Genomic DNA, 56,601 nt, shown 5'->3' on the forward strand with positions numbered 1-56,601 from the left:
CAGAGGCCGCGGCCTGAAACACACACCCCCGCCCCGCCGCTTCGCGCGGGGCAGGGGCCGGGGGGCTAGAGGGTGATGCATTAGATGCAGCACTCGCGGATTTCGGATCATGATCCGTTACCGTTTCTGTTTGCGTTAACATCGTTGTGGTGGGAATAATAGCCTGCGCATCATTGGGAGCAGACACCACATTGAACAGGTTCGTTTTGATTACGGGATGTTCGGGCGGTGGTAAAACCGCGCTTCTGAATGAACTCGAAGGTCGCGGATATGCCACCGTCGCGGAACCCGGGCGCCGCATTCTGGCAGAAGAAAGAGCGGGCACCGGACGCGCATTGCCTTGGGTTGACGGAGCCGCATTTGCTGAGCGGGCGTTGGAGGTGGCGCGTTCAGATCTTGCCGTGATGCGCAACCAAAAGGGTCTTGTTTTCTTTGATCGAGGGGTGGTTGATGCCGCCGTGGCGCTGGACCATGCGACGGGTCTGCCCTATCGCCAGACCCTCGGGGCGCACCGCCATTACGACAGCGCCGTCTTTCTTGCGCCGCCCTGGCCGGAGATCTTTTCACAGGATGATGACCGCCGCCACGATCTGACTGCTGCAAAGGAAGAATACCAGCGACTGGAAGCCGCGCTGGAGGCGTTGGGCTATGACACTTGCCTGTTGCCAAAAGTGCCTGTCGCAGAACGTGTAGAGTGCGTCCTGTCCAGGCTAAAACACTCCTAAAGGGTTGCGGGCATTGGATCGTTAGGAGCTCAGTAGCGCACCAAATGAAAACGCCCCGTCCGATCTGAACAGGGCGAACAACCTTTTCACAGCATCAGCCGGATTACTTCGGCAGCGGCCCGATCAACATGACCATCTGGCGGCCTTCCATCTTGGGAAAGTTCTCCACCCGGCCCACATCCTTGGTGTCCTCAGCCACGCGTTCCAAGAGCTCGCGGCCCAGGTTCTGGTGCGCCATTTCACGCCCGCGAAACCGCAGCGTGATCTTCACCTTGTCGCCATTGTCGAGAAACTTGAACACGTTGCGCATTTTCACATCGTAGTCATTGGTGTCCGTATTCGGGCGGAACTTGACCTCTTTGATCTCGATGATCTTCTGCTTCTTGCGCGCTTCGGCCTCGCGTTTTTGCGTCTCGTATTTGAACTTGCCGAAATCCATGATCTTGCACACCGGCGGGTTGGCATTCGGCGAGATTTCCACAAGATCCAGACCCGCCTCATCCGCCATATCCATGGCGCGGTCCGGTGTTACAACACCGACGTTTTCACCGTCTGCGCCAATCAGGCGAATTTCAGAGCTTCGGATTTTTTCGTTGACGCGCGGGCCGGTTTCTCGTTGTGGCGGTGCGTTATGGGGTCTGCGAGCGATGGTGTTCGTCCTTGAATTGTTCATAAATATGGATGTGTAAAGTAACCGCGTGAAAGCGCCACTTCAAGCCGCAAATTAGGCTGATATGGGTCGATTGGAACTGTTTTCCCCCTTGTTGGTTTGTCCAGTGAGGTACAATTGCCATCACCACGCATAATATCGTCCGGTGTCGCGTGCCGGACAGTTACAGAGGGAAGACTCGTAATGAAAAACATCATTTGGATTCTGGTGGCCGCCGTGATCATCGGGGGCGGATATCTGTTGTATTCCGAGCAGGCGTCAGACGATTTGACGCTGGATACGACGGAAACAGACGCAGCCGATACGACGGAAGAGGCTGCCGAGGCGTTTGAAACAGCACCTGAGGCTGCCGAAACGCTGGCTGAGACCGCAGGCGAGGCTGCGGATGCGGTGACCGAGACAGTCACAGAGGCGGCGGAAGGGGCTGCTGATGTGGCTCAGGATGCGGCGACTGCCGTTTCTGAGGCGACGACGGAGGTTGTGGATACGGCCACGGAAACCGCCGAACAGGCGCTGGACGCCGCAAGTGAGGCCGCGACTGACCTGCAGGAAAGCGTTACGGCGCTGACCGAGGACGCAGGCACCGCAGCCCAAGAGACAGCGGTGGAAGGTGCTGAAACTGTCGAGACCGTGACGGAAACAGCCACCGAGACAGTCACCGAAGGTACGAGTTCGACGGCTGAGGCCGCAGATGGTGTCGCGGAGGATACCGTGGCCGCCGTGGACGAGGCCAAGCAAGCGGAAGCACTGACCGTGGAAGGGTTTGATTTTGCCAAGGTCAACGAGATGATCGAAAACTCAGACCTCGGCACATCGCAAAAGCTGGTGCTGGCAAATTCGGTCAAACAAGCGCAGGACAACCCCCAACTGTTGCAAGCCGCTTTGACCCAATTGCGCGACGCCTTGGGCGTTGAATAAACAAAAACGGCGCCGGACCAATCGGTTGGGCGCCGTTTATCACTGTAAGCTGAACGCTTTAGCCGACGAAGGCTTTCTCGACCACGTAGTGTTTGGGATCGGAATTGGCACCTTCTTCCAGCCCGAAACCTTCCAGAATTTCCTTGAGATCGGTATTGAGCCCCATGGAGCCACAGACCATTGCGCGGTCCGTCTCAGCGGAAATGCCATCGATGCCCAGATCCGCAAAAACCGTGCCATCCTTGAGCAGGGTGGTGATGCGGCCCATCTTGGGTGAGGTTTCGCGCGTGGTGCTCGGATAATAGGTCAGCTTGGCCAGGTTCTCTTCGCCCAGCAATTCCAGCATCAGCTCGTCCTTGCGCAGGTTTTCGATCAACTGGCGACCATACTCCAGCTCCGCCACATCGCGGCAGGTATGGGTCACGATCACCTGATCGTAGTCCTCGTAGGTCTGCGGGTCACGCAGCAGCGAGGCAAAGGGCGCAAACCCGGTGCCGGTGGCAAAGAACCACAGGCGCTTGCCCGGCAGCAGCGCGTCATGCACCAGCGTGCCCACCGGTTTGGGGCGCAGGATGATCTCGTCGCCGGGCTGGATGTGCTGGAGTTTCGAGGTCAGCGGGCCGTCCTGCACCTTGATCGAGTAGAATTCCAGCTCCTCATCCCAGGAGGGTGAGGCGATGGAATAGGCGCGCAGCAGCGGTTTTTGCTTGCCGGTCTCGGGGTGCGGATCACCCATCAGGCCGATCATCACAAATTCGCCGGAGCGGAACCGCAGCGAGGCGGGGCGCGTCACGCGGAAGGAAAACAGGCGGTCCGTCCAATGCTGGACAGCGGTCACGGTCTGCGCGTCGGGCAGCGTCGGGATTTTTAAGGCGGATGCTTCGGTCACGGGGGTTTGCTCGGTCATAATGATGTCAACGCAGGTTTACACCTGCGCAGTCCTTTTAGAAAGAAGAATGGAGAGGGGAAAGGCGTCAATCGGCCGCGTTAGGCGTTGGTTGCACCTGCGCCACGCAGTCGTGCCTGATAATTATTGTCCTGCCAGTTGGCACGGAACTGCCATTGGTCTTGCGGTTGCCGGGCAGCCAGATCATCGGAGATCTCAACCTCGTCAAACCCGGAGCGGCGCGCCATGGCGTATTGATCGGCCAGAACATGGCCCTTGGCGCGCAAACGTCCAGTAAAGCCGCGCAGACGCAGCTGTCTGGCGATGGTAAAACCGCGCCCATCGGCTGAGGAGGGAAAATCCACGCGGATCATCTGCAGTCCGTCGCAGAGCGGGATCGCCTTGGGATCGGCGTCGGAGGGCACATCCAGCGCGCTGGCGTCATTGGCCGCATCTAGGGTGATGAAGGGCTCCGCCCAGTCATCGCTGGCAAAACCGGTGTCGGTAACGAGAATGCTCATGAAGGGGCTCCTGTGCGGATCGCTTTTCCGTTGAGGAAGTGTATGCCACATTCGTCCTTGTCTGAATTGCGCCAGCGGCCCGCGCGGGGGTCTTCGCCAGCAGTGACGGGGGAAGTGCAGGGCGCACATCCGATAGAAGGATAGCCTTGCGCGACCATGGGGTGGCGCGGCAGGCGGTTTTCAGCGATGTAATCGGCCACGTCGCCGGGCTGCCAATAGGCGAGCGGGTTGACCTTGATGCGGGTCGTGCCTGCTTCCACCTCGAAAAATTCCAGATCGGCGCGTTGGCCCGACTGGAAACGCTTGCGTCCGGTGATCCAGCCACCCTGCTGCTGCAGCGCCACTTGCAGAGGCTGCGTCTTGCGCAAGGCACAGCAAGCATCGGTGTCGCGCTGGTGCAGGGTCCCATCGGGGTCCAGGTTGCGGATGGCGTCACCGCGGATGATCCGCAGGTTGCGCAGACCAAGGCGCTCCGCCACCTCCTGCTGATAGACCAGCGTCTCGGCAAAGAGCATTTCCGTGTCGATAAACAGCACCGGCACGTCGCGGTTGACCATGGCCGTCAGGTGCAGCAAAGCCACCGATTCCGCGCCAAAGCTCGACACCAGCGCCAGATCAGGCACCGCATCAAAGGCGGCACGCAGCACGTCCGTCGCGCTATGGTGGCGCAGCGTCGCATTGAGCTGCGCCACCTGGGCACGCAGGGCCTGATCGTGCCGGGAGGCAGGGTGATCAAGCGGCATTGGCCTGTGCCTCTGGGTAGAGGGCGGCTTTGAAGGGGGCCAGCCCAAGGCGGCGATAGGTCTGCAGGAAGGTTTCAGCAGGCTCGGCACGCAGATCGAGATAGGCCAGCACCAGACGTTCGACCGCCGGGATGATCTCATCAGCCGAGAAACCGGGGCCGGCGCGTTCGCCGATGCTCGCATCTTCGGTGCCGTCGCCACCCAGCGTGATCTGATAGTTCTCCACGCCTGCGCGGTCGAGACCGAGGATGCCGATATGGCCAACGTGGTGGTGCCCACAGGCGTTGATGCAGCCGGAGATCTTGATCTTCAGCGGGCCCACGTCATGCTCGAGCTTCAGCTCGTCAAACCGGGTCGCGATCTCCTGCGCAATCGGAATCGAGCGGGCCGTGGCCAGCGCGCAGTAGTCCATGCCCGGGCAGGCGATGATGTCGGAGATCAGACCGATGTTGGCGGTGGCCAGCTTCGCTTCCTTCAGCGCGGCATGAAGCGCAGGCAGGTCGGATTTGTGCACATGCGGCAGGATCACGTTCTGCTCGTGGCTGATGCGCAGCTCGTCATGGCCGTATTGCTTGGCCAGATCGGCCATCACCCGCATCTGATCCGAGGAAGCGTCGCCCGGCGTGGCGCCGTGGGCCTTGAGGCTGATCGAGACAATCGCATAGCCCGGCGCGCGGTGATCGTTGAGGTTTGTATCCGCCCAGGAACGGAACACCGGATCATTGGTATAGGCGCCTTCAAAAGCGGCGAGCGATTTGGTCTTGAACTTGGGCGCGGCAAAATCCGCCTCAATCCCCGCCAGCAGCTGCTGGTCCACGCCAGTGAACTGCGGGCGGATCAGGGCGTAGCGTTCTTCAACGCGGGCGCGGATATCCTCCAGCCCGTTCTCGTGCACGGTGATCTTGATCCGTGCCTTGTACTTGTTGTCGCGGCGGCCCAGCAGGTTGTAGACGCTGACAATGGCTTCAAGGTAGGGCAGCAGGTCTTCACGCGGCAGGAAGTCGCGCAGCACCTTGCCGATCATCGGGGTCCGGCCAAGGCCACCGCCCACGATGACTTCAAAGCCAGCAACGCCGTCGCGTTCGACCATGCGCAACCCGATGTCATGGGCCTTGGTCACGGCGCGGTCATTCGGCGAGCCGGTCACAGCGACCTTGAACTTGCGCGGCAGGAACTGGAATTCCGGGTGATCGGTGGACCACTGCCGGATGAGCTCCGCCACAGGACGCGGGTCGGCGATTTCATCTGCCGCGGCGCCGGCGAAATGGTCTGCCGTCACGTTGCGGATGGTGTTGCCAGAGGTTTGGATCGCGTGCATTTGCACCTCGCCCAGAGCGTCTAGCATGTCGGGCACGTCACGCAGCTTGGGCCAGTTGTACTGGATGTTCTGGCGCGTGGTGAAGTGGCCGTAGCCCTTGTCCCACTTGTCGGCGATGTCCGCCAGCACGTGCATCTGACGGCTGTTCAGCGTGCCATAGGGGATCGCCACGCGCAGCATATAGGCGTGCAGCTGCAGATAGAGCCCGTTCATCAGGCGCAGCGGTTTGAATTCATCCTCGGTCAGGGAGCCGTCGATGCGGCGCTCGACCTGAGACCGGAATTGCGCATTGCGTTCCTTGATGAAGGCGGTGTCGAAGTCTGTGTAATTATACATGGCTGGCTGCCTCTTGTTTACCGTGGGCGTAGTTGGACGGGCCCTTGGCGCGGAAATCTTCGCGGAAATGGGTGGGTTTCGGGGTCGGGCCGGAGGTGTCGACATCCGCCAGATAGACCCCCACCACCACATCGATCTGCTGGGCGGCATCGATCAGGCGCAGGTCGGCATCGGCCTCGTCGGTCAGAACTTCTGCTTCGGCCAGCTCGCGTGTCCAACCGGTGGCGGTCTGATAGATCACATCACCTTCGAGCAGGGCATTGGCGGTCACGACTTTCGGGGTGAACGGCTTGGACATATCAGAGAGCCTCCTGTGTCATAGTTTCATGTCGGTGCAGGGTTGGTTGTGCATCTGGGGTGTGCCGGTGCAGCGCGTCGGCCGCCGCGCGCGGGGCCAGACCGTAGAAGGTAATCGCGGGGCCGGACATCTCGGCTGCAGCCAATGCGTTGGGCAGCGCGTCGAGTGTCGTCTCCAGAATGCGTTGTTCGGGGCGCGACGCGTTTTCGATAACGGTTACGGCTGTGTGGCGGTCCGCGCCGTGCATGATCAGCCTGCCTTGGATGAAGCGCGCGGATTTCTTACCCATATAGATCGCAGCGACCTCTCCGGGGCGCGCCAGCGCCGCCCAGTCATGATCAGCAAAGCCCTTCATGTCGTGGCCTGTCAGGAAACGCACGGAGGAGTTGCGCCCGCGTTTCGTCAGGCTCTGACCGATTTCCGCCACGGCGGCGGAGGCAGAGGTGATGCCGGGCACGATGCTCCAGGCGATCTGCTGCGCGTCCAGCGCATCAATCTCTTCGTCCAGACGGCCAAAGACCGTCGCATCGCCGGATTTCAGCCGCACCACCTGCGCGCCCTTTTGGGCGTGCTCAACAATCAGATTGTTGATGGTTTCCTGCGGGGTGGAAGGACCAAAGGCTTCCTTGCCCACATCGATCATCACCGCCTCGCGGCGGGCCAGTTCGAGGATGGGTTTGCTGATCAGACGGTCGTAGATCACCACATCGGCCTCATCGAGCAACCGGCGGGCTTTCATCGTCAGCAGATCGGGGTCACCCGGGCCGCCGCCGACAAAATGCACGTGACCGGCGCGCGCCTTGCGCTGCAGGTGATCGGCGAGCAAGGTATCGAGCGCGCGGTTGACCGCGGTTTCGCCACCGCTGATCGCATCGGGGCCTGCCTGGAAGTAATAGGCGCGCCAGAAATCACGGCGCGCACGTCCGAAGGGCAGAGCCTCTGCAACTTTGCGGAATTTCTTGCCGATGCGCGCCAAGGGGCCAAGCGCGGCGGGTAGGCGGGCTTCGAGATCGGCTTTGATGGCGCGGGCCAGTACCGGGGCCGCACCTTCGGTGCCGATGGCGATGGTCACCGGGTCGCGGTCCACAATGGCCGGGGTGATGAACTGACTGTCGCCGAGATTGTCGACGATATTGACCAAGGCGCCATCGGCCCGCGCGATGGCGGCGGTGCGTGCATCTTCCGCGTCATCTTCATCTGCGGCATAGAAGAGGGCAGCACAGACCGCATCACCCGGGGCCATGGCGCGGCGGATCAGGGTCAGTTTGGCCTCCTTGGCCCAATGCAAGATTTCCGGCGCCGGGTCGGCGCTGAAGACGGTGATATGCCCTGCGGTTTTCATCAATAGACGCAGCTTGGCCAGGGCAGCTTCGCCCCCGCCCGACAGGACGATGCGGCGTCCTTCGACACGCAGGAAGATCGGAAAATGGTCCATGAGGCCGCGCCTTTCGTGTTTCTTCCGCTCAATATAGGAAAAAATCCCGTATTTGCGCTAGGTTTGCGGGTTGATAAGAACATGTGTTCTGAATTAGTTGAGAAATGGAACAAATGACCGCTTAGAAGGGGTTTTGCAGAATGAGCGTTCGAATAGACGACACAGACCGGAAAATCCTTGGCGAGCTGCAGCGCGACGCCAGCCAGTCATTGGACGAAATTGCGGCTCAGGTGGGCTCCTCCAAGACCCCGGTGTGGAATCGGATTCGTAAAATGCGCGATGCGGGCGTGATCGGGCAGCAGACCGTTGTGCTCGATGCGGATGCACTGGGATTTGAGGCATGTTTCTTCGTCCTGATCCGCACCTCCGAGCATGAGGCAGAGTGGCAGGCAGCGTTTCTGAAAGCGCTGCGTGACAGACCGGAAGTGCAGGAGGCGCACCGGCTGGCAGGAGATATCGACTATATTCTTAAAGTGCGGGTGAAGAATGCGCGCGCCTATGATGCGTTTTATCAGGCGCTGATCTCGGAGGTGCGGGTGCACAATGTGACGGCTTTGCTGTCGATGGAAGAGATCAAATCTACCACCATGCTGCCGCTCTGATCTGTGATCCAAAGGCGCGGCTTGCGCCGCATTTTTATGCTTGGCGTATGTGGCTGATGTGAGCCTATCGCGGCTCAGGGTGTGACGTGCAGATGGCGCAAGCCGTGGAAATGGTAACTGTTTGAATAAAGTGGTTTTTCAGTAAGTCTCAGGTTCGACACATGGGCAAAGAGACGCTGTAGGCCCATTTGCAGTTCCAGCCTTGCCAGTGGCGCGCCAACGCAGAAATGCAGCCCGCCCCCGAAGGCTGCGTGGGGTGTGGGAGTGCGGAAAGGGTCAAAACGGTTCGGATCCTCGATCTGAGCGGGATCACGGCCCGCAGCCCCCAGCATGAGCGCAACCTGCGCGCCCTTTTTCAACGGATGGCCACGCACCTCGATATCTTCGTAGGCATAGCGCGTGAATATGTGCAGGGGCGGATCAAAGCGCAGAACTTCCTCCACCGTGTCAGCGATGGCATCGGGCGCGAGGGCAGTGCGGGGTATCTCGTATTCAAGGAGTGCCTTGACCGCATTTCCCAGAGTGTGGACCGTTGCCTCGTGACCGGCATTCAGGAGCAGAATGCAGGTCCCGATCATCTCGTCCCGGGAGAGCTTTTCACCGTCTTCTTCCGCTGCGATCAGATGGGTGATCAGATCGTCGCGCGGATCGCTGCGCCGCTTTTCGATGTAGCCGCCCAGAAAATCAGTAAACGCCAGCGCCGCGGTATTGGCGGCAATTTCGGTATCGCGGGTTTTGCCCGCCTGATACATGGCCACCATTGCGTTGGACCAGCGCAACAGGCTGTCCGACATCTCCTCCGGTACACCCAAAAGTCGCGCGATCACGCGGACGGGCAAGGCGGTACAAAAGGCAGGGATCAGATCAAAGGGGCCTTCTGGAAAGGCCGCCAAGAGATCGTCACAGATCTCGTGGATGTCGGGCGCCAGCGCCTTCACCCGTCGCGAGGTGAACGCCCGCAACACCAGACCACGTAATCGCGTGTGGGTGGGTGGCTCCATATCCAACATCGAGTGGCGCTCAACGGCATCAAACCCGCGCAAGTGCTCCGGCGAGGGGTGTTTCTGATCGTCTGGCACAGCCCGCCCCAGACGACGGTCGCGCAACAAGGCCTGCACCGTTGCGGCGTCAAAGACCGCCATCATCCCGTAATCGTGCCAATATTGCACCGGATCATCCGCCAATACACGCGCATAGAGCGCATAGGGGTCTTGCACAAAAGCAGGGTCGAGCGGGGACTGGTTCAGCGTCTTCATAAATGTCTTTAACCGTCAGGGCACTGGTCAAGGCAAGGGGCTGTTTGTAAACTTGCGCTGATGTCCAAGGGTTTGATGCACCGCGTGCTGATCATAGCCATGTTTCTGGGCGCGGTGGCGGCGGCCTCTGCGGGGGTCTGGCGCTATGGGTATCTGCAGGCGCTGGGTCAGTTGGAGCGGCAGGGGCAAAGCGACCTGACGCTGGCCAGTGACCGCTTGGTCGGTCAGTTGCAACGCTTTCGGGAACTCGCAGTTTTTTTGGCAGATCACCCTTATAGTGCGGCGCTTGCGCAGGGGCGCGGTGTAGAAGCGGCCCGGCGGCTGTTTCTGGAAGCGGCTGACAAAGCCGATGCGCTTGACGTGATGTATGTCGATCTGGAGGGGCAGATACAGGCCTCAGCGCGCGCCTTGTCGGACGCAAACCTGGGCGATACGGATTACGTCAAACGCGCCATGCAGGGGGCCTTGGGCCGCGATCACGGGATCGGCACGCCGCTTGTGCAGCGGGCGTTTTACTATGCGGCACCGGCCTTTGGACCGGGCGGCAAGGTGCAGGGCGCTGTGGTGGTCGCCGTGGGGATGCACGGGATCGAAGATGCCTGGCGCGGCGGGCTGCGGGCGGTTTTTTTCACCGATGCTGGGGGAAAGGTCTTTGTCACGAACCGGTCGGAACTGGTCTTGTGGCAGCGGCCGCCCGATGGCCCGGGTCTGGCGCCGCCCTTTGGTCAGGCGCCGCCCTTTGCCAGCTATGAAACCGGCGGCCATGAGATCTGGCAATTGGGCTGGGGGCCCTACTTGCCGAAAAATGCGCTGCATCTGGTGCGCGATCTGCCAGTGATCGGCCTGACCGCAGAGGTTCTGGTGGATGTGGCCCCCGCGCGCCAATTGGCCAAGTTGCAGGCGACGGTTGTTGCGGCGCTGTGTCTGGCTTTCGGCGCGATGCTGTTTCTGGCCACTGAACGGCGGCGGGCGCTGGCGCGGGCCAATGCACAGCTGGAAGAGCGGGTGGCGCGCCGCACCGCCGCCCTCTCGGAGATCAACACGGCCCTGCGCCAGGAAGTGGGCGAGCGCAAGGAGGCGCAAACCGCGTTGGCGCGGGCGCAAGCCGATCTGGTGCAGGCCAGCAAGCTCAGCGCTTTGGGCAAGATGAGCGCCGGGATCAGCCATGAATTGAACCAACCGCTGATGGCGATCCGCTCCTTTGCGGAAAACGCAGGGCTGTTTCTGGACCGCGGCCAACCCGAGCGGGCCACCGAAAATCTGGGCCGGATATCGGATATGGCGCGCCGCATGGGCCGGATCATCAAGAACCTGCGCGCCTTTTCCACACAGCAGACCGAACCGATGACCCGCGTCGATCTGGTTGCCGTGCTGGACAGTTCGGTCGAGATGATCAGCGCCCGGGCCACGGAGATGGGCGTTACCCTGGACTACACAAGCGCCGGGCATCCCATCTGGGTCAAAGGGGGCGAGGTACGCCTGGGCCAGGTCTTTGTAAACCTGATGACCAACGCGCTGGATGCCATGAACGAGAGTGAGACGCGGCGCCTGACAGTTTCTGTCACGCAGAGCGATCCGCTGAGCATCGATATCCGCGACACCGGGCCGGGGGTGCGCGATCCGGAAAAGGTGTTCGACCCGTTCTATTCGACCAAGGAGGTTGGCGCGTCTGAGGGCATGGGGCTGGGCCTGTCGATCTCCTACGGGATCATGCAGAGCTTTGGCGGTGAAATCCGGGTGCGCAATTGTGACCCCGGGGCGCTTTTTTCCGTTGAAGTCCAACCATGGGCGGCACAGAAAGCCGCATGAGCACCCGCGTTCTATTGGTCGATGACGATGCCGCCGTGCGTGATGCGCTGGCGCAGACGCTCGAATTGGCGGATCTGGAGCCGGTCACCGCGGGCTCCTTCGTGGCGGCCAAGGACCTGATCACGGCAGATTTTGACGGGGTGATCCTCTCGGACCTGCGGATGCCCGGGCGCGATGGGTTTCATCTGTTGTCCTATGCCCGCGCACAGGACGCGGATCTGCCGGTCATCCTGCTCACAGGTGAGGGGGATATTCCCACCGCCATGAAAGCTGTCGGGCAGGGGGCGTTTGATTTTCTGGAAAAGCCCTGCGCGCCCGCTGACCTGCTGGCTGTGCTGGAACGGGCCTTGAAAACGCGGCGTCTGGTGCTGGACAATCGCCGGTTGCGCGCGTTGATCGAGACCGGTGATCCGGCTGCGCGCATGCTCTTCGGCGCGTCACAGCTTGCGGAAGGGCTGCGGGCGCGGGTGCGCCGCGTCGCCGTGACAGAAACCGAAGTGCTGGTCACCGGGGCGCCGGGCACCGGTATTTCGAAAGTTGCAGAAGTCATCCACCTGTGCTCCGCGCGCTCCAAAGCGCCGTTTGTCAAACGGGCCGCAGCGGCATCGGATGTCGCCGAGCTTTCCGAAGCGCTGGAAAAGGCGCGCTCTGGCAGTCTATTCCTGGATGAGATCACTCAAATGCCCGCGCAGGCGCAGCTCAGTCTGCTGGAGGCGCTGGAGAATGGGACAGAGACCCGGGTGATTGCCGGATCAAACCGCGATCTGGCCGCCAGCGTCGAGGCAGGGCAGTTGAATTCGGAGCTTTATTATCGGCTTGAAGTCACCCCTGTGCGCATCCCGTCATTGTCCGAGCGGCCAGAGGATATTCCGATCCTCTTTCGCCACTACGTCGCGCAGGCCAGCGAGCAGGCGGGGCTGAGTGCGCCCGAGATCACCCCACAGGTGGTTGCCGGATTGATGGCGCGGGACTGGCCGGGGAATGCTCGTGCGCTGATGTCGGAGGCCATGCGGTTCTCACTGGGCCTGGCCGAAGAGGCAACGCCCGATACCAGCCTGGGCCTTGCGGAGCAGATGGCACAGGTGGAACAGAGCCTGCTGGAACAGGCATTGCGTCGTGCGGAAGGGCGCGCTGTTGTGGCCGCTGAAGCGCTGCAACTGCCGCGCAAAACCTTCTACGACAAACTGACCCGCTACGGGATTCGAGCCGAAGATTATCGCGAGAAATAATGTGCGGATTTTCGCACAAATTATGGGGGTGATGTGCGGCCTCCCGCACGCAGGTGAAATGCTGCAAGCGGATAATTGCCTTCAATACGCCCCGTATCATTATGGTAAGTAAGCGTTTTTCTTGAAATATGCGGGCGAAATTCATAACGCTTGCCCTTCGCGAATAAGGGCTATTTGATATCCCACAGCGCATCCAACGCGTGATGCCCGACAAGAAAATGAAAAGCCAAAAAGTTTCTGGGAGGAAACCACATGAGAATTGTAACTGCTGCCCTCACGGCGCTGACCCTTTCGGTGAGCGCATCTGCCGTCGCTGCGGCCTGCGATGATGGCGAGATCGTCATCAAATTCAGCCACGTGACCAACACCGACCGTCACCCCAAAGGCATCGCGGCGAGCCTGCTGCAAACACGGGTGAACGAAGAAATGAACGGCAAGGCCTGCATGGAGGTCTTCCCGAATTCCACGCTTTACAACGATGATCAGGTGCTGGAAGCGCTGCTGCAGGGCGATGTGCAGATGGCCGCGCCCTCACTGTCCAAGTTCGAGCAGTTCACCAAGGTGTTCCGCATCTTCGATCTGCCGTTCATGTTCAAGAACATTGATGCAGTAGACGCGTTCCAGAACTCCGAAACCGGTCAGGCGATGAAGGAATCGATGACCCGTCGTGGGCTGATTGGTCTGGCGTTCTGGCACAATGGCATGAAACAGATGTCCGCCAATGTGGCACTGAACAGCCCCGCGGATGCCAACGGTCTGAAGTTCCGGGTGCAAAACTCTGACGTGCTCAAGGCACAGATGGCGGCTCTGGGTGGCTCACCCCAGCCGATGGCCTTCTCCGAAGTTTACGGCGCGCTGCAGACCGGCGTTGTCGACGGGCAGGAGAACACATGGTCCAACATCTACGGCCAGAAGTTCTTTGAGGTGCAGGACGGTATCACCGAGACCAACCACGGCATCATCGACTACATGGTTGTGACATCCACCGACTGGTGGGATGCGTTGGATGCGGATGTGCGCGATCAACTGTCCACCATTGTGGCGGAAGTGACCGAGGCGCGAAATGCCGAATCCACCTCCGTGAACGAAGAAGCCAAGGCCGCAATCATCGAGGCCGGTGGCGTTGTGCGCCAGTTGGATGAAGCGTCCCGCGCGGAATGGGTTGCGACCATGAAACCCGTCTGGGAGCAGTTCAAAGACGACGTCGGTCAGGAAAACATCGACGCGGCACAGGCGATCAACGCCGGTTTCTAAGGCCCTATCGGCCATCCCATCCGGCCCCGACATCGCGGGCCGGATGGACTAATCTGGGGGGAGGGGCGCATGTCGCATTCCTATGAGGCGGAAACGATCCTAGGTCGGATCGTCAACGAAATCGAGGAAACGGCGATTGCCCTGATCCTTGGACTGATGACCATCCTGACATTCATCAATGTGGTGCTGCGCTACGGGTTCAATACCGGCATCATCTGGGGGCTGGAGGCGGTCACGTTCCTGTTTGCCTGGCTGGTGCTCTTTGGGGTGAGCTACTGCGTCAAGGTTACCGCGCATCTTGGGGTGGATGCGGTCATCAACCTCTTTTCCCCGCCCATCCGGCGCACCCTGGCGCTGTTTGCTGCGGCGGTTTGCGTGGTCTATGCGGCGCTGGTGTTCAAAGGCGCCTGGGACTACTGGGCCCCCTTTGCCGGGTTCGATGCGACCTCGGGGCGTTGGTTCCCCACCGGGTTCGAAAACAGCCGGGATCAGGCGTGGTATGAGGTTGTCGACATGCCGATGCCCGAATGGCTCCGCTGGATCGAGCCGATTTTCAATGAAAACGAAGAATACGAGAAAATTCCGCGGTTTATCCCCTATGCCATGCTGCCTTTCGGCATGGGGCTGCTGCTCTTCCGCTTCCTTCAGGCCACGCTGCGCCTGCTGCGCGGAGAGGCTACCAGCCTGATCGTCAGCCATGAGGCCGAAGACGAGGTCGAAGCCGTCAAACATATGAACGCGGGGAAATAACCCATGGAAGTCGCTATTCTTTTTGCCATGGTCGTTGGCCTGATGCTGGTCGGCGTGCCGATCGCTGTGAGCCTCGGCATGTCCTCGATCGTCTTCCTGCTGGTGCTGAGCGATACGTCACTGGCGTCGATTGCGCAGACGCTGTTTCAGGCGATGGCGGGGCATTACACGCTGCTGGCGATCCCGTTCTTCATTCTGGCGTCGAGCTTCATGTCGACGGGCGGCGTGGCCAAGCGGATCATCCGGTTTTCCATCGCCCTGGTCGGGCATTTGCCGGGCGGGCTGGCCATTGCGGGTGTCTTTGCCTGTATGCTCTTTGCGGCGCTTTCGGGGTCTTCGCCTGCCACGGTGGTGGCCATCGGTTCCATCGTCATCGCCGGGATGCGGCAGGTCGGCTATACCAAGGATTTTGCCGCTGGTGTGATCGCCAACGCCGGCACGCTGGGCATTCTGATCCCGCCGTCCATTGTGATGGTGGTCTATGCTTCGGCCACGGATGTTTCCGTGGGCCGGATGTTCCTGGCCGGTGTCATTCCGGGCCTGATGGCGGGGTCCATGCTGATGGTGACCATCTACATCATCGCCAAAATTCGCGACCTGCCAAAAGGTGAGTGGCGGGGATGGGGCGAGGTCTTTGCCTCCGGACGCGAGGCGGGATGGGGTCTGTTCCTGATCGTGATCATTCTGGGCGGCATCTACGGCGGGATTTTCACCCCGACGGAGGCGGCAGCGGTGGCGGCGGTCTATGCGTTCTTCATTGCAAGCTTCGTTTACCGCGACATGGGGCCGCTGCATGTCAAAGGCGACGAGACCCGCAACCTGTCGCTGATGCAGAAGCCCATCGCGCTGGTCACGGCATTCTTCCACCGCGACACCAAGAACACCCTTTTCGAGGCGGGCAAGCTGACTGTCACACTGATGTTCATCATCGCCAACGCGCTGATCCTGAAACACGTGCTGACCGACGAGCAGATCCCGCAGCAGATTGCCGCGGCAATGCTGGATGCCGGGTTCGGACCCATCGTCTTTCTGGTCATCGTGAACGTGATCCTGCTGATCGGCGGGCAATTCATGGAGCCATCCGGGCTGTTGGTGATCGTTGCGCCCTTGGTCTTTCCCATCGCAATCGAATTGGGGATTGATCCCATTCACCTCGGCATCATCATGGTGGTGAACATGGAGATCGGGATGATCACGCCGCCGGTGGGTCTCAACCTCTTCGTGACCTCGGGCGTGGCCAACATGCCGATGTGGGCCGTGGTCAAGGCGGCGCTGCCCTTTACTGCAGTGCTCTTTGTCTTCCTGATCATGGTGACCTACATCCCGATCATCAGTACCTGGTTGCCAACGCTGGTGATGGGGCCGGAGATTATCGTGAAATAGGGGCTCCGCCCCGTTTGGCCCTCTGACTGTCCGCGGGACAGTCCGCCGCTCGCGCGGACCGGACCTCGCCCCCCGGGATATTTTTGGCCAGAAGAAGCGGGGGGTCAGCTCTTTTCAAGCGCGTGGATGATCGGCGAAAAGTCTTCGGCTTTCAGGCTCGCACCCCCGACAAGCGCGCCATCGACATTTGCGGTCGCAAAGATGTCGGCGGCATTATCGGGTTTGACCGATCCGCCGTAGAGCAGGCGGATCGCCTCACCGGTCTCTGCGCCGAAGCGCGCGACCAGTTCGGCCCGGAGTTTTGCATGGACCTCGGCGATCTGCGCCAGCGTGGGGATCTTGCCGGTGCCGATGGCCCAGATCGGTTCATAAGCGACCACCAGCGTGGCGGCGGTGCTGGCGTCCGGCACCGACCCAGCCAGTTGCGCGGTGATCACGGGCAGAGCTTCGCCAGCCTCACGTTGCGACAGGCTTTCGCCGAGGCAGACGATGGCGATGAGCCCGTTTGACTGGGCCGCCACGGCTTTGGCCTGCACCTGTGCATCCGTATCACCGTAGGCTTCCCGGCGCTCGGAATGTCCGACAATCACATAGCCCGCGCCTGTGTCCGCGATCATGCCTGCGCTGACGTCCCCGGTGAAAGCCCCCTTGGCCTCTGCGTGGCAATCCTGTGCGCCGATGGCGACGGGCCCGCCCGCGCAGCGCGTGCTTGCGGGGATCAGCAGCGGGTGCGGCGGGCAGATTACGATGTCGCAGGGGCTCTCTGCATGGCTCGCTATGAGCCCGTCAAGCACGCTCAGGCCTGCCTGCGTGCCATTCATCTTCCAATTGCCCGCTGCCATTTTCTGCCGCATGAAACTCTCCTGCCCTGATGTTTCCCCTTTGGTAACAGCCTGATCCTGTCGCGGCAATCGACCAGCGCTGCTTGCGCCGCAGTTGTTCCTGTGGCAGGGGCAGGCTGACAGGTTTCGGAGACGCATGATGATCCCCAGGTTGGACGCCCGATTGATGGTAGAAGGTGACGCCGACACCATGGCGCAACTGCGCGCGGCGGCGACGGGCATCGGGTTTTTCACCGTTTTCAACACCGATCTGACACCGGTAAGGATGCAGGATGTACTGGCGCAGTACCGGGCGTTTTTCCTCTTGCCGGAGGCGGAAAAAGCCACCATCGACATGGCCCGCACCGGGGCAAATCGCGGGTGGGGGGCGTCTGGTTCCGAACAGGTCGATCCGGCGGCCAACCCCGACTACAAACAGTTCTTTGACAGCGGCTTCACGCTGCCAGCGGATGACCCGCGCGGTGTCTTGCCGGTCTATGCGCCCAACCAGTGGCCCGCGTCGCTGCCTGCGTTCCGGCGCGAGATCGAGCGTTACTATGATCAGGCGCGCGGCGTTGCGATGGATGTTCTGCACGGGATCGCCCGGGCAATTGACGCGCCTGATGATTACTTCGACGAGGCGTTTGAGACACCGATGGCGCTGTTGCGGGGGAACTACTATCCGGCCCGGCCGGCCTGGGCGACGGCGCGGGATTTCGGCATCGCCACGCATACCGATTATGGCTGTCTGACCCTGCTGGCCACGGATGGCGGGCCGGGGTTGGAGGTGCGCAAGCGGGGCGGTGGGTGGATCCCGGTATCAGCCCCACCGGGCGAGTTTGTGATCAATTTCGGCGAGATGATGGAGATCTGGACGGATGGTCTGGTACGCGCCACGCCGCACCGGGTGATCGGGACCGACCTTGAACGCATCTCCATCCCGTTGTTTTTCAACCCGTCCCATGACACCAACATCGCGCCGCGCGGATCAGGCAAGACCATGCTGGCGGGCGATCACCTATCGCGGCGCTTTGCCGAAACCTATGTGCATTTGAAAAAACCCTGAGAGGTCAGCCGAATTTGATCGATTCACCGCAACCGCAGGCCTCGGTGACATTTGGATTGCGGAACTTGAAGCCGCTTTCCAGCAGGGAGGTTTCATAGTCGATCTCGGTGCCGAAGAGGAACATCTGCGCCATTGGGGCGATCATCACGCGCGCGCCGTCCTGTTCCACGATCTCGTCGTTGGGATCGGTTTCCTCGACATATTCCATGGTGTACTCCATGCCCGCACAACCGCCTTTCTTGACGCCGATGCGCAGACCCGCATGACCCGCTGAGGTCATGAGTTTGGAAACCTGTGCGGCGGCCTTGGGGGTCAGTGTGACGGCTTGCTTGCCGGGAATACCAAACATGGAACCTCTCCTTTGACGCCAATCTAAGCAGTCTGAGCGCGCGGGACAAGCGGGCGCGCGGGATTTCCTGCGACCGTCACCCCGGCTGAAACACTCCGGGTGACCACGGCACCGGCGCCGATGACCGCATCGTCGCCCACCGTCACCCCCGGCAGGATGATTGCGCCGCCGCCAATCCAGACATTCCGTCCGATTTCAATGGGTTGGCCAAACTCCAACCCGGCATCCCGTTGATGCGGCGCGCGCGGATGATCTGCGGTGAGGATTTGTACCAGTGGTCCAATCTGGGTTTTGTCGCCGATGCGAATGGTACAGACGTCCAGCAATACACAACCGTAGTTGAAAAAGACATCTGCGCCGAGATGGATGTTATAGCCATAATCGGTATAAAAGGGGGTGCGCAGTGCGCAACTTGAGCCGCGGCTTCCAAGCCATTGATCCAGAATGGTTTTGCGCTCTTCGACGTCCGACACAATGGTCGCATTATACTGGCGCTGCAGGGTTTGACTGCGGGCGCGATCCCGCACAAGTTCTGCATCCCCGGGCAAATACATCTCGCCCGCGATCATTTTCTGTTTTTCGGTTGTCATTGGGGGGCTTACATAAAGCCCAGTTCGAGCCGCGCCTCGTCAGACATCATATCCATGCCCCAGGGCGGCTCCCAGACCAGCTCGACATTGACGTGTTTGACGCCGGCAATCGGCTCTACCGCGTCGGCCACCCAGCCGGGCATTTCCCCCGCCACGGGGCACCCGGGCGCGGTCAGCGACATCTTGATGGCCACTTCGCTTTCATCATTGATATCAATGGTATAGATCAGGCCCAGCTCGTAGATATTGACCGGGATTTCCGGGTCATACACGCTCCGGCACGCTTCGACGATCTGCTCATAGAGCGGATGGTCTGTTGAGGAGGGCGCAATCAGAGGTGCGCCTTCGAGCGGTTCGGGTGCATTGTTCATCGAGGGCCTCTCTTATTCCTTAGCGTTTTATATAGGAATTTCGACGGGGGCGTAAAGGGGTCTGGAGGGTGATTGCTCTTCGCCTATGCCCCGGCGGGCACCACCGGGTACAAAAGTATGCCTCGCCTGAGAGAACAGGTTCTGCCACACTTCTTCTCGTCTGACGGGAGGTAGATGCATGCTGGATACAACGACCAACGACCAGGTAACGGATTTTCTGGATAGATTTGGGGCAGCGCTGGAAGCGGGTGACATTGATGCCGCCGCAGCGCTGTTTCAGACCGATTGCTATTGGCGCGATCTGGTCACATTCACATGGAATATCAAAACGATGGAAGGCCAGGATCAGGTGCGCGACATGCTGGATGCGCAGCTCTCTGCCACCAAACCCACAGCCTGGCGCGTTGCCGAGGGCGAAATGGCGACGGAAGACGGCGGAATCATCACCGCCTGGATCAGTTTCGAGACCGCCGTAGCACGTGGATATGGGCTGGTCCGGCTCAAGGACGGGCTGATCTGGACCCTTTTGACGACCATGGTCGAGTTGAAAGGGCATGAGGAACCGCTGGGCTACGAACGTCCATTGGGGGCCAAACATGGGGCGGGCAAACACCGGCTGACTTGGGCCGAAGAGCTTGAAAAAGAACGCGCGGAGCTGGGCTACAAGACGCAACCCTATACTGTGATCATCGGCGGCGGGCAGGGCGGCATCGCGCTGGGTGCGCGGTTGCGGCAATTGGGTGTGCCCACGATCATCGTGGAGAAAAACGACCGGCCCGGTGACAGCTGGCGCAACCGCTATAAATCTCTCTGCCTGCATGATCCGGTCTGGTATGACCATCTGCCCTATCTGCCATTCCCGCCGAATTGGCCGGTTTTTGCCCCCAAGGACAAGATCGGCGACTGGCTGGAGATGTATACCAAGATCATGGAGCTGAACTACTGGACCCGCTCTACGGTTCAGAACGCAAAATACCACGCCGCGACCAAGGAATGGGTCGTGACCGTCGACCGTGATGGCGAAGAGGTTGTGCTGAAACCAAAGCAACTGATCTTTGCCACCGGCATGTCGGGCAAGGCCAATATGCCTGAGCTGCCGGGCATGGACAGTTTCAAAGGCGATCAACATCATTCCAGCGCGCATCCGGGTCCGGATGGATATGCCGGGAAAAAGGCGGTGGTCATTGGGTCAAACAACTCCGCCCATGACATTTGTGCCGCCCTTTGGGAGGCTGATGTGGACGTGACGATGGTGCAGCGGTCGTCGACCCATATCGTGCGCTCCGAGCCGCTCATGGAAATCGGGTTGGGCGATCTTTATTCCGAGCGCGCGGTCGAGGCCGGGATGACGCATCACAAGGCCGATCTGATCTTTGCCTCGCTGCCCTACAGGATCCTGCATGAATTCCAGATCCCGGTTTATGACAAGATCAAGGAAGTGGACGCGGAGTTCTACGCCGGGCTTGAGAAAGCCGGTTTCCAGCTCGATTGGGGCGCGGACAATTCCGGTCTCTTCATGAAATATCTGCGGCGCGGGTCGGGGTATTACATCGACGTGGGCGCGAGCCAGCTGGTGATCGATGGCAAGATCAAACTGGCGCACGGACAGGTCACGGAAGTGGTCGAGGATGGGGTGGTCCTGGACAATGGCACCAAGCTGAAGGCGGATGTGATTGTCTACGCCACGGGTTACGGGTCGATGAACGGCTGGGTGGCCGATATCATCGATCAGGATACCGCGGATAAAGTCGGCAAAGTCTGGGGGCTGGGCTCCGATACGCCGAAAGATCCCGGGCCCTGGGAGGGCGAGCAGCGGAATATGTGGAAGCCGACGCAGGTTGACGCGCTGTGGTTCCACGGCGGCAATCTGCACCAGTCCCGGCACTATTCGCAGTTCCTGTCGCTGCAGATCAAAGCGCGGTACGAAGGCATCGACACGCCGGTCTATGGCTTGCAGGAAGTGCATCACAACGGTCGGTGAGGTTCGCAGCGGCGGCCCTCAAAAGGACCGCCGCTTTATTGGCTGCTCCGCAACGGGTATTTCAACAGCCGCGGCGCGCGCCTGAGCGTTTCTCTTGACGGCAAATACTAGAGCCGCAGCGTCATGAAGGCGCTGTTTCGAGGTTTTCCGTCGATCCTGAGGTTGTCGGAAAAGGTGGCAACATGTTCGAAACCCTGTCCTTCGTAGAAGGCCCGGGCGCGCAGGTTTTCGGTATCCACAAAGAGTTCAAGCTGCGCGAGCCCATTGCCTTTTGCCTCGGCGATGACACCTGCCATCATGGTCTTTGCGGCACCTGATCCCTGTCGGCTTCGGGTAACAAAAAACGGCCCGATTTCACCGCGATGGCGGATCCGTTCCAGCTGCTGAGGGCGATAACCGCAGAACCCGACAAGTGCCTCACCCGCGAAAACACCCCTCATCCCATGGTAGCCCAGGATTTCACGACAGCGATCAAGGTCGATCGCTTCCGTCTCGTCAAATGTGGTCAGAAATCCCAATGGGAAATCGCGCGCGCCTTCCAGCCGCAGCTCCCGCCATGCTTCGGCATGCTCAGACGTGAGGGTTTTGTAGATGAAACGTGACATTGGCAGTTCGATCAATGAGCCATGTTGCCTGTGGAGTGGGTGGGTAACATGACCAGTGCGGAAAGCTCATGGGTTTGGCGGGCGGTTCTTTGTCATAGCAGGGCTGGAGGTCGGTTTAGCTGCGGCGTTTACGGGCGGGTTGCGGACGCACACGGGTTTCGATTTCATCGTAAAGTTTGCCGACGATGTCCTTGCCCGTTGCGTTCTCGATGCCCTCGAAGCCGGGCGAGGAATTCACCTCCAGCACTTTTGGTCCCGCCTCGGAGCGCAAGAGATCTACACCCGCTTTACCGAGGCCAAAGGCGCGGGCGGCGCGCACAGCTGTTTCGCGCTCAGCTTTGGTGATGCGCACGACCTTTGCCGAGCCGCCGCGGTGCAGGTTGGAGCGAAAGTCGCCTTCTGCACCGGTGCGTTTCATGGCCGCCACCACCTTGCCCGCGATCACCAGACAGCGGATGTCTTCGCCCGCCGCTTCCTTCACAAAATCCTGCACCAGAAAATTGGCCTTCAGCCCGCGAAAGGCGTCGATCACGGATTCAGCGGCTTTTTTGGTTTCGGCCAGCACAACTCCCTTGCCTTGGGTGGATTCCAGCAGTTTCACGATCAGCGGCGCGGTGCCCACCAACCCCATGAGGTTGGAGGTGTCCTTGGGGGAGGCGGCAAAGGCCGTCGTCGGCATGCCGATTTTTTTCGAGGCCAGGACCTGATGCGCGTGTAGCTTGTCGCGGGATGCGGTGATCCCGGCAGAACCGTTCACGCAATAGGTGCCGATGGTTTCAAACTGCCGGATCACTGCGGTGCCATAGGGCGTGATCGAGGCACCGATCCGCGGGATCACCGCGTCATAGCGGGGGAGGCGTTTGCCGTCATAGTGGACTTCGGGCGCCATGGTGTTGATCGCCATATAGCACCGGGTGGTGTTGATGGCCTCGACGGTATGGCCGCGCGCCTCGCCAACCTCGACGAGGCGGCGGGTGGAGTAGTTGTCTTCGCGGCTCAGCACGGCGATCCGCAGGGCGCGTTTCGGTGCGCGGCTTTTCAGCGCGGAGGTGTGATAGACATCGTAGCTGAGATCCGGTTGCAGGCGTTTCTCGGTCGGCGAGATGGAGATATGGTCGCTGAGCGCCTGTCGCCCCAGCAGCATACGCGACGACATCGAACCGCGGTTGGTGAGGGTGATTTCAATGGGCCAGCTTTGCTCTCCGACCGCGAGGGTGGAGGCGATCACAAAGCGCTGTTCCGTCTCGCCATTGGAGGAGGTCACCTCGCGGCGGTCCACCAGCGGGGCGGAGCAGGTGATGGCCACATCCTGACGCCCGGATATGGGGTGCACGTTAAAGCGGACTTTGGGGTGTTTGGCGGGTCCGAACACCTCGATGTCATGCGCGTGCAGGGCGGAGGTGCGGGCGCCGGTGTCCACCTTTGCCTTGATCGCAGGCAGGCCCAGATCGGGCAGCGCCACCCATTCTTCCCAGCCGAATGTCAGCTTCTCCATCCCGGTCCCCTTTTTCATTTTGAAAAGGGGTAACAGGTGCATCTTGTGACCTCAACCAATTGGGGAAATCTGCGCGCGGTGACTTTTGTTTGGCTCAGGCAAAGGTCTGCGCCCGTTTTTGCCTCCGGCGGGGATATTTCAGGCCAGAAGAAGATCAGGTGTCGTTGATGTCATCATGCACGATCCGGGCGCCGGTGGATTGCTTGCGAAAGGCGATGCGCAACAAAATCCAGGCAACCAGCGACAGGCCCGCGAAAGTGGCGAGCAGCGCGGCGGCGCTGAAGCCGGGCGCGGCCAAGACCACAGCCACCATTGCGAGCGCTCCCAGCGCAAATCCGAGAAAAATGAAGCCGGGCACCATGACCTCGATCACGGCAAGCGCCAGCGCTGCGGCCATCCAAACCCACCAGAGGTCGAGCAGATCGGTCACGCGCCGCGTCCTTTGAGCAGCTTGAAGGCATCACCGAAGGCTTCGATGGCCTGCGCGGGCACCACGATGGTTTGTTTGCCTTCGCCAGATCCAAGCGCATTCAACGCGTCCACCTGTTTCAGGGCAATCTGATATTGCGCGGCCTCAAGCCCATTTTCGTTGATCGCGGTTGCAACAACCTGGGTGGCGTAGGCTTCGGCGTCTGCCAGAATGCGCCGCGCCTTGGCGGTTTGTTCCGAGGCATAGAGCTCTGCGTCAGCGGCCAGTTCCACGGCGCGTTTTGAACCTTCGGCTTCGGTCACCTGGGCCCGGCGGGCGCGCTCGGCGTTCAACTGTTGCAGCATGGCGTCGCGGGTGGCCTGATCAAGGTTCACGTCCAGGATTTCAGCGCGAGTGACCTCGATCCCCCAATCGTCTACCGCATCCTCAACCAGTGCCTTGATGGTTGTGATCAGATGCGACCGGTTGGCCTGCACATCGTCCAGGTCCATCTTGCCGATCTCGGCCCGCACGATCCCCGCTACCGTCGTGGCAATCGCTGCATCGACATCGCGGATCCGGTAGACGGTCTTTTCGGGCTCGGTGATGCGGTAGAACACCGATGTTTCAACCTGCACCAGCACGTTATCCTTGGTGATTGCGTCCTGGCTGGCGTTGGGCAACTGCCGCTCCAGAATGGAAATCTCATGGGCCACGCGGTCAATGAAGGGCACGATCAGATTGATGCCCGGGCCAAGCACCGCGCGCAGGCGGCCAAAACGTTCGATCACGTATTTTTCGGACTGCGGCACGATCTTGACCGCTTTCACCACCAGAACGATGAAGAGGGCGGCCAAAAGCAGGAAAACCAACGAGCTTTCGATCAGGGAGAGGATGAGTGTTTCAATGTCCACGCGCGGCGGTCCTTTTTGTTTATTCTGTCACAGATGTGATTGTTGCGACGCTTAAATGCAAGAATTGAAAAAAGGCTTAGCATGGCTACGAAAATAAAAACGCGTCGCCACAAGCGTGTTGATTCACTCCGAAGCTGCGATCGGCATCGGAGTGATGCTCCATCGGCACCTAGCATTCGGGGAGTTTGGATCGACATCCTTATACTCGTTTGGGGCGACCCGCCGCCAATTGTCAAACGACCCTCTCACAGGGTTAGCTTCCACCCATCCACGCCCGTGTTCGTAAAACGTCTCGTCATCCAACCCCGTCTCAACCATTTGGCACAATACGATTCATTCAGCTTTACCATGGCGATATCTGCACCTTCGAAATATGTCCCGGTAAGATACGAATTCCTTATTTCCGCCTAGCGCAGATGGCATTTTAAAGGTTTTCGGATATCAACTTCGTATCGTTAATGTTGGCTTTGAAGAGGCTCGGCTCTTGCAATCTTGCGTGGCGAAGACCGGCACTCAAAAGCTTGACGCCCAGAAATCCGAACCATGTATTTCGGTCATTCCTGACCCATGCCTTAATGCGGTTCAGATGGTCCTGATCTTTCGCGAAATGGCCCCAGCCAAAAATGAAAATAGGGTGGCGTAGCACACGCGCGCAATCAAGGGGCTTGGATTGCTGCGGGATTTGCGCCAAAGGGGCGGCATGACTTTTTCGTTTGATCTGCAGGCCCGCGATGGCAAGGCCCGCACCGGCGTCATCTCAACCCGGCGCGGCGATATTCGCACACCCGCCTTCATGCCGGTGGGCACGGCAGCGACGGTCAAGGCGATGATGCCCGAGAATGTGCGCGAGACCGGTGCGGATATTCTGCTGGGCAATACCTATCATCTGATGCTGCGTCCAACCGCGGAGCGGATTAATCGCATGGGCGGGTTGCACAAATTCATGAACTGGGAGCGGCCGATCCTGACGGATTCCGGCGGCTTTCAGGTTATGAGCCTCGCCGCGCTGCGCAAACTGACCGAGCGTGGCGTGACCTTCAAAAGCCATATCGACGGGTCCAAACACGAGATCACGCCGGAGCGCTCGATGGAAATCCAGCGGCTGTTGGGGTCGGACATCGTGATGTGTTTCGACGAATGCCCGGCCTTGCCGGCGGACCGCGCGATTATTGCCGAGAGCATGCGGCTGTCGATGCGGTGGGCGGCGCGCTCGCGCGCGGCGTTCGGGGACCGTGCGGGGCATGCGCTCTTTGGCATTCAACAGGGCGGGCTGGAGCAGGATCTTCGGGCCGAGAGCGCGGAGGCATTACAGGCCATCGGCTTTCAAGGCTACGCGGTGGGCGGATTGGCCGTGGGCGAGGGGCAAGAGGCCATGTTCGGCTGTTTGGATTTCGCTGCCGACCAATTGCCCGCGGACAAACCGCGCTATTTGATGGGGGTTGGCAAACCCGATGACATCGTGGGGGCAGTCGCGCGCGGCATCGATATGATGGATTGCGTGCTGCCCAGCAGGTCCGGACGCACAGGGCAGGTGTTTACGCGGCGCGGCGTCGTCAACATCAAGAACGCGCGCCACGCGGATGATCCGCGCCCGCTGGACGAGGCCTGCCGCTGTCCAGCCTGCCGCAGCTATAGCCGCGCCTATCTGCACCACGTTTTCCGCAGTCAGGAGATTATCTCCTCGATGCTCCTGACCTGGCACAATCTGACCTATTATCAGGATCTGATGGCAGGAATGCGCGCTGCGATCGCTGATCAGCGATTTGGCACATGGCAGGAGGAATTTCACGCCGGGCGCGCGCAGGGCGATATCGAGCCGATTTGAGCCGAAGTCTACGCGCTCTTTCTCCGGTAAAGCAGATCGGATTAACACAAGCTTAACTCCGCAGGGCGTAGAGAAAACCAACCTGTAGCGGAGTTGCCCGGATGTCTTCAAAACCCAAAACCGCCTCTGTTGAAGGGGGTCCATCGCTGGACCACACGCTGCATCAGATCCAGACCAAAATCGCGCCAACACGCCTGGCAGCGCTACAGATCCTGATCCATCACATGGAAATGAGCACTGCACAGAACGGCAATGTATCCGCAGATGACTTTTTGGATGCCAAGACCAAGCTGAAAGAAGGGTATGATGCGGCGCGGGGCGTGCGGGCATGCTTTCTGGCCGCGCATGACCTGCAAATCCCTGAGTCATTGGGCGAGATGCTCGATGAGGTGGTCGCGGCGCTGGAAGAAATCGTTTCCATGACTGAGCGCTGCACCGTTGCGCAGGGAGAGATCAAGGGGTTTCACCCGCTCGACAACATGTACGATCTCTGCTGCACCCGTGTTGCCAAGGGCGTCAACGCCTTCAGCGATGCGCTTCGGACGTTCTTTCTGGAACTGAGCGAGAAGGGGAAGGCCGATGCGCTGGACCGGACCAGCACTATTGCGATGGAGATTGGCAAGATCGGGCGTGTCATCAACATGGTGGCCACCAATGCCTCCATCGAAGCGGCGCGTGCCGGGGATGCGGGCAAAGGGTTCACCGTGATTGCAGATGAGGTCAAAGTTCTCTCTTCGCGGGTCTCCTCCCTATCGGTTTCGCTGACAGACCGGCTGCATGTGAATTAATCCCTCATATGCGACGTGTTTGCTTGATTTGAAGGCTTGTGATTCCGCTTTGCAGTGGCCATGCTGCAGGCACAAAAACGACGGTAAGGTTGAATTAAGGTGTGGTGCGCCCCACCTTTAGCTTCCGAGCCTGGAGATGGTCGAGTGTTGCTGCCTGTGCGGGACCAGAACCATCTTGCCAAAAACAAGGATAGAGCATGCAAGAGCCTCTGAACGCCTCATACCCAGTACTGCCGTTGCGCGATATTGTGGTGTTCCCGCATATGATCGTCCCGCTTTTTGTGGGACGCGAGAAATCGGTCCGCGCCCTCGAAGAAGTGATGGCGGACGACAAACAGATATTGCTGTCCAGCCAGATTGATCCCGGCGTGGATGACCCCGACAGCGACGGCATTTTCAAGGCCGGTGTGCTGGCCAATGTGTTGCAGCTGCTGAAACTGCCCGACGGCACCGTCAAGGTGCTGGTGGAAGGGCAGGCGCGGGTGCGCATCACCGAATACCTTGAAAACGATAGCTTTTTTGAGGCGCGTGCCGAGTATTTGACCGAAATGCCGGGTGACGTCGCGACTACGGAAGCCTTATTGCGCACGGTGTCGGACGAATTTGAGCGCTATGCGAAGGTCAAGAAAAATGTCCCCGAAGAGGCTTTGGCCGCTGTGGGCGAGTCCACGGAACCGGCAAAGCTGGCCGATCTGGTGGCGGGGCATCTTGGCATCGAAGTGCATCAGAAGCAGGATCTTCTGGAAACCTTAAGCGTTTCGGAGCGGCTGGAGAAGGTCTATGGCCTGATGCAGGGCGAGATGTCCGTGCTGCAGGTCGAGAAGAAAATCAAGACGCGCGTGAAGTCGCAAATGGAACGCACGCAGCGCGAGTATTACCTCAACGAGCAAATGAAGGCGATCCAGCAGGAGCTTGGGGACGGCGAGGACGGCAAAAACGAAGTGGCCGAGCTCGAAGCCAAGATCGCCGAGACCAAGCTCAGCAAGGAAGCGCGCGAAAAAGCCGATGCGGAGATCAAAAAGCTCAAGAATATGAGCCCGATGTCCGCCGAAGCGACCGTGGTGCGCAATTACCTCGACTGGATGCTGTCGATCCCATGGGGCGTGAAATCCCGTGTGAAAAAGGACCTTGGCCGCGCGCAAAAGGTGCTGGATGACGATCACTACGGCCTTGAGAAGGTCAAGGAACGCATTGTCGAATATCTCGCAGTGCAGCAGCGATCTACCAAGCTGAAGGGGCCGATCATGTGTCTGGTGGGCCCGCCCGGTGTGGGGAAGACCTCGCTTGGCAAGTCGGTCGCCAAGGCAACGGGCCGTGAGTTCATCCGCATCAGCCTTGGTGGTGTTCGGGACGAATCCGAAATTCGTGGGCACCGGCGGACCTATATTGGCTCGATGCCTGGCAAGATCATTCAGGCACTGAAGAAGGCGAAGACCACGAACCCGCTTATTCTGCTCGACGAGATCGACAAGATGGGGCAGGATTTCCGCGGTGACCCGGCGAGTGCCATGCTGGAAGTGCTTGATCCGGAACAGAACTCCACTTTTGTGGATCACTATCTGGAGGTCGAATATGACCTCAGCAACGTGATGTTCCTGACCACCTCCAACAGCTACAACATGCCCGGGCCGCTGCTCGACCGGATGGAGATTATCCCGCTCGCGGGCTACACCGAAGATGAAAAACGGGAGATCGCCAAACAGCACCTCGTGCCCAAGCAGATCAAGAACCACGGCCTGAAATCCAAGGAGTTTGAACTGCAGGACTCCGCGATCACGGAGATGATCCGCACCTACACGCGGGAAGCTGGCGTGCGCAACCTTGAGCGGGAGATCGCGAAGGTGGCGCGGAAATCGCTGACCAAGATCATCAAGAAGGAAGCCGAGACGGTGATCGTCACGGATGAAAACATTGATGACTTCCTGGGCGTTAAAAAGTTCCGCTACGGTTTGGCCGAGAAAGAAGACCAGATCGGCGTGGTCACGGGGCTTGCCTATACCTCTGTTGGGGGCGAGTTGCTGAGCATCGAAGCGCTGCGGCTGCCCGGCAAGGGGCGGATGAAGACCACCGGCAAGCTTGGTGATGTGATGAAGGAATCCATTGACGCCGCATCGAGCTATGTGCGGTCGATCAGCCCGAAGATTGGCGTGAAACCGCCGCAGTTCGACAAGATCGACATTCACGTGCACGTGCCGGATGGCGCGACGCCAAAGGACGGCCCAAGTGCAGGGCTGGCAATGGTGACCTCGATTGTTTCGGTGCTGAGCCGGATCCCGGTGCGCAAGGACATTGCGATGACGGGCGAGGTGTCGCTGCGTGGCAATGCCATGCCGATTGGTGGGTTGAAGGAAAAACTTCTCGCAGCGTTGCGGGGGGGGATTACGACGGTGCTCATCCCGGAGGAAAACGCCAAGGATCTGCCGGAAATCCCGGACAACGTGAAGGCCGGGTTGGACATCATTCCCGTGAGCCACGTCTCCGAAGTGTTGGAGCACGCGCTTGTGCAAACGCCGGAACCCATCGAGTGGGATCAGGCCGCGGAGGAAGAAGCGGCCGCAGCGGCAGCCCTGGCTGGAAAATCCGATGCCACGGACGCTGCAACCGCGCACTAACGGTAGCCGGTCATTGATTTGGAAAAGCGCGTCCCGCGGGGCGCGCTCTTTTCGTGCTGAGATTGGATTTCTGAGACCAGATCAGTTTCCGCCAATCAGCGCTGGTTTCCGAGCACCTAGATTTTTTAACTTTGTTCGCCTAGGCTTCTCGCAATTGAAAAGAACGCGTTTGCGTATTTTCGAATGGAATGAGCCGAACAATCGGCCGGAGAGGCGATATGAGCACCACAAAGACAACGGCCAAAAGAACGACCGCACGCGCCGCGGCAAAACCCCGCAAGACGGCGCCAAAAACCAACGCATCCCCTAAAACCAAGGCAAAAATGTCTGCGGCAAAGACGCCCGTGACAACCGCGCCCGCAAAACCTGAAAGCACGTCGGCAACCCTGGTGAATCCGATGCGCAAAAAGGAGTTGGTCGACAAGGTCGTGGCCCGCGCGGGGATCAAGAAGAAAGATGCCAAGCCGGTTGTCGAAGCCATGTTGGCGGAACTTGGCGAAGCGCTCGCGGAGGGGCGACCTCTGGTCTTGCCGCCCTTTGGCCGCGTGCGGATCAACCGGGAGAAAAAGCTCGCGAACGGGCGCGTCATCATTGCAAAGGTGCGTCAGACTGATCAGCCCTTGCGCCCGGGTGATGAGGCGGAGACGGAAAAACCCTGAACCCCGCCGACGCGCGCTTGCATGACGCAGAGCGTTTGGCTATGTGATCTGCGGGGGTGATTAGCTCAGTGGTAGAGCGCTTCGTTCACATCGAAGATGTCAGGAGTTCAAATCTCTTATCACCCACCATCCCACACGGGTAATCCACCAGAAAAGCCCGCACACGTTTTGCAACGCGGCGGGCCGTCAGGGTTTTCGGGTTTCAGATTTCTAAACGAAATCAATACCTTCATTGGTCATCGGTAGGGATGTAACGCGCGGCCCATCAACCGCGATGGCATTGGCCAGCGCGGGGCCCGCGGGTGGCGTGCCGGGTTCACCGATGCCCGTTGGATCGACGGTGGAGGGCACGATATGCGTTTCAATCTCGGCGATGTCATGGATGCGCAGCGGTTCGTAATCAGGAAAATTGATCTGATCCGTGGCCCCTTCGCTCAGCGTGATCTCATTGCGCATGACCGCCCCGATCCCATAGCCGATGCCCCCCTCGATCTGGGCTTTGATCACATCGGGGTTCACCGGCAGACCACAATCCACTGCCGCAGTGATTTTCTCGATCTTGACGTAGCCATCCGCGTCCCGTGAGATCTCGGCCACTTCGGCGACATAAGAGCCAAAGGACTTGTGCACGGCAACACCCTGGCTGCGGCCCGGCGCGGCTTGACCCCAGCCCGCTTTCTCTGCGGCCAGCCGCAGCACCGCTGCCTTGCGCTCCTGATCCGGTGTGCCATCCGCAAGGTAGTCGAGGCGGAACGCCACCGCATCGCGACCGACAGCCTTGGCCGCAATGTCCATCATGCTTTCCATGACATATGCGGTATGGGTATGCCCAACGGAGCGCCACCACAGCAGCGTTGTGGCCGGTTTGTTATCCGTCAGGCCAAAGTGCATGCCCGGGATCGCATAGGGTGTATCGGCGGCCCCTTCGACAGAAGAATGATCGATGCCCTCGTGCACGATCACACTCTCAAAGAAGGTGCCCTTGAAGATGGACTGCCCGGCGATGCGGTGATCCCAGCCCACGATCTTGCCCGCGTCATCCAGCCCGACACGAACCTTATGTGCGAATGCGGGGCGGTAATACCCGCCGGTGATGTCATCCTCGCGTGACCAGACCAGTTTGACCGGGCGCGTACGGTCGGTCATGGCAAAGGCCAGGGCGACCTCGACCTGATAGTCTGCGGTTGGCGTGGCACGGCGGCCAAAGGAGCCACCTGCCAGCATGGTGTTCACCTGAACCTTTTCCATTGGCAATTCGAGGATCTGAGACAGCGCATTGTGATTGCTGGTGGGGAACTGTGCCCCATCGTGGATGATCACACCGCCATCCGCCAGCGGCTCGATCGTTGCGCCCAGAGGCTCCATGGGGGCATGGGCCAGCAGCGGGAAATAGAAGGTTTCCTCGACCACCTGCGCGGCCCCTTCGATGGCCGAGAGTGTGTCGGACAGATCGGTCTCAGACGAGGCATCAAATTCGGCATTGTCATCGAGGGCGGCGAGCAATTCCCGTCGAATGTCATCAGAGCTGCGGGTTTCCGCTGCGGCGAAATCCCATGTGACCTCCACCGCGTCGCGGGCCTGAAACGCCGCCCAGGTCTTATCGGCATAGACAGCGACACCAGCACCGTTGGGCAAGGCCAGAGCCTGAATGAAGCCATTGATTTCCTTGGCCGCGCTATCGTCGAAGGAGGCCACAACCCCGCCCATGCGCGGGCTGCGCTTGATCACCACGACCATCTGACCCTCAAGATGCAGGTCCATCGCGTATTGGGCGGTACCGTTGATTTTCGCGTCCTGATCTTTGCGGTGCACATCCGCATTGCCGATGATGCGGAACTCGGATGGGTCCTTGAGCCTGGGCTCTGCAGGGACGTTAAGCGCCGCGGCCTCTGCCACAAACTCGCCAATACCCGCTTCTTGCCCCGCGCCGGAAATCATCCCGTCCTGCATGGACAAATCGCTGGCCGATACACCCCAGCGATTGGCGGCGGCCTGCAGCAGCATCTCGCGCGCTGCGGCCCCGGCGCCGCGGTATTGGGCGTAGGAATTGGCCATTGCCGTCGATCCGCCCGTCCCCTGATAGGGGCCAAAAAGGAAATTGTTGTAGACGGCCGGGTCGGACGGCGCGAATTCAAATTTGATCGCATCAAGCGACATGTTCAGCTCTTCCGCGATCAGGGTGGAGAGGCCGGTCGCTGTGCCCTGTCCCTTTTCAAAGTGCTTCACGATTGCGGTGACGGTGCCATCTGACGCAATGGTCACAAATGGGTTCAAAGCGCCGGTGCCTGCCTTGGCAAACGCACCTTTGGGGGAGATGCCGATGGCCAGCAGGCCGGTTGTTGCGGCGGCGGATGCCAGGAAACCCCGGCGGGTTGTTGTAACGGTCATGGATCAGGCCTCCATCAGATCTGAGGCGCGCAGGATGGCGGCGCGGATGCGTTGATAGGCGGCGCACCGACAGGCGTTGCCGTTCATGTACTCGTCGATGTCTGCCACCGTGGGTTTTGCGTTTTCGGTCAGCAGGCCCACGGCCGACATGATCTGACCGGATTGGCAATACCCGCATTGCACCACGTCCAGTTCCGCCCAGGCGGTTTGCACGGCCTTGGCGGCGTCGGAATTCACGCCTTCTATGGTGGTGACTTCGGAGCCTTCCAGATCTTCGATATAGGTCTGGCAGGAGCGCACCGGCGCGCCATCGACATGGACGGTGCAGGCGCCGCAGGCGGCCACGCCACAGCCAAATTTGGTGCCCGTCAGTTTGAGGTCATCGCGGATCACCCACAAAAGTGGTGTGCCCGGTTCTGCATCGACCGTATGGGTCTTGCCATTCAGTTTCAGTTCAATTGTCATGAAAATCTCCCCTGGGTATCGCTGAGTGCGTTGCCTGTGCCACTACACGTAAAGATAGTGGAGGGACTGCGAATTGGTACTCGCAAAAGGCGCCAATCTTCTGGCGGTTTGCGCCAGCTTGTGCGCCCACCTGTCAGCCGGCGATGTCTGGTCGCGTAAAATCGGCATTGCTCTTCCCGTATCAGAGTGACATCGACAGACGCAGATTTGACAGCTGTGACGCGCAGGCTGTCACCCACCGGGAAGGATTTTGAACAATGCCGCCGCTTTACATTCTACGTCACGGGCAAACCGTCTGGAACGCCGAGCACCGGATTCAAGGACGCCTGGATTCGCCGCTGACAGCGGAAGGAAAAGCACAGGCGCGGGCGCAGAATGAGATCCTCCGCGGGCGTGATCTGACGGGCTTCCAGGCCTTTTGCAGCCCGCAGGGTCGCGCGTTTCACACCGCCTCCATCGCTTTGGAAGGGCTGGTGCCTGCTGTGCACACGGACCCTCGGCTGGCGGAGATCTTTGTCGGGGCGTGGGAAGGGCTGCGGCGCGACGAATTGGTGGTCGATCGCCCGGTGGACGAGAGTGAGGAAAGCGCGCTGGACCTTTATGAACGCGCACCGGGGGGCGAGGGGTTTCAGCGGCTGCATGCGCGCTGTACCGCGTTTCTTGCTGATCTGCAGGGGCCCTCGGTGCTGGTCACACATGGTATCACATCGCGGATGCTGCGGCTGATCATACTGGGCAAGGACATCACCGAGATCGGCATGCTGCCCGGCGGGCAGGGGGTGGTTTACCACCTCGAAGATGGAGAAATGCACCGCTTGTCGATAGGGGCTTGAAGCTGGCTGCGTCTTTGGCTAAACCGCGCGGCATCGGGTCGTTAGCTCAGTTGGTAGAGCGCTTCGTTTACACCGAAGATGTCGGGAGTTCGAGCCTCTCACGACCCACCACTTTCCCGTCTTCCGAGAACTTGTTTCTTAGCGTGCGAAAAAACGAGCGCAAATCTGCCGAAAACGATATAGAGTACTGATCTGTAGAGGACCCGCTTGCCATGGGAAGGTGCGTGTGATTCTGCTCAGGTACCAATGCTGCAATCAAGCGACATGAAAATGGGACGTGTGGTCAAATGTTTTACAATAAAGGCGGGTTTGCCGGGCAATCAGAGACGGATCCGGAGCTGGGAGACAGCGACGTTGATCGGCTCATTCATCTGTTGGATGAGCTTCCCCCTGTTGAGCGCTCGCACAAAGCCATGACGGTCGCCGCACGCCTTTTGGAATACGCCGCCTATGAATTGGCGGGGCGGCAGCCCGCGCGCCTGGTGGGGGAGCTTGTCGATACCTCCGCACGCATCAATCATTCGTCGCTTGAGGTTCTTGGTGACGACGTCCCCCTGCTGAGATCCCCGACGCCGACGCGTCTGCAATAGGCTGATTGCGTCTTTTTTATCGCTAAACGTGTTGGTGGCGCCTGATTGATCTACCTCGGGTTGACATAACGGCATCTGTTAAGAGACAGTGAAAGCAGGATCAACTCGTTAAGGGTTGGCGAAAAAATGCGCTGTTTCGGAGCGGTCCAAGACCCGACGGAAAAAAGCCCTGACACTGAAACTGGGCGACAGCGGATGTCTTTGACACGAGGTGTGTGAGAGACTGGTGGGTGATAGTGGTTGAAAGCGGACACGATATGAGCGTGCCGACAGATGACATTTCTTCCAAGGTTGTGGACCTTTCATCGGCTTTTGCCGGGCTTGATGGCTTGCCGCCGGCGGAACGGGTGCGCGCAGCGATGCAGATCGCGGCCCATTTTCTGGAATATGCGGCCTATGAGATGGCGCTGGAACAAAGCGCGGGCGACGTGTCGGAGATTATTCACATGGCGGCACGTCTGGACCAGGCCGCCCGCCGGATTGGTGAAAAGTCAGTCGCCGCCGACGCCGCCCGGGATTTACGCAAGATTTAAGCGCGAGATGATTGTCTCGCCCGCAGGCGCCGCTATCTTGAGGGCATGGCAGGATAGAGGAGCGCAGCCCATGAGTTGGAACCCCGCATTGGATCCAGACTGCCCGACAGGCGACGCGGTTGACGCGATTGATACGGTGATCGTGCCGCGTGCGCGTGATCTGGGGGGCTTCGAAGTGCGTCGCGCCCTGCCGTCGCCACGGCGTCAGATGGTCGGCCCGTTCATCTTTTTCGACCAGATGGGGCCTGCCGAATTTGTCACTGGCAAAGGCATCGACGTGCGCCCGCATCCGCATATTGGTCTGGCGACGGTGACCTATCTCTACAAGGGCAAGATCCACCACCGTGACAGTCTCGGGACCGATCAGTGGATTGAACCCGGGGCGGTCAACTGGATGGTGGCCGGTCACGGGATCACCCATTCCGAACGCACGGACGGTGAGATTCGCCAGCGCCCCCATGATCTTTTTGGGATTCAGACCTGGGTCGCCCTGCCGGAGGAGGCCGAGGATGACGCCGCGGCCTTTGAGCACGCGCCCAAAGACACGCTGCCCGTTCTGGAGGGCGAAGGGAAACAGATGCGGCTGATCCTTGGCCATGCCTATGGTGAAAGGGCGCCGGTCAAAACCTATTCGGACATGTTCTATGCCGATGCCCTGCTGGAAGCGGGCGCGCGTCTGCCGCTGCCGGATGATCATGAGGACCGCGGGATCTACGTTGTGTCAGGGTCGATCACAGTGGCGGGAGACGCCTTCGACGCCGGACAAATGATGGTGTTTCGCCCCGGAGATCAGATCACTGTGACTGCAGGGGATCAGGGCGCGCGCTTGATGCTGTTGGGGGGTGAAACGCTGGACGGGCCGCGCCATATCTGGTGGAATTTCGTGGCGTCCTCCAAAGACCGCATTGATGCTGCAAAGGAGGCCTGGCGCGCCGGGGATTGGGCGCATGGGCGGTTTCAGCTGCCACCGGGTGATGATGCCGAATTCATTCCTTTGCCGGACAAGTGAAGCGGTGACACGGGGATGCTGACCGGTCGCGCGGCGCAGTTGGTTTTATCGCCGGTGCTGGCCGCTCAGGCCCTTCAGGTCATTCGCAAAACGCCCCGATTGCCGGAGGCTGCGGGCCCGCGTGCGGGTTCGTCCGGCACGGGCAGGCCGCTTCGCCTGCTGATCCTGGGAGATTCCTCGGCCGCCGGTGTTGGCGCCCACCACCAGCAGGACGCGCTCAGCGGGCACCTTGTGCAGGCATTGTCGGGTACTGTTTCGCTGCATTGGCGTCTGATCGCGCAGACGGGCATCACCACACGCGCCATTCCAGATATGTTGCGCAACCACGGGCGCGCGCAGTTTGACGTCGCTGTGACCGCTCTGGGTGTGAACGATGTGACACGACTGGTTTCGCCAAAACGGTGGTCCGCACAGACCCGTTTGGTGCATGACATTCTCAAGCGCGACTTTGGTGTCCAGCGCATCTATGGCACCGCCATACCCCCGATTGCGCAGTTTCCCGCACTGCCAAACCCGCTTGGCCTGGTTCTGGGAAAACACGCCGCCGCGATGATGGCCAGATTGACAGCGGATCTGGCACAGGACGCAACGGTGCGGATGGTGGAGCCCAAATGGGGTTTTGATCCAACGAAAATGGCCAGGGATGGGTTTCACCCGGGCCCGGAAACATATGCGCGTTGGGGCGCGGAAATGGCGCATCATATTCTCGCGGATCTCCCCGATGCTACGGGCTGACTTGACCGAGGCTGACCTCATACCCGCGCGTGCAGCAAGATGTCGGCAAAAAAACCGGTTTCGGATGCGCAACCCGCTTGACGCGACCTGAGGCGCGCCATAAGACGTCCAAACGCATTGGGCTCGCTTGATGTGTGCAGTGGGCGGTTGTAGCTCAGTTGGTTAGAGTACCGGCCTGTCACGCCGGGGGTCGCGGGTTCGAGCCCCGTCAACCGCGCCACCGCTGCTTGAAAAGGGACCTTCGGGTCCCTTTTTGCGTTTTAGCCCGCAGGGTGCCGTTGGTGATGACATCAGACACCTTGGCCGATCGCGCCGTGATCAACTGGCGCCGCTGATGCCGGAGCGGCATGACCGCGAAATCGCATTCAGCGCATTCAAGCTCGGATTCCGCCCGGCGGGCTATTGACGCTTGCAGTCTCTTGGCCTATTCCGCCCGACATCGCGCGGTTGTAGCTCAGTTGGTTAGAGTACCGGCCTGTCACGCCGGGGGTCGCGGGTTCGAGCCCCGTCAACCGCGCCACTTTTCCTTGAACAACAGATCAATGCGTTTCGATTCCGTCGACGAAGGTCTGGAGGGCCCGCGCCGTTTCTGCAGGGGATTGATCGACAAAGAAGTGCCCGCCGGGAATTGCCTGCGCGCGCATATCGGCGAGCCGGTCCTGCCAGGTGGCGGGCACATCATAGGCGCGTGCCATGGCGCCATCGGCCCCGTACAGCACAAGCGCGGGGCAGGTGACGGTGCGGTCCAGATCCTGCGCATCGAGGTCGAAATCATAGTGAAGCGCTGCGCGGTAGTCGGCGCACATGCCGCGGATGGCGTCCGGGTCACGCCAGGCCTCGCGGTAGGCGGATAGCGCCTCTGTCTCGAAGTCCGACAGTTTTGCAGCGCCCCAACCCAGCAGGCAGCTTTCAAAATACCGGTCCGGGTCATGCCCGATCATGGTTTCTGGAAAAGGCGCAGGTTGTGCGAGAAAAAACCAGTGATAATAGGCTGTTGCAACCTGCCGTGACAGTTGATCCAGCAACAGATGCGTGGGCACGATATCCATCACCGTGAGGCTCAGCATTGCACCCGGCGCATCCAGCGCAAGACGATGTGCGACCCGTCCACCGCGATCATGGCCAGCGACATGAAACCGCGCAAACCCCAGATGTTTCATCAGCGCCATCTGGTCCTGCGCCATGTGACGGAACGAATAGTTCTCAGTCCCCTCGGGTTTTGAACTCGCGCCATAGCCGCGCAAATCAGGCGCAATCACCGTATAGCGCTCACCGAGCAGCGCACCGACCTGCCGCCACAGCACATGGGTCTGCGGAAATCCATGCAACAGTAAAAGCGGCGGACCTGAACCCGCCAGCGCATAGCAAATGCGCTGCCCGTTCACCTCGGCAAAGTTGCTTTCAAAGGACAGGGTCATCACACGTAGGCCTCATACGGTGCACGTCACCGCGCGAGAGCGGCAAGAATACGGGCCCAGCTGCGGATGCCCTTGTGAAAGCTTTCCACGTCGTATTTTTCATTCGGAGAGTGCAGCGCATCATCATCCTTGCCAAAGCCGATCAGCATCGGCGTGGTCCCGAGGATTTCTTGGAAATGCCCCGCAATCGGGATGGACCCGCCACAGCCGACATAGGCGGCAGGCACCTGCCATTCCTCGGTCAGCGCCTTGCGCGCGGCCTCAAAACTCGGGTCGTCGGTTTCCGTCATCGAGGCTTTGCCGGCCCCGTGGTCGTTGAAGCTGACCTCGCAATCCTCGGGCACCATGTCACGCACCAGTGCGCGGAAACTCTCGCGGATCGCCAGCGGGTCCTGATCGCCCACAAGGCGAAAGCTGATCTTGGCATGGGCTTGCGAGGGCAGCACGGTTTTGAACCCATCCCCGGTGTAGCCGCCCCAGATGCCGTTCACTTCGCAGGTTGGGCGCGACCAGATCATCTCCAGCGGTGTGCGGTCTTGTTCGCCCGCAGGCTTTGACAACCCGACATCGCCGAGGAAAGCCGCGTGATCGAATGCCAGCCCCTGCCACTGCGCCTCCATCTCATCTGAAAGCTCCGGCACGCCGTCATAAAACCCGGGGATGGTGATGCGGCCCTCATCGTCATGCAGTGATGCGACGATGCGCGACATCACCCGGATCGGGTTGATCGCCACGCCGCCATACATGCCCGAATGCAAATCCACGTCCGGTCCCGTGATTGTGATCTCCTCACCCAGAAGCCCGCGCAGCATGGTCACGATGGCCGGTGTCTTGCTCTCGAAAAGCCCGGTGTCACAGATCAGCGCAATGTCGGATTTCAGTTCTTCGGCGTTTTCCTCCATGAAGGGCACCAGCGAGGGGGAGCCGCTTTCCTCTTCGCCCTCCAGGAAAAAGGTCATCTTGCAGGGCAGGCTGCCATGTTCGGCTTTCCATGCGCGGCAGGCCTCGATGAAAGTCATCAACTGGCCCTTGTCGTCCGAAGATCCGCGCCCGCGAATGACCTGGCCCTTGGCGGTTTCTTCGATCTGTGGGTCGAACGGATCATTGTCCCACAACTCCAGCGGATCAACCGGTTGCACGTCGTAATGGCCATAAAACAAAAGGTGCGGCCCGGGTCCGTCGATATGCCCCACAACCATCGGGTGGCCGGGTGTGGTCCGCTTTTCGGTCTTGATCCCGAGGCCGTTCAAATCGTCAACCAGCCAGTCCGCGGCCTTGTCGCACGAGTCTTTGAAGGCCGGGTCGGTCGAAATCGACGGGATGCGCAGCAGGTCCATCAGTCGGTCCATGGCGGCGGGCAGATCGGAATCGATACGGGCTAAAACGGCGTCTAAGGACATGGGGCAACTCCTCTTGTTTGACCCGGACCGTACCAGCAGGCGCTGCGGTGTCCAGATGCGAAACCGCCCGGACCGATCGTGGCGTACTGTCAGCTAATGGGGCGGTTGTATTTGATGCATATCAAGGATGCGACATGGTGCCCGGTCTAAGTATATTGCACCTCCACGTGAGGGGCTATATTGCTATGTTTAGAAAGATTCCAAAGGTGCGACGTGCCCGGGATCGCATGAAGGAGACACCGGGTGAGCTATAACGACCAGCTGGATCAGGCGATCGCGCGTCTGCACGAAGAAGGGCGCTACCGGACGTTCATCGATATCGAGCGCCACAAAGGTCAATTTCCTCATGCCACGCGCACCCGGCCAGATGGCAGCACCCAATCCGTGACCGTATGGTGCGGCAACGACTATCTGGGTATGGGCCAGCACCCTGTCGTTCTAGAGGCAATGCATGAAGCGATTGATGCCACCGGGGCAGGGTCCGGCGGGACCCGCAATATCTCCGGCACCACGGTCTATCACAAGCGGCTTGAGGCGGAGCTCGCGGATTTGCACGGCAAGGAAGCATCGCTGCTGTTCACCTCGGCCTATATTGCGAATGACGCCACGTTATCGACGCTGCCCAAGCTGTTTCCGGGCCTTATTATTTATTCCGACGCCCTCAATCACGCCTCGATGATCGAAGGTGTGCGGCGCAACGGTGGCGCAAAACGTATCTTCCGCCACAATGATCTGGACCATCTGCGTGAGCTTTTGGAAGCCGACGATCCGGATGCGCCCAAGATCATTGCGTTTGAATCGATCTATTCGATGGATGGCGATTTTGGCCCGATTGAGGCGATTTGCGATCTGGCGGATGAGTTTGGAGCGCTGACCTACATCGATGAGGTCCACGCGGTGGGGATGTACGGTCCGCGCGGCGCAGGTGTGGCCGAGCGTGATCGTTTGATGCACCGTCTCGACATCATCAATGGGACGCTTGCCAAGGCTTTCGGCGTGATGGGCGGCTATATCGCCGCATCGGCGAAAATGTGTGATGCTATAAGGTCTTATGCGCCGGGGTTCATCTTTACAACCTCACTGCCGCCGGCTGTTGCAGCGGGTGCTGCGGCCTCGGTCGCCTTCCTGAAGCGGGCGCCCGAATTGCGTGAAGCGCATCAGACGCAAGCGCGTATTCTCAAGCTGCGCCTCAAGGGTCTTGGGCTGCCGATCATCGACCACGGCAGCCATATTGTGCCGGTGATGGTGGGCGATCCGGTGCATACCAAGATGCTCAGCGACATGCTTCTTGAGGATCACGGGATCTACGTGCAGCCCATCAATTTCCCGACGGTTCCGCGCGGCACCGAGCGGCTGCGTTTCACACCATCGCCCGTACACGGCCCCGACGAAATGAATGCCCTTGTTCATGCAATGGACGGACTTTGGTCACATTGTGCGCTAAATCGTGCCGAAGATGTAGGTTAATACTCACCTATATGAAATTGAAGTTGCCTTGTGTTAACCTAACATAAACAAGAAGTCAGATACGAATCGTGGGGACGATTCACAGTCTGGCGGAGGCGTTAGGCAGGCACGGGGAAGACGGGGCAGGTTTATGATTGGGCGTAAACACTCAGAGAGTGTTGAAGAAGAAGTCGAACGCAAAGGGTTCGATGATTTCGAATTGCGTCTTGGCGATGTGATGCGCGGCGAACGCGCGACCATGGGCAAATCTCTCCTCGACGTCCAACGCGAACTGCGGATCAAAGCAGCCTATATTGCGGCAATCGAGAATTGCGATCCAGACGCCTTTGACACACCAGGATTCATTGCTGGATATGTGCGGTCCTACGCGCGCTATCTTGGAATGAACCCCGATGAGGCGTTCGAGACATTCTGCAAGGAAAGTGGATTTACCGTCGCGCACGGCATGTCGTCCAAGGCATCCGTCATCAAGAAATCGTCGCGCGAGGAACGGGTTGGCGGCCTGGGTGACGGCGATATGTTCAACCGCCCGGGCACGCCGTTTGTGCCTACTCGGGATGGCTTTTTTTCCGGTATTGAACCAAGCGCCATCGGCTCTTCATTGGTTTTGCTTGCCCTGATCTCCGCCATCGGGTTCGGGTGCTATTCGGTGCTCCAGGAGGTGCAGCGGGTTCAGGTTGCACCGGTTGAGCAGACACCCGTTGTGCTCTCAGACCTTGACCCTCTGGATGGCGTATTGGCCGCCGCTCCAAATGCAACGGATGCGGCGCAAACACCCGGTGCCATGGATCAGCCACGCGCTGACGCGCTGGACCAGCTTTACCGTCCGCAGGCCCTTGATGTGCCCGTGCTTGTTGCGCGCGATGCCCCGATATCGACAATTGATCCGCGCACGATTGGGAACTTCGCCCAGGTTGAGAAAGACGTTGTACCGCCGACCGAGTCGCTGGCTGGTGCCATCGACAGTGCCATTTCGGCCAGTCTTGAGCGCGCGAAGACAATCCCCCAAGTGGTTGAAAATCCGGGGCCAGCTTTGCGTATGGTTGCCGTGCGCCCATCCTGGGTCCGCGTGAGCGCCGCAGATGGCACCGTGATCTTCGAAACCATCATGGAACCTGGTGACACCTGGGATGCCCCGCAGAGCGAAGTCCCACCGTTGTTGCGTACGGGCGAAAGCGGTGCGATCTATTTCGCGCTGAATGGCGAGTATTACGGCCCTGTGGGAGAGACGGGTACAATCACCTCGAAACTGCCGCTTGAGGTGGGCGCGTTGAAGTCACGGTACACCGTGGCGGACCTCGCTGCGGACGAAGCCTTGGCGACAACCGTGGTTGAGCTGCAGACACTTTTGGCGCCTGCGACCGAATAACACCTGATCCTTTGTGAAACCCACCATTGCGGGTAGGGGCGCAGCTGTCTATTTTAGCTGACAGAAGCTCCTGACAAAGGAATGTCCCATGTCGCTGAACCACGTGCGCCCCTGGCGCAATATCTATCGCCGTACATCGCGTCAGATCATGGTCGGCAATGTGCCGGTCGGAGGCGATGCACCGATCACGGTTCAAACCATGACCAACACGCTGACAACGGACATAAAAGCGACCATTGAGCAGATACAGGCCGCAGTCGACGCTGGAGCTGACATTGTGCGCGTCTCGGTTCCAGATGAGGCGTCCTCTAAAGCGCTTCGCGAGATCGTGCCTGAAGTCTCCGTACCGATCGTGGCAGACATCCATTTCCACTATAAACGCGGCATCGAAGCGGCAGAGGCTGGCGCAGCCTGCTTGCGGATCAATCCGGGTAACATCGGTGACGAGAACCGCGTGAAAGAGGTCATCAAGGCTGCGAGAGACCATAACTGCTCGATCCGCATTGGCGTAAACGCGGGCAGTCTGGAAAAACACCTGCTGGATAAATATGGCGAGCCCTGTCCCGATGCGATGGTCGAATCCGGTCTGGATCACATCAAGATCCTGCAGGACAATGATTTTCATGAGTTCAAAATCAGCTGCAAAGCCTCCGATGTTTTCATGGCGGCGGCGGCCTACCAGCAACTGGCCGAGGCGACGGATGCGCCGATCCATCTTGGAATTACCGAGGCCGGGGGGCTCACCTCAGGCACCATCAAATCCGCGATTGGTCTGGGCAACCTGCTGTGGATGGGGATCGGCGACACGATCCGCGTCAGCCTGTCCGCTGATCCGGTGGAGGAAGTGAAAGTTGGTTATGAAATATTGAAATCCTTGGGTCTACGCCACCGCGGCGTCAACATCATCAGTTGTCCCAGTTGTGCGCGACAGGGCTTTGACGTGATCAAAACCGTCGAGAAACTGGAAAAGCGTCTTGAACACATCAAAACGCCCATGAGCCTCAGCATCATCGGCTGCGTGGTGAACGGACCGGGCGAGGCGCTGATGACCGATGTGGGCTTTACCGGCGGCGGTGCCGGGTCGGGCATGGTCTATCTGGCTGGAAAGCAGAGCCACAAGCTTAACAATGACGAGATGGTGGAGCACATCGTCGAGCAAGTGGAAAAAAGAGCAGCGCTGCTAGACGCAGAAGCAGCGATTGTGGATGCCGCCGAATAAAATCGGATAGTTATCCGGCGATATCGACATCAATTTTCAAAGGTCGCGTTTTTCGTCCAGCATTGCGCGCATCCGATCGTAGGGCAGATATCCGCGCAGCATTTCGTCATGCATGACAAAGGTCGGGGTGCCGGTAATGCGCAGCTCTTGGGCCAGAGCGCGGGTGCGGGCGATTTCTTCTGTCACAGTGTCATCGTTCATCCGTGCCTCAATCGCATCCGCGTCCAACCCGTAGGTGGCAGACAGACGCCGCAGCGCGGGCAGGGTGATGTCACCGTTGAACGCCATCAGCGCGTCATGCAGTGATTTGTAGGCCTCTGCGCCCTCTAGCTGCTTGGCGGCAATCGCAAACCGAGATGCCAGGACAGATTGTTCGCCCAAAATCGGGAATTCTTTCACGATGAAGCGGATATTGCCGTCTGACTCCAACAGCTTCTCAACCTCGCCGAATGCGCGTTTGCAGTATCCGCAGCGGTAGTCCATGAATTCCACGATGGTGATGTCGCCATCAGGATTGCCGCCGACAAAGGAATAGCCGTCGTCGAAGATTGCCTCTGCATTGTCTGATACAAGCGTCAGATCAGCTTGCGCCTGTGCTTCGGCCTGCTGGTCTTCCAAGGCCTGCACGGCTTCCATGATCACCTCGGGATTTTCCATCAGATAGCTGCGCACCTCGGATCGGAAAAGCGCACGCTCCTCGTCCGACATGGTCTCCAGATCAAGCGCCACAGCGGGCAGCGGTAGGGTGAGACACGCCAGCAAAGCAGGCAGGATCAGGCGGTTTGTCATGGCATCATCTCCGTTTTTTTTCGGCGCGTTCAGCAGCAATCAACACATCCTGCGCGCGTTGCCAAGAGGCAGCACCCGTGGGCAGCAGCCCCAGAGCGCGTTCGGCGTGAATTTTGGCGTCTTTCATCCGACCCGACAGGGCGTATCGTTCGGCGGTGACCAAGGAGGCCATGCCGATCTGATCGGATTTAGCGTAGGCAACCGATAAGTCCCGCAGCATCACGCCATCACGAAAGTCGATTGATCGCGCTTTCTCAAGAGCTTGTCGTGCATTTTTAATGTTACCCGATGCCAAGAGCGACCGCCCATAGCCCGACAGCACCAAAGCGTCATTCGGAGCCAGCTGGACAGCGCGCCCATAGGCCGCGACTGCTGCTTGAAAATTGCGCGTTTCAATCAGGATCTGGCCGCGCTGGTCGTGCAGAAACGGGTCGTTTGGCCGCAGGGCAATGGCGCTGTCGATGGCGCGCAGCGCTTGCTTTGTGCGTGATTGCCGGTGTGCGGCCACGGCCTCACGCAATAGCCGTACGTCCTGATAGGGGCTCTCCTGCAGGCGCCGCAGCGTCCATTTCGGGGACCGGGTATAAGCACTGAGCTTGCCTTTCACCCGATCAAACCAATATGCGTGATCAGGATTTGCCGCGGTGATATTCCCATAGGCCGAAACAAACCCCTCAACGGCCCGCACACGGTCGCGCGACAGCGGGTGGCTGCGCAGATAGGGGTCCTGCCGGGTTACAGCCAGGACTTCCTGACCGCGAAAAATCTCAAGAACGTCCATCATGCCCTGCGGATCGACACCCGCCGATTTCATGAAGCGAATGCCGGATTGATCGGCGGAGGCTTCTTCGGCGCGGGTGTGTTTGAAAAACCGTGCCTGCGCCGAGCTTTGCGTGCCCAGAGCGATACCCCCCGCCGCACTGCCCGCGCCGGCCGCCGCCGCAACCGCGGCCAAGGCCAGGCCGAGCCCCGAGGCCGTGCGCGTGTTGGCCAGATTGGTCAGGCGCCGGGTCAGGTGGCCGTTGGCGATATGCGCCGCCTCATGCGAGATCACCGCTTGCAGCATCGCCGCAGTATCCATGCGGTTGATCAGCCCGTAATGCAGATAAATCGCGTCATTGCTCACCACGAAGGCGTTGAGCGAGCTGTCATTGACCACCAGAATTTTGACGCGCGACGGGCTCAACCCCGCAGCGCTGAGAATCGGCGCGGCGAGTTGTTTGAGCCCGTATTCCAGATCGGCATCCCGCAACAGCCCCTGCGCCTGCAGGGGCGCTGCCATGAGCCACACCATCAATGCCGGGATTGACGTGAGCCTGAAGAACAGGTGAAACAGCATGGTTTTGAAATTGGAGTGAATTCATGCGTAGTTCAAGGCGGTCGGCTGTTGATCCCTTCATTGTGATGGATGTGATGGAGGCGGCGCGCCGTCTGGAGGACGCAGGTCGCCATATCATTCACATGGAAGTTGGCCAGCCCGGAACCGGCGCACCCAAGGCCGCGGCAAAGGCGCTGACCCGTGCGATGGACGCGGGCCCATTGGGCTATACGGTGGCCCTGGGGCTGCCCGCCTTGCGCGCCCGGATCGCGCAGATGTACGGGGAATGGTATAACGTCGATCTCGATCCGAACCGGGTGGTGATCACGCCCGGATCGTCGGGCGGATTTCTGCTCGCGTTTACTGCGCTGTTCGATACCGGTGAGCGGGTGGGCATCGGCGCGCCCGGCTATCCAAGCTACCGGCAAATTCTGCGCGCACTGGACCTGCAACCGGTGGATTTGCCCACGGCGCTGGAAAATCGATATCAACCGGTGCCTGCTGATTTTACCGGGATGGATTTGGCCGGGTTGATGGTGGCCTCTCCCGCCAACCCCACCGGCACAATGCTGGACGCACCGGCCATGCGCGCCTTGATTGAGGCGACGCAGGCACAAGGCGCATCGTTCATTTCAGACGAAATCTACCACGGCATCGAATATGAGGCGAAGGCGGTCACGGCGCTGCAGATCACCGATGAGGCCTATGTGATCAACTCCTTCTCCAAGTATTTCTCGATGACGGGATGGCGCGTGGGCTGGATGGTTGTGCCCGAAGATCATGTGCGGACGCTGGAACGGATTGCCCAGAACATGTTTATCTGCGCGCCCCATGCGAGCCAGATCGCAGCGTTCGCCGCCATGGATGCGGAGGATGAATTGCAGCAGAACATGGACGTCTACCGGGCAAATCGGGCGCTGATGCTGAAGGGGTTGCCGGAGGCCGGGTTCACCAAAATCGCCCCGCCGGATGGGGCGTTTTATGTTTACGCGGATGTATCCGATCTGACCCAGGACAGCCGCGCCTTTGCCGAGGAAATTCTGCAGACGGCAGGGGTTTCCGTGACCCCGGGGCTGGATTTCGACCCCGCACGCGGACACACCACGCTGCGGTTCTCTTATGCGCGCAGCACCCAGGACATCATCGAGGGGCTTGGGCGGCTCAAGGAATTCATGCAAGGACGCTAATGGGGTGTTCCCCTCAGGCCTCGGCCTGCGGTAGGGTGTGGGCAATCAAAACCGGCAGAGCAGAGCATGATCCGGCATTTCATTTTTTTCGCCGCCCTCAGTTGGATGGGGGCAACTGCGCTCTATGCGCAGGAATTGACCGCTGTTGCGCGCGTCGACCCTGCGTCCAGCCAGATCGAGGAGGGGTGGTTCGGCAAGGCGGAAGTCTCGCTGCACCTGAGCCAGGGCGTGCCTTTCAGGGTGTTTACGCTGGCGGCGCCGCCACGGCTGGTCGTCGATTTTCGCGATGTGGATTGGTCGGGCGTCAAAGCCACGGATCTTTTGGCGAACCCGGGCACCGTGACCGATATCCGGTTTGGGAACTTTCAACCCGGCTGGTCCCGGATGGTGGCTGATCTGGCCCAGCCAATGCTGCCGGATGAAGTTGGTATGACCATTGATGACGCTACGGGCGCGGCGATTCTGTCCATTGTCGTGGCCCCCGCGGATGCTGCGGAACTTGCGGGCCGTTCAGGTCCCCCCGAAGATGCGCTTTGGCCACAACAAGAAGCGCAGGAAATCCCGGCACCGCTGGTGGATGACCGGTTTGTCGTTGCCATTGACCCCGGCCATGGCGGTGTGGACCCCGGCGCGGAGCGTGATGACATCAATGAAAAAGAGCTGATGTTGCAAATCGCGCTGGAGCTGCGCGAGGCGCTGCTGCGGTCCGGCGTGTCCGATGTGGTCCTGACCCGCGAAAGCGATATGTTCGTGTCGCTGGAAGGGCGCGTCGCCATCGCGCATAGATCCGGCGCGGATGTGTTTTTGTCCCTGCACGCGGATGCGCTCAGCCAGGGCGGGGCGCAGGGCGCCACCGTCTATGTCTTGTCCGAAGATGCCAGCGACACCGCGACGGCCCATCTTGCGGCACGGCACAATCGCGCGGATATCATCGCGGGGACCGATTTGACCGGCTCAGATGACGAAGTGGCCAGCGTCCTGCTGGACCTGGCGCGTCAGGAAACCGAACCCCGTTCGAAGTCATTGGCCAAGGCGCTGGTCAAAGGCATGACCGAGGCCGGTGGCCCCATGAACCGCAGACCCCTGCGGCAAGCGGGGTTTTCCGTGTTGAAATCAGCCGACATCCCTTCCGTTCTCGTTGAGGTTGGGTTTCTGTCCAGCGAGCGGGATTTGAAAAACCTACGGGATCCCACGTGGCGGGCAAAAATCGTCGGCGGCATGGCCCGGTCCATTCTGACGTGGCGTGACGCGGATGCGGCAAAGCGCCCGCTGGTGCGCCAATAGCGATTTGCGCTCGAAACCGGCGGGTTTCGGCACGTTTCGTAAGCTTTCGTGTTTTGACGGCACCGGTGCCACTGCCTATATGTAAGCCCAAGCAATCAAAGAGAGGCGTCCGCCCAGTGTTCCGATTCATCCTGTCCTTTTTCGGGGGCATCTTTACGACGATCACGATGGCCATTGGTATGGTCGCGCTGACGGTTGGCGCCGTGTTCTGGATGTATGGGCGTGATCTGCCGAGCCACGAGTCGCTGGCGCAGTATTCACCACCCACGATCAGCCGGATTTATTCCGGGCAGGGGCAGATCATCGACGAGTTCGCCAAGGAACGGCGGCTCTTTGCGCCTGCGGAGACGATCCCCGATCTGGTCAAACAGGCGTTCATCTCTGCAGAGGACAAGAATTTCTATCAGCATGATGGGTATGACCTGCGCGGCATTGGTGCGGCGGCGGTGGACGCGGTGCGGTCGCGCGGCCAGGATGTGCGCGGGGCGTCCACGATCACGCAGCAGGTGATGAAGAACTTCCTTTTGTCCGGTGACCGTCGCGCGGAACGCAAGATCAAGGAGATCATTCTCGCCGCCCGCCTTGAGGAGACGCTGAGCAAGGAGCGCATTCTTGAACTCTATCTCAACGAGATTTTCCTTGGGCAGAATTCCTATGGCGTGGCTGCGGCCAGCCAGACCTATTTCAACAAACCGCTCAGCAGCCTTGCCCCGCATGAGGCCGCGTTTCTGGCATCCCTGCCGAAAGCGCCCAGCGATTATCACCCCGTACGCCAAAAGGACCGGCTGCTCGGGCGGCGCAATTTCGTGCTGAAGGAGATGATGGAGAATGGCTACATCACCCAGGATGTGCTGCTCAAGGAATTGAACGAACCGCTGCGCTCTGTGCAGAATGGTGATTTCGAAAGCTTCAAGGCCGAATTGCCGCCCCGTGATTACTTTACCGACGAAATCCGCCGTCAACTGACCGAAGATTTCGGGGAAGGCGAGTTTTTCACAGGCGGTCTGACCGTACGTGCCACCATCGATCAGGAAATGCAGCCCATTGCCGCCACCGCTCTGCGTCGGGCGCTCGAAGACTATGACCGCAAGCAGGGCATCTGGCGCGAAGCCAAGATCAAGATCGATCCCGCGCGATTGGAGACTGAAGAAGACTGGCGGGCCGCGCTTGGAGAAACCAAAATGGCGCGCGATATCGACCTTGATGGTCCCTGGTATCCGGCGGTGGTTTTATCCGTCGGCAGCAATGACGCGCGGATCGGCATCGAAGGTGTCGCCGAAGATGACGACGGTCATTTCATCGCGGCAAATGACGTCACATGGGCCCGCAAGCGCGCGGAAGATGGCACCGTTGGTAGCAAAGCCAAAGTGGCCGGCGACCTACTGGAGGTCGGCGATGTGGTGCATGTGCGCGCGATGACCTCCGATGAGGATGGCACTTTCGTGCGCTGGACCCTGCGGCAGGTGCCCCAGGTGCAGGGTGGCTTTGTCGCGATGGACGTCAACACCGGCCGCGTGATTTCGATGCAGGGCGGGTTTTCCTATCAGGCCAGCGTGTTCAACCGCGCCACCCAGGCCAAACGCCAGCCGGGCTCCAGTTTCAAACCCTTTGTTTATGCCGCCGCCCTCGACAGCGGCTATTCCCCCGCCACAATCGTTGTGGACGCGCCCATCGAGGTCAATACACCGCAGGGGCTGTGGCGCCCTCGCAATTCCTCGCGGGAATTCTATGGTCCCACGCCGCTGCGCACCGGGATTGAACGCTCGCGGAACCTGATGACGATCCGGCTGGCTCAGCAGATCGGCATGGATGTGGTGGCCGACTATGCCGAGCGTTTTGGCGTCTATGACAATATGGGCACGTTCCTGGCCAACTCGCTTGGGTCGGAAGAGACAACGCTATACCAGATGGTGGCGGCCTATGCGATGTTCGCCAATGGCGGTGAACGGGTGCAGCCGACGCTGGTTGACCGCGTGCAGGACCGCTACGGCAAGACCATTTACCGACACGACGACCGGTTGTGCTATGACTGCGAGCTGGCCAGCCTGGATACGGGACTGGCGCCCAATATCATCTCCAACCGCGAGCAAGTGATGGATGCGGTCACGGCCTATCAGCTGACGTCGATGATGCGCGGCGTGGTCGATCGCGGCACCGCAAGCCGAACCGTCAACCTGCCGGTGCCGACCGCGGGCAAGACCGGCACGACCAATGACGCCAAGGATGTCTGGTTCATCGGCTTCACCAGCAACATCGTGGCTGGTTGTTACATCGGCTACGATCAGCCGCGCGGGCTGGGGCGCGGGGCATCGGGGGGCGGTATGTGCGGCCCGGTGTTTCAAAGTTTCATGGAAGAGGCGACCAAGAAGTATGGCGGCGGTCCGTTCACGGTGCCGCCCGGTGGCCGTTTCATCAAGATTGATCGGTTCACCGGTGCGCGTCTGAGCCCGGAGGCGACGGGTGAAGCGGTGGTGGCCGAATATTTCCGCGAAGGGGAGCAGCCCATCTTTGGCATCACCTATGATGGCGGATTTGCCATGGGGCAGAACCTGCCGCTCTTTGAAGAGGTCGCGCGTCAGACCCAACAGGTCACGACCTCGACCGGGGAAACCACAACCGTGGGGCCAAAAGCCGACTTTGGGACATTGAGTTCCGGCGGACTTTATTAGCATCAGATAAGGGCATCAGCGCCGCCGCTCCCTTGCCGCTGGCAGGGCGCTGGTTTATCACGACGTTCAGACCCAACGCCCGAGGCAGATTTCATGCGCGCTGACGCACAAAATACCGTGGAAAAGATTGAAAAATCGCTGGACCTGCTGGGCCAGAGACTGGACGTGGAAACGGCCCCGTTTCGCTTGGAGGAATTCAACGCGCGGGTTGAGGACCCGAACTTGTGGGATGACCCGGATGCGGCGCAGAAACTGATGCGCGACCGGCAGTTTCTGGTGGATGCCATCGCCACCTATGAGGGGATCAAACAAGATCTCGCCGACAATATCGAACTCATCGAACTGGGCGAGATGGAAGAGGACGAGGAGGTTGTCTCCGACGCGGAAGCGGCGCTGAAGGCGCTCGAAGAGATGGCCGCGAAAAAGGAGCTTGAAGCACTGCTGGACGGCGAGGCGGATGGCAATGACACCTTCCTGGAAGTGAACGCCGGGGCAGGGGGCACGGAAAGCTGTGACTGGGCCTCCATGCTGGCACGCATGTACGTCCGCTGGGCCGAGAAGAAGGGCTATAAGGTCGAGCTGCAGTCCGAAAGCGCGGGCGAAGAGGCGGGAATCAAATCGGCAACCTACAAGATCAGTGGGCAGAACGCCTATGGCTGGCTGAAGTCGGAAAGCGGCGTGCACCGTCTGGTGCGGATCTCGCCCTTCGATTCCGCGGCCAAACGGCACACCTCCTTCACCTCCGTCTGGGTCTACCCGGTGGTTGACGATAATATCGACATCGATGTGAACCCGTCGGACATCCGCATCGATACCTACCGGTCGTCCGGGGCGGGCGGTCAGCACGTGAACACCACGGATTCCGCTGTGCGCATCACCCACCATCCCACAGGGATCGTGGTGACCAGCTCGGAGAAATCGCAGCACCAGAACCGCGACATCGCGATGAAGGCGCTGAAATCGCGGCTTTATCAGTTGGAGTTGGACCGTCGCAACGCAGCCATCAACGAAGCCCATGAAAACAAAGGTGATGCGGGCTGGGGCAATCAAATCCGGTCTTATGTGCTGCAGCCCTATCAGATGGTCAAAGACCTGCGCACCAACTTTGAAACCTCTGACACCAAGGGGGTCCTGGACGGTGATCTGGATGGGCTGATGGCGGCGACGCTGGCCCTGGATGTGTCCGGCAAGACGCGCGCCGAAGCGCAAAGCGGCTAAGCGCGCGCCGAACCGGTTTGCGGGCCGGTGATCTGTCGTCCATAGTCCCGGTGGGGTGACGGACGGTGAAAGAACCATGCAGCTGAACGGAATATCCGCTCTGGATTTGTCCAGGGCCCTCGCCAAACGTGACATCAGCGCGGTGGAGGTCATGGTGGCGACACTGGCGCGCATCGATGCGGTCAACGGCGCGGTCAACGCGATTGTGTCGCTGAAAGATCGCGACACCTTGATGCGCGAGGCCGCTCAGGCGGATCAGACCGCACGGCGTGGCTGGCTGCACGGTATCCCCATCGCGATCAAGGATCTGGCCCATGCTGCGGGGTTGCCGACCTCCAAGGGATCACCGATCTTCGCAGGTCAGATGGCCCAAGAGGATGATCTGATGGTGGCCCGGATACGGGCTGCGGGGGCGATCATCATCGGCAAGACCAACACGCCGGAGTTCGGCCTGGGCAGCCATACGTTCAACCCGGTCCATGGGGCAACGCGCAACCCTTACGACCTGTCAAAATCTGCAGGGGGATCATCGGGCGGTGCTGCCGTGGCGCTGGCGACGGGCATGCTTCCCCTTGCGGATGGCTCCGACATGATGGGATCACTGCGCAACCCGGCGGGGTGGAACAACGTCTATGGCATGCGCCCGACCTGGGGCGTGGTGCCCGCGCACCCCGAGGGCGATGGTTTCTTTGAGCAGTTTGCCACCGAAGGGCCGATGGCGCGCACGCCTGCCGATCTTGCTGGCCTGCTTGATACCATGGCGGGGCCCGACCCGCGTGTTCCCCTGCCGGTGCAAATTGCACCGACGCTACCTACTATTGACGCTCTACCGGCAGCGCCCAGAGTGGGGTGGCTCGCGGATTGGGGTGGGGCCTTCCCAACCGAGCCGGAGGTCCTGAGCCTCTGTGAGGCGGCGCTGGCGCAAATGTCGGAAATGGGATGGATGGTCGGGAGGCTGGCAGCGCCGTTTTCGGCGGACGCCATGTGGACCAGTTGGACGGACGCGCGATCCTTTTCCATCGCCATGCGCCGCCGTCCCGAATACGACGACCCCCGGAAACGGGCACAGCTCAAGCAGTCGATGCTTTGGGAGATCGAGCGCGGCAGGCAGATGTCCGGCGAGGCCGTCTATGCGGCGAGTGAGATTAGGTCGAACTGGTTCCGGACAGCGGCGTCCCTCTTTGAAACCTATGATGTGCTGGCATTGCCCTCCGCGCAGCTCTGGCCTTTTGCGGTGGAGCAGGAACATCCCACGGACATCGCAGGTGTCGCGATGGATACCTACCATCGGTGGATGCAGGTCGTGGTGCCCGCCAGCCTGATCGGGTTGCCAGTGGTGAATGTGCCCATCGGGTTCGGGCGCGCTGGTCTGCCCATGGGGCTGCAACTGATCGGCAAACCGGGAAGCGACGGGCATTTGCTGCAGATTGCGCAGAAATGGCACGAAGCCACTGGCTGGCCCCAAAAAACACCTGCTATGATGTAGGGGTTCATGATCGGAGGAGGGAGCATGACACCACCAGCATCCGCAGAGCTTGAGATCGGCGCGCCGAAGCTCCGCCCGGCACGGTTCGAGGATCTGAAAACGGCGCTGGCCCGCGGCGCGAAGGATTTTCGCGCGCATCCCTTTTTTGGCTTGGTGTTCGCCACGTTCTATATCGGCGCGGGATGGGCGATGGCCGCAGTGACCGCCGCCACCGGACATACCTTCTGGCTGGTTCTGGCCGCGATCGGCTTTCCGCTTCTGGGCCCATTTGCCGCTGTTGGCCTTTATGAGGTCTCCCGCCGGTTGGAGGCAGGGCTGCCAATCAATTCAGCTGCAATATTCGGCGTGATCTGGCACCAACGTTTGCGGCAACTACCATCGCTTTGCACGATGATGGTGGTGATCTTCATGTTCTGGTTTTTTCTCGGCCACATGATTTTCGCGCTCTTTCTTGGGTTGAGTACAATGACCAATATTTCAAGCTCTTACGAGGTGTTCCTTACGCTGAATGGCATCTCCATGCTAGGGTTTGGCACGCTTGTCGGGGGGATATTCGCCTTCGTGATTTACAGTATCTCGGTGATCGGACTGCCGTTGTTGCTGGATCGGGAGATTGACTTCATCACCGCCATGATCACCAGTTTCTCCGCCGTCAAACAATCGCCTGCGGTGCTGATCTGCTGGGCGGCCATCATCGCGGTTTTGAGTTTTGCCGCGATCCTGCCGGGGTTCCTTGGACTATGGATTGTGCTGCCCTTGCTGGGGCATGCCTCCTGGCATCTCTACAGATTGCTTGCCACCACAGGTTAGGCGGGCAGTTCACGCCCCATGTCGATGAGCCTTTGGCGCAGGCCGTCTGCTTCCGGCGCCCCTGCTTCCAAGGCGTAGATAAAGGCGTGGGTCAGATAGAAACCGCAGGCGTCGACGTCTTCTGCGCGGTCTGCCGCCTCGCGATAAAGATCAATCAGCGCGCGTTGATCACCGGCGTCATGGGCTGCCAACAGTTGCGCGTCCAGCGATGTCACTCCGCCGCCTGATCCATCTGACGACGGGCGTTCAGCCGACCGGCAACCCAATCATGGAAAAGATGCGTCGGCCCGTCCATCGCGGGGGAGAAACGACCGCCATCAAACGACACTGCGTGCCGCCCGCGCTGCATGCCTTCCACGACAAAAACGTCCTCGACAAAAACTTCTTTCCACTGTTGCGCGTTCTTTTGTCGTAGGGCGTCATCGGTGTCGGGTGTGGTGTAGAAGATATGCACATGTTCGCGTGTCTTCTCCGGCCCCTGCGGTTCCAGAATGATCGCAAATGTGTGGTCCCGGTGCACGCCCAACAGTACGTTGGGAAAGGCTGTGATATATTCAGCCGCCGTATCCCATGTATCGCTCAACCCCTCGAAATCCGGAAACACGTCGCCGTTTTCACCTTTGAGCTGACGGTAGACATGCGTACCTTGGCCCGCGAAAAGCTCCTTTTCTTCAATATGATAGTGATCTTCCAATCGCGAATAGCTGTTCAGACCGGGATGTACCCAGGGCAAATGGTAGCTTTCGCAATAATTCTCGACGGCAAGTTTCCAATTGCAGTTTACCTCCAGCTGGAAGCAACTGTCCGCACCGCCATGAAAGATCGGTTTGTCAAACTCCGCCCAGCGTTTTAGCAGCTCGGCATTTGCATCCTCGAAGGCGGGCGCGGTGCCCGACACATTGATCCAGACCACGCCCATCCAGATGTGGCTGCGCACTTCGATCAGACCCAAAAGCGCGCGGTCAATACCGTCGTGCTTGTTCTGGCCCGGGCCGCCGACATGCGGTGTGCTCACCAATTTGCCATCGGTGGAATAGCACCAGCTGTGATAAGGGCAGCGAATGGCGCCTTCGATTTTCCGCGGTTCCGAAACCAGGATCATACCGCGGTGGCGGCAAATATTCTGAAACACGCGTACGGCACCTTGCCGGTCCCGCACCACAAGCAGGGGCATGCCCAGAAAGCTGAGCGGCACCGCATCGCCAATGTCCGGCACATCCGCTGCCACGGCAAGGCCCGCCCATGTATCAAACAGCAGCGCATGTTTCTCTTCCTCGAAAACAGCCGCATCGGTGTAATGCGCGTTGGGAAGACCATGCGCTTGTGCGATCGGGCGGCGTACGTTCGACAGATCGGTGGGTGAATGATCCATGACAGCTCTCCAGAAAGGTTGGAGATATTGTAAGTGACACCGCCACGGATGCCGCGCTTAAAGCGACCCGAGTTTCCTCAAGGCGACATCGCCATCGCGCGCGTTTTCAGCGGAACGGGTCGTGGGGTTGCAGCAGCCTTTGGTGAAAGGGCATCAGCTCTTCCAGCGTGCAAAACCCGGCTCTGCGTGCGCGGAACAGCGCCTCGGCAGTGTTTTTTCCAAGATATTCGTAGACTAGGCGCGTCATACGCATGCCTGATGTGTCTTCGCGTACGGTGCGGGCGACATAGCCGACCCAAAAATTGTTCTGGAAGGATGTCACGCGGCTCAGGTAGTTGAACGAAGCTGTCATGCCATTGCGGCGGGCCACCGTGGCGGCGACACCATCTTCGATCTGCATCACGAAACCACGGTATTCGCGTGC

At 59.9% G+C, this 56,601-nt stretch carries 53 protein-coding genes and 4 tRNA genes (1 of these 57 only partly in view); 32 read left to right on the forward strand and 25 right to left on the reverse strand.

Features of this window, described 5'->3' with window-relative positions:
• The first annotated feature begins 191 nt into the window (after positions 1–191).
• A complete protein-coding gene (locus tag Q1A63_RS20585) occupies positions 192–725 on the forward strand; it encodes an AAA family ATPase (RefSeq protein WP_298976075.1) in 534 nt (177 codons plus the stop codon).
• Positions 726–828: 103 nt separating this feature from the next.
• Here the strand turns inward: Q1A63_RS20585 and infC are convergent, their stop codons facing one another.
• Entirely contained in the window at positions 829–1,398 is a 570-nt protein-coding gene (gene infC / locus Q1A63_RS20590) for a translation initiation factor IF-3 (RefSeq protein WP_298976073.1), read from the reverse strand.
• 180 nt (positions 1,399–1,578) lie between these two features.
• On the opposite strand from infC, the gene Q1A63_RS20595 reads away from it, so the two are divergent.
• Positions 1,579–2,313 carry a translation initiation factor 3 gene (locus Q1A63_RS20595; protein WP_298976072.1) on the forward strand — a complete coding sequence of 245 codons (735 nt, stop codon included), beginning with the start codon at positions 1,579–1,581 and terminating at the stop codon, positions 2,311–2,313.
• A 58-nt stretch (positions 2,314–2,371) separates the two neighbouring features.
• On the opposite strand, the gene Q1A63_RS20600 is transcribed toward Q1A63_RS20595, so the two are convergent.
• The 6 genes from Q1A63_RS20600 to cysG all read right to left on the reverse strand — a co-directional run bounded on the left by Q1A63_RS20600 (position 2,372) and on the right by cysG (position 7,850).
• Positions 2,372–3,220, reverse strand: a complete 849-nt coding sequence (locus Q1A63_RS20600) for a ferredoxin--NADP reductase (protein ID WP_298976071.1) — start codon at positions 3,218–3,220, stop codon at positions 2,372–2,374.
• Positions 3,221–3,300: 80 nt separating this feature from the next.
• Positions 3,301–3,720, reverse strand: coding sequence for a DUF934 domain-containing protein (locus tag Q1A63_RS20605; protein WP_298976070.1), 420 nt, complete (start codon positions 3,718–3,720; stop codon positions 3,301–3,303).
• A complete protein-coding gene (locus Q1A63_RS20610; RefSeq protein ID WP_299632423.1) occupies positions 3,717–4,463 on the reverse strand; it encodes a phosphoadenylyl-sulfate reductase in 747 nt (248 codons plus the stop codon). Before Q1A63_RS20610 ends, Q1A63_RS20605 begins: the two co-directional genes overlap by 4 nt.
• Positions 4,453–6,117, reverse strand: coding sequence for a nitrite/sulfite reductase (locus tag Q1A63_RS20615; protein WP_299632424.1), 1,665 nt, complete (start codon positions 6,115–6,117; stop codon positions 4,453–4,455). The genes Q1A63_RS20610 and Q1A63_RS20615 overlap by 11 nt, the downstream gene beginning before the upstream one ends.
• A complete protein-coding gene (locus Q1A63_RS20620; protein ID WP_298976067.1) occupies positions 6,110–6,415 on the reverse strand; it encodes a DUF2849 domain-containing protein in 306 nt (101 codons plus the stop codon). The genes Q1A63_RS20615 and Q1A63_RS20620 overlap by 8 nt, the downstream gene beginning before the upstream one ends.
• Position 6,416: 1 nt before the next feature.
• Positions 6,417–7,850, reverse strand: coding sequence for a siroheme synthase CysG (cysG, locus tag Q1A63_RS20625; RefSeq protein ID WP_298976066.1), 1,434 nt, complete (start codon positions 7,848–7,850; stop codon positions 6,417–6,419).
• Between the two features lie 140 nt (positions 7,851–7,990).
• Here cysG and Q1A63_RS20630 point away from each other — a divergent pair, with 140 nt between their 5' ends.
• Positions 7,991–8,452: an Lrp/AsnC family transcriptional regulator gene (locus Q1A63_RS20630; RefSeq protein ID WP_298976065.1), complete on the forward strand. Its 462-nt coding sequence runs from the start codon at positions 7,991–7,993 to the stop codon at positions 8,450–8,452.
• 74 nt (positions 8,453–8,526) lie between these two features.
• Here the strand turns inward: Q1A63_RS20630 and Q1A63_RS20635 are convergent, their stop codons facing one another.
• Entirely contained in the window at positions 8,527–9,708 is a 1,182-nt protein-coding gene (locus tag Q1A63_RS20635; protein ID WP_298976064.1) for a cytochrome P450, read from the reverse strand.
• A 60-nt stretch (positions 9,709–9,768) separates the two neighbouring features.
• Here Q1A63_RS20635 and Q1A63_RS20640 point away from each other — a divergent pair, with 60 nt between their 5' ends.
• From Q1A63_RS20640 to Q1A63_RS20660, 5 genes are all read left to right on the forward strand, one after another.
• Positions 9,769–11,517, forward strand: coding sequence for an ATP-binding protein (locus tag Q1A63_RS20640; protein WP_298976063.1), 1,749 nt, complete (start codon positions 9,769–9,771; stop codon positions 11,515–11,517).
• The gene (locus Q1A63_RS20645; protein WP_298976062.1) at positions 11,514–12,746 is read left to right on the forward strand and encodes a sigma-54 dependent transcriptional regulator; all 1,233 of its coding nucleotides are present in this window, start codon (positions 11,514–11,516) and stop codon (positions 12,744–12,746) included. The genes Q1A63_RS20640 and Q1A63_RS20645 overlap by 4 nt, the downstream gene beginning before the upstream one ends.
• A gap of 252 nt (positions 12,747–12,998) precedes the next feature.
• The gene (locus Q1A63_RS20650; protein WP_298976061.1) at positions 12,999–14,000 is read left to right on the forward strand and encodes a DctP family TRAP transporter solute-binding subunit; all 1,002 of its coding nucleotides are present in this window, start codon (positions 12,999–13,001) and stop codon (positions 13,998–14,000) included.
• A gap of 69 nt (positions 14,001–14,069) precedes the next feature.
• A complete protein-coding gene (locus Q1A63_RS20655; RefSeq protein ID WP_298976060.1) occupies positions 14,070–14,750 on the forward strand; it encodes a TRAP transporter small permease in 681 nt (226 codons plus the stop codon).
• A gap of 3 nt (positions 14,751–14,753) precedes the next feature.
• Complete coding sequence (locus Q1A63_RS20660) at positions 14,754–16,133, forward strand: TRAP transporter large permease (protein WP_298976059.1); 1,380 nt, start codon at positions 14,754–14,756, stop codon at positions 16,131–16,133.
• A gap of 104 nt (positions 16,134–16,237) precedes the next feature.
• Here Q1A63_RS20660 and tpiA read toward each other — a convergent pair whose 3' ends face one another.
• Positions 16,238–16,987, reverse strand: coding sequence for a triose-phosphate isomerase (tpiA, locus tag Q1A63_RS20665; RefSeq protein ID WP_298976058.1), 750 nt, complete (start codon positions 16,985–16,987; stop codon positions 16,238–16,240).
• Positions 16,988–17,114: 127 nt separating this feature from the next.
• On the opposite strand from tpiA, the gene Q1A63_RS20670 reads away from it, so the two are divergent.
• Positions 17,115–18,020, forward strand: coding sequence for a 2-oxoglutarate and iron-dependent oxygenase domain-containing protein (locus Q1A63_RS20670; protein ID WP_298976057.1), 906 nt, complete (start codon positions 17,115–17,117; stop codon positions 18,018–18,020).
• 4 nt (positions 18,021–18,024) lie between these two features.
• Here the strand turns inward: Q1A63_RS20670 and Q1A63_RS20675 are convergent, their stop codons facing one another.
• The 3 genes from Q1A63_RS20675 to Q1A63_RS20685 are packed head-to-tail and all read right to left on the reverse strand — an operon-like array spanning position 18,025 to position 19,330.
• Positions 18,025–18,369: an iron-sulfur cluster assembly accessory protein gene (locus tag Q1A63_RS20675; protein WP_298976056.1), complete on the reverse strand. Its 345-nt coding sequence runs from the start codon at positions 18,367–18,369 to the stop codon at positions 18,025–18,027.
• Positions 18,370–18,392: 23 nt separating this feature from the next.
• The gene (locus tag Q1A63_RS20680) at positions 18,393–18,959 is read right to left on the reverse strand and encodes a sugar O-acetyltransferase (protein ID WP_299632425.1); all 567 of its coding nucleotides are present in this window, start codon (positions 18,957–18,959) and stop codon (positions 18,393–18,395) included.
• Positions 18,960–18,967: 8 nt separating this feature from the next.
• Complete coding sequence (locus Q1A63_RS20685) at positions 18,968–19,330, reverse strand: SUF system Fe-S cluster assembly protein (RefSeq protein WP_298976054.1); 363 nt, start codon at positions 19,328–19,330, stop codon at positions 18,968–18,970.
• A 178-nt stretch (positions 19,331–19,508) separates the two neighbouring features.
• Here Q1A63_RS20685 and Q1A63_RS20690 point away from each other — a divergent pair, with 178 nt between their 5' ends.
• Positions 19,509–21,311: an NAD(P)/FAD-dependent oxidoreductase gene (locus Q1A63_RS20690; protein ID WP_299632426.1), complete on the forward strand. Its 1,803-nt coding sequence runs from the start codon at positions 19,509–19,511 to the stop codon at positions 21,309–21,311.
• 107 nt (positions 21,312–21,418) lie between these two features.
• Here the strand turns inward: Q1A63_RS20690 and Q1A63_RS20695 are convergent, their stop codons facing one another.
• The 4 genes from Q1A63_RS20695 to Q1A63_RS20710 all read right to left on the reverse strand — a co-directional run bounded on the left by Q1A63_RS20695 (position 21,419) and on the right by Q1A63_RS20710 (position 24,734).
• Positions 21,419–21,916: a GNAT family N-acetyltransferase gene (locus tag Q1A63_RS20695; protein ID WP_298976052.1), complete on the reverse strand. Its 498-nt coding sequence runs from the start codon at positions 21,914–21,916 to the stop codon at positions 21,419–21,421.
• A 115-nt stretch (positions 21,917–22,031) separates the two neighbouring features.
• On the reverse strand, positions 22,032–23,411 hold the full coding sequence (rimK, locus tag Q1A63_RS20700; RefSeq protein ID WP_298976050.1) for a 30S ribosomal protein S6--L-glutamate ligase: 1,380 nt from the start codon (positions 23,409–23,411) through the stop codon (positions 22,032–22,034).
• Between the two features lie 154 nt (positions 23,412–23,565).
• Positions 23,566–23,841 carry a hypothetical protein gene (locus tag Q1A63_RS20705; RefSeq protein ID WP_298976049.1) on the reverse strand — a complete coding sequence of 92 codons (276 nt, stop codon included), beginning with the start codon at positions 23,839–23,841 and terminating at the stop codon, positions 23,566–23,568.
• Positions 23,838–24,734: an SPFH domain-containing protein gene (locus Q1A63_RS20710; protein ID WP_298976048.1), complete on the reverse strand. Its 897-nt coding sequence runs from the start codon at positions 24,732–24,734 to the stop codon at positions 23,838–23,840. The genes Q1A63_RS20705 and Q1A63_RS20710 overlap by 4 nt, the downstream gene beginning before the upstream one ends.
• 700 nt (positions 24,735–25,434) lie before the next feature.
• On the opposite strand from Q1A63_RS20710, the gene tgt reads away from it, so the two are divergent.
• The 5 genes from tgt (at position 25,435) to Q1A63_RS20735 (ending at position 30,747) form a co-directional block, all read left to right on the forward strand.
• Positions 25,435–26,559: a tRNA guanosine(34) transglycosylase Tgt gene (gene tgt / locus Q1A63_RS20715; protein ID WP_298976046.1), complete on the forward strand. Its 1,125-nt coding sequence runs from the start codon at positions 25,435–25,437 to the stop codon at positions 26,557–26,559.
• A 101-nt stretch (positions 26,560–26,660) separates the two neighbouring features.
• Entirely contained in the window at positions 26,661–27,347 is a 687-nt protein-coding gene (locus tag Q1A63_RS20720; protein WP_298976045.1) for a methyl-accepting chemotaxis protein, read from the forward strand.
• Positions 27,348–27,544: 197 nt separating this feature from the next.
• On the forward strand, positions 27,545–29,959 hold the full coding sequence (lon, locus tag Q1A63_RS20725) for an endopeptidase La (RefSeq protein ID WP_298976043.1): 2,415 nt from the start codon (positions 27,545–27,547) through the stop codon (positions 29,957–29,959).
• A gap of 218 nt (positions 29,960–30,177) precedes the next feature.
• Positions 30,178–30,618 carry an HU family DNA-binding protein gene (locus Q1A63_RS20730; protein ID WP_298976042.1) on the forward strand — a complete coding sequence of 147 codons (441 nt, stop codon included), beginning with the start codon at positions 30,178–30,180 and terminating at the stop codon, positions 30,616–30,618.
• A gap of 54 nt (positions 30,619–30,672) precedes the next feature.
• Positions 30,673–30,747, forward strand: a tRNA-Val gene (locus Q1A63_RS20735).
• A gap of 81 nt (positions 30,748–30,828) precedes the next feature.
• Here the strand turns inward: Q1A63_RS20735 and Q1A63_RS20740 are convergent.
• Positions 30,829–33,006: a molybdopterin cofactor-binding domain-containing protein gene (locus Q1A63_RS20740; protein ID WP_298976039.1), complete on the reverse strand. Its 2,178-nt coding sequence runs from the start codon at positions 33,004–33,006 to the stop codon at positions 30,829–30,831.
• Between the two features lie 3 nt (positions 33,007–33,009).
• Entirely contained in the window at positions 33,010–33,471 is a 462-nt protein-coding gene (locus Q1A63_RS20745; RefSeq protein WP_298976037.1) for a (2Fe-2S)-binding protein, read from the reverse strand.
• Positions 33,472–33,728: 257 nt separating this feature from the next.
• On the opposite strand from Q1A63_RS20745, the gene Q1A63_RS20750 reads away from it, so the two are divergent.
• From Q1A63_RS20750 to Q1A63_RS20785, 8 genes are all read left to right on the forward strand, one after another.
• Positions 33,729–34,304 (forward strand): histidine phosphatase family protein, encoded by a 576-nt coding sequence (locus Q1A63_RS20750; RefSeq protein ID WP_298976035.1) that lies wholly within the window; start codon positions 33,729–33,731, stop codon positions 34,302–34,304.
• Between the two features lie 35 nt (positions 34,305–34,339).
• Positions 34,340–34,415 (forward strand) — tRNA-Val (locus tag Q1A63_RS20755).
• 176 nt (positions 34,416–34,591) lie between these two features.
• Positions 34,592–34,894: a hypothetical protein gene (locus Q1A63_RS20760; protein WP_298976033.1), complete on the forward strand. Its 303-nt coding sequence runs from the start codon at positions 34,592–34,594 to the stop codon at positions 34,892–34,894.
• A gap of 257 nt (positions 34,895–35,151) precedes the next feature.
• A complete protein-coding gene (locus Q1A63_RS20765; protein ID WP_299632427.1) occupies positions 35,152–35,427 on the forward strand; it encodes a hypothetical protein in 276 nt (91 codons plus the stop codon).
• Positions 35,428–35,497: 70 nt separating this feature from the next.
• Entirely contained in the window at positions 35,498–36,436 is a 939-nt protein-coding gene (locus tag Q1A63_RS20770; protein ID WP_298976030.1) for a pirin family protein, read from the forward strand.
• Between the two features lie 15 nt (positions 36,437–36,451).
• Positions 36,452–37,171 (forward strand): SGNH/GDSL hydrolase family protein, encoded by a 720-nt coding sequence (locus Q1A63_RS20775; RefSeq protein WP_298976028.1) that lies wholly within the window; start codon positions 36,452–36,454, stop codon positions 37,169–37,171.
• A 143-nt stretch (positions 37,172–37,314) separates the two neighbouring features.
• Positions 37,315–37,391: transfer RNA gene (locus Q1A63_RS20780), tRNA-Asp, on the forward strand.
• A gap of 223 nt (positions 37,392–37,614) precedes the next feature.
• Positions 37,615–37,691: transfer RNA gene (locus Q1A63_RS20785), tRNA-Asp, on the forward strand.
• 19 nt (positions 37,692–37,710) lie between these two features.
• Here Q1A63_RS20785 and Q1A63_RS20790 read toward each other — a convergent pair.
• On the reverse strand, positions 37,711–38,589 hold the full coding sequence (locus Q1A63_RS20790) for an alpha/beta hydrolase (RefSeq protein ID WP_298976025.1): 879 nt from the start codon (positions 38,587–38,589) through the stop codon (positions 37,711–37,713).
• A 26-nt stretch (positions 38,590–38,615) separates the two neighbouring features.
• On the reverse strand, positions 38,616–39,989 hold the full coding sequence (locus tag Q1A63_RS20795) for a M20/M25/M40 family metallo-hydrolase (RefSeq protein WP_298976023.1): 1,374 nt from the start codon (positions 39,987–39,989) through the stop codon (positions 38,616–38,618).
• Between the two features lie 243 nt (positions 39,990–40,232).
• Here Q1A63_RS20795 and hemA point away from each other — a divergent pair, with 243 nt between their 5' ends.
• The 3 genes from hemA to ispG all read left to right on the forward strand — a co-directional run bounded on the left by hemA (position 40,233) and on the right by ispG (position 44,044).
• Positions 40,233–41,456, forward strand: a complete 1,224-nt coding sequence (hemA, locus tag Q1A63_RS20800) for a 5-aminolevulinate synthase (protein ID WP_298976021.1) — start codon at positions 40,233–40,235, stop codon at positions 41,454–41,456.
• A 130-nt stretch (positions 41,457–41,586) separates the two neighbouring features.
• Positions 41,587–42,825, forward strand: a complete 1,239-nt coding sequence (locus Q1A63_RS20805; protein ID WP_298976019.1) for a helix-turn-helix domain-containing protein — start codon at positions 41,587–41,589, stop codon at positions 42,823–42,825.
• Positions 42,826–42,913: 88 nt separating this feature from the next.
• On the forward strand, positions 42,914–44,044 hold the full coding sequence (gene ispG, locus Q1A63_RS20810) for a flavodoxin-dependent (E)-4-hydroxy-3-methylbut-2-enyl-diphosphate synthase (protein WP_298976018.1): 1,131 nt from the start codon (positions 42,914–42,916) through the stop codon (positions 44,042–44,044).
• Positions 44,045–44,080: 36 nt separating this feature from the next.
• On the opposite strand, the gene Q1A63_RS20815 is transcribed toward ispG, so the two are convergent.
• Positions 44,081–44,833, reverse strand: coding sequence for a DsbA family protein (locus Q1A63_RS20815; protein WP_298976016.1), 753 nt, complete (start codon positions 44,831–44,833; stop codon positions 44,081–44,083).
• 4 nt (positions 44,834–44,837) lie between these two features.
• Complete coding sequence (locus tag Q1A63_RS20820) at positions 44,838–46,172, reverse strand: M48 family metalloprotease (protein ID WP_298976015.1); 1,335 nt, start codon at positions 46,170–46,172, stop codon at positions 44,838–44,840.
• Positions 46,173–46,195: 23 nt separating this feature from the next.
• Between Q1A63_RS20820 and Q1A63_RS20825 the strand changes: the two genes are divergently transcribed.
• The 6 genes from Q1A63_RS20825 to Q1A63_RS20850 all read left to right on the forward strand — a co-directional run bounded on the left by Q1A63_RS20825 (position 46,196) and on the right by Q1A63_RS20850 (position 54,805).
• Positions 46,196–47,338: an aminotransferase class I/II-fold pyridoxal phosphate-dependent enzyme gene (locus tag Q1A63_RS20825; protein ID WP_298976014.1), complete on the forward strand. Its 1,143-nt coding sequence runs from the start codon at positions 46,196–46,198 to the stop codon at positions 47,336–47,338.
• A gap of 66 nt (positions 47,339–47,404) precedes the next feature.
• Entirely contained in the window at positions 47,405–48,622 is a 1,218-nt protein-coding gene (locus Q1A63_RS20830) for an N-acetylmuramoyl-L-alanine amidase (protein WP_298976012.1), read from the forward strand.
• 116 nt (positions 48,623–48,738) lie between these two features.
• Entirely contained in the window at positions 48,739–51,291 is a 2,553-nt protein-coding gene (locus Q1A63_RS20835; protein WP_298976010.1) for a PBP1A family penicillin-binding protein, read from the forward strand.
• A gap of 93 nt (positions 51,292–51,384) precedes the next feature.
• The gene (prfB, locus tag Q1A63_RS20840) at positions 51,385–52,509 is read left to right on the forward strand and encodes a peptide chain release factor 2 (protein ID WP_298976007.1); all 1,125 of its coding nucleotides are present in this window, start codon (positions 51,385–51,387) and stop codon (positions 52,507–52,509) included.
• A gap of 76 nt (positions 52,510–52,585) precedes the next feature.
• Positions 52,586–53,995: an amidase gene (locus Q1A63_RS20845; protein ID WP_299632428.1), complete on the forward strand. Its 1,410-nt coding sequence runs from the start codon at positions 52,586–52,588 to the stop codon at positions 53,993–53,995.
• A 24-nt stretch (positions 53,996–54,019) separates the two neighbouring features.
• Positions 54,020–54,805 carry a DUF2189 domain-containing protein gene (locus Q1A63_RS20850; protein WP_299632429.1) on the forward strand — a complete coding sequence of 262 codons (786 nt, stop codon included), beginning with the start codon at positions 54,020–54,022 and terminating at the stop codon, positions 54,803–54,805.
• Here Q1A63_RS20850 and Q1A63_RS20855 read toward each other — a convergent pair.
• The 3 genes from Q1A63_RS20855 to Q1A63_RS20865 form a co-directional block, all read right to left on the reverse strand.
• Positions 54,802–55,020 (reverse strand): hypothetical protein, encoded by a 219-nt coding sequence (locus Q1A63_RS20855; protein WP_298976001.1) that lies wholly within the window; start codon positions 55,018–55,020, stop codon positions 54,802–54,804. The genes Q1A63_RS20850 and Q1A63_RS20855 overlap by 4 nt on opposite strands.
• Positions 55,017–56,177, reverse strand: a complete 1,161-nt coding sequence (locus tag Q1A63_RS20860) for an aromatic ring-hydroxylating dioxygenase subunit alpha (RefSeq protein WP_298976000.1) — start codon at positions 56,175–56,177, stop codon at positions 55,017–55,019. The genes Q1A63_RS20855 and Q1A63_RS20860 overlap by 4 nt, the downstream gene beginning before the upstream one ends.
• 106 nt (positions 56,178–56,283) lie before the next feature.
• Positions 56,284–56,601 carry the 3' end of a helix-turn-helix transcriptional regulator gene (locus tag Q1A63_RS20865; RefSeq protein ID WP_298975998.1) on the reverse strand. 480 nt of this gene lie beyond the right edge of the window, so only the last 318 of its 798 coding nucleotides appear in the window; the start codon falls outside the window, past its right edge; it ends in the stop codon at positions 56,284–56,286.

It is taken from the genome of uncultured Roseobacter sp. (genome assembly GCF_947499265.1).
Lineage (GTDB): Bacteria > Pseudomonadota > Alphaproteobacteria > Rhodobacterales > Rhodobacteraceae > Roseobacter.

Excerpts from the sequence above, each read along its gene's own strand:
- infC (WP_298976073.1), bottom strand. The coding sequence starts at position 1,398 with ATGAACAATTCAAGGACGAACACCATCGCTCGCAGACCCCATAACGCA.
- Q1A63_RS20595 (WP_298976072.1), top strand. The coding sequence starts at position 1,579 with ATGAAAAACATCATTTGGATTCTGGTGGCCGCCGTGATCATCGGGGGC.
- Q1A63_RS20600 (WP_298976071.1), bottom strand. The coding sequence starts at position 3,220 with ATGACCGAGCAAACCCCCGTGACCGAAGCATCCGCCTTAAAAATCCCG.
- Q1A63_RS20605 (WP_298976070.1), bottom strand. The coding sequence starts at position 3,720 with ATGAGCATTCTCGTTACCGACACCGGTTTTGCCAGCGATGACTGGGCG.
- Q1A63_RS20610 (WP_299632423.1), bottom strand. The coding sequence starts at position 4,463 with ATGCCGCTTGATCACCCTGCCTCCCGGCACGATCAGGCCCTGCGTGCC.
- Q1A63_RS20615 (WP_299632424.1), bottom strand. The coding sequence starts at position 6,117 with ATGTATAATTACACAGACTTCGACACCGCCTTCATCAAGGAACGCAAT.
- Q1A63_RS20620 (WP_298976067.1), bottom strand. The coding sequence starts at position 6,415 with ATGTCCAAGCCGTTCACCCCGAAAGTCGTGACCGCCAATGCCCTGCTC.
- cysG (WP_298976066.1), bottom strand. The coding sequence starts at position 7,850 with ATGGACCATTTTCCGATCTTCCTGCGTGTCGAAGGACGCCGCATCGTC.
- Q1A63_RS20630 (WP_298976065.1), top strand. The coding sequence starts at position 7,991 with ATGAGCGTTCGAATAGACGACACAGACCGGAAAATCCTTGGCGAGCTG.
- Q1A63_RS20635 (WP_298976064.1), bottom strand. The coding sequence starts at position 9,708 with ATGAAGACGCTGAACCAGTCCCCGCTCGACCCTGCTTTTGTGCAAGAC.
- Q1A63_RS20640 (WP_298976063.1), top strand. The coding sequence starts at position 9,769 with ATGTCCAAGGGTTTGATGCACCGCGTGCTGATCATAGCCATGTTTCTG.
- Q1A63_RS20645 (WP_298976062.1), top strand. The coding sequence starts at position 11,514 with ATGAGCACCCGCGTTCTATTGGTCGATGACGATGCCGCCGTGCGTGAT.
- Q1A63_RS20650 (WP_298976061.1), top strand. The coding sequence starts at position 12,999 with ATGAGAATTGTAACTGCTGCCCTCACGGCGCTGACCCTTTCGGTGAGC.
- Q1A63_RS20655 (WP_298976060.1), top strand. The coding sequence starts at position 14,070 with ATGTCGCATTCCTATGAGGCGGAAACGATCCTAGGTCGGATCGTCAAC.
- Q1A63_RS20660 (WP_298976059.1), top strand. The coding sequence starts at position 14,754 with ATGGAAGTCGCTATTCTTTTTGCCATGGTCGTTGGCCTGATGCTGGTC.
- tpiA (WP_298976058.1), bottom strand. The coding sequence starts at position 16,987 with ATGCGGCAGAAAATGGCAGCGGGCAATTGGAAGATGAATGGCACGCAG.
- Q1A63_RS20670 (WP_298976057.1), top strand. The coding sequence starts at position 17,115 with ATGATCCCCAGGTTGGACGCCCGATTGATGGTAGAAGGTGACGCCGAC.
- Q1A63_RS20675 (WP_298976056.1), bottom strand. The coding sequence starts at position 18,369 with ATGTTTGGTATTCCCGGCAAGCAAGCCGTCACACTGACCCCCAAGGCC.
- Q1A63_RS20680 (WP_299632425.1), bottom strand. The coding sequence starts at position 18,959 with ATGACAACCGAAAAACAGAAAATGATCGCGGGCGAGATGTATTTGCCC.
- Q1A63_RS20685 (WP_298976054.1), bottom strand. The coding sequence starts at position 19,330 with ATGAACAATGCACCCGAACCGCTCGAAGGCGCACCTCTGATTGCGCCC.
- Q1A63_RS20690 (WP_299632426.1), top strand. The coding sequence starts at position 19,509 with ATGCTGGATACAACGACCAACGACCAGGTAACGGATTTTCTGGATAGA.
- Q1A63_RS20695 (WP_298976052.1), bottom strand. The coding sequence starts at position 21,916 with ATGTCACGTTTCATCTACAAAACCCTCACGTCTGAGCATGCCGAAGCA.
- rimK (WP_298976050.1), bottom strand. The coding sequence starts at position 23,411 with ATGGAGAAGCTGACATTCGGCTGGGAAGAATGGGTGGCGCTGCCCGAT.
- tgt (WP_298976046.1), top strand. The coding sequence starts at position 25,435 with ATGACTTTTTCGTTTGATCTGCAGGCCCGCGATGGCAAGGCCCGCACC.
- Q1A63_RS20720 (WP_298976045.1), top strand. The coding sequence starts at position 26,661 with ATGTCTTCAAAACCCAAAACCGCCTCTGTTGAAGGGGGTCCATCGCTG.
- lon (WP_298976043.1), top strand. The coding sequence starts at position 27,545 with ATGCAAGAGCCTCTGAACGCCTCATACCCAGTACTGCCGTTGCGCGAT.
- Q1A63_RS20730 (WP_298976042.1), top strand. The coding sequence starts at position 30,178 with ATGAGCACCACAAAGACAACGGCCAAAAGAACGACCGCACGCGCCGCG.
- Q1A63_RS20740 (WP_298976039.1), bottom strand. The coding sequence starts at position 33,006 with ATGACCGTTACAACAACCCGCCGGGGTTTCCTGGCATCCGCCGCCGCA.
- Q1A63_RS20745 (WP_298976037.1), bottom strand. The coding sequence starts at position 33,471 with ATGACAATTGAACTGAAACTGAATGGCAAGACCCATACGGTCGATGCA.
- Q1A63_RS20750 (WP_298976035.1), top strand. The coding sequence starts at position 33,729 with ATGCCGCCGCTTTACATTCTACGTCACGGGCAAACCGTCTGGAACGCC.
- Q1A63_RS20760 (WP_298976033.1), top strand. The coding sequence starts at position 34,592 with ATGTTTTACAATAAAGGCGGGTTTGCCGGGCAATCAGAGACGGATCCG.
- Q1A63_RS20765 (WP_299632427.1), top strand. The coding sequence starts at position 35,152 with ATGAGCGTGCCGACAGATGACATTTCTTCCAAGGTTGTGGACCTTTCA.
- Q1A63_RS20770 (WP_298976030.1), top strand. The coding sequence starts at position 35,498 with ATGAGTTGGAACCCCGCATTGGATCCAGACTGCCCGACAGGCGACGCG.
- Q1A63_RS20775 (WP_298976028.1), top strand. The coding sequence starts at position 36,452 with ATGCTGACCGGTCGCGCGGCGCAGTTGGTTTTATCGCCGGTGCTGGCC.
- Q1A63_RS20790 (WP_298976025.1), bottom strand. The coding sequence starts at position 38,589 with ATGACCCTGTCCTTTGAAAGCAACTTTGCCGAGGTGAACGGGCAGCGC.
- Q1A63_RS20795 (WP_298976023.1), bottom strand. The coding sequence starts at position 39,989 with ATGTCCTTAGACGCCGTTTTAGCCCGTATCGATTCCGATCTGCCCGCC.
- Q1A63_RS20805 (WP_298976019.1), top strand. The coding sequence starts at position 41,587 with ATGATTGGGCGTAAACACTCAGAGAGTGTTGAAGAAGAAGTCGAACGC.
- ispG (WP_298976018.1), top strand. The coding sequence starts at position 42,914 with ATGTCGCTGAACCACGTGCGCCCCTGGCGCAATATCTATCGCCGTACA.
- Q1A63_RS20815 (WP_298976016.1), bottom strand. The coding sequence starts at position 44,833 with ATGACAAACCGCCTGATCCTGCCTGCTTTGCTGGCGTGTCTCACCCTA.
- Q1A63_RS20820 (WP_298976015.1), bottom strand. The coding sequence starts at position 46,172 with ATGCTGTTTCACCTGTTCTTCAGGCTCACGTCAATCCCGGCATTGATG.
- Q1A63_RS20825 (WP_298976014.1), top strand. The coding sequence starts at position 46,196 with ATGCGTAGTTCAAGGCGGTCGGCTGTTGATCCCTTCATTGTGATGGAT.
- Q1A63_RS20830 (WP_298976012.1), top strand. The coding sequence starts at position 47,405 with ATGATCCGGCATTTCATTTTTTTCGCCGCCCTCAGTTGGATGGGGGCA.
- prfB (WP_298976007.1), top strand. The coding sequence starts at position 51,385 with ATGCGCGCTGACGCACAAAATACCGTGGAAAAGATTGAAAAATCGCTG.
- Q1A63_RS20845 (WP_299632428.1), top strand. The coding sequence starts at position 52,586 with ATGCAGCTGAACGGAATATCCGCTCTGGATTTGTCCAGGGCCCTCGCC.
- Q1A63_RS20850 (WP_299632429.1), top strand. The coding sequence starts at position 54,020 with ATGACACCACCAGCATCCGCAGAGCTTGAGATCGGCGCGCCGAAGCTC.
- Q1A63_RS20860 (WP_298976000.1), bottom strand. The coding sequence starts at position 56,177 with ATGGATCATTCACCCACCGATCTGTCGAACGTACGCCGCCCGATCGCA.